This window comes from Serratia sp. HRI (assembly GCF_010119335.3).
In the GTDB taxonomy this organism is placed as follows: domain Bacteria; phylum Pseudomonadota; class Gammaproteobacteria; order Enterobacterales; family Enterobacteriaceae; genus Serratia; species Serratia nevei.
In genome coordinates, this window is sequence record NZ_CP083690.1 from 3547066 (window position 1) to 3603888 (window position 56823).

The 56823-nt window shown below is 61.2% G+C and carries 52 protein-coding genes, 1 other RNA gene and 1 pseudogene (2 of these 54 cut by a window edge); 33 read left to right on the plus strand and 21 right to left on the minus strand.

The genetic code is table 11. The features are described from left to right. Positions 1 to 1068: the 5' portion of an MFS transporter gene (locus GF111_RS16980; RefSeq protein ID WP_147190359.1), read on the minus strand. The gene continues 174 nt to the left of window position 1, outside the view; only the first 1068 of its 1242 coding nucleotides appear in the window; its start codon is at positions 1066 to 1068; its stop codon lies off the left edge, out of view. A 398-nt stretch (positions 1069 to 1466) separates the two neighbouring features. Here GF111_RS16980 and GF111_RS16985 point away from each other — a divergent pair, with 398 nt between their 5' ends. The 14 genes from GF111_RS16985 (at position 1467) to GF111_RS17050 (ending at position 14572) form a co-directional block, all read left to right on the plus strand. Continuing rightward, a complete protein-coding gene (locus GF111_RS16985) occupies positions 1467 to 1784 on the plus strand; it encodes a non-heme iron oxygenase ferredoxin subunit (protein WP_004937614.1) in 318 nt (105 codons plus the stop codon). A 2-nt stretch (positions 1785 to 1786) separates the two neighbouring features. Continuing rightward, positions 1787 to 2095: a recombinase-like helix-turn-helix domain-containing protein gene (locus GF111_RS16990; protein WP_047729876.1), complete on the plus strand. Its 309-nt coding sequence runs from the start codon at positions 1787 to 1789 to the stop codon at positions 2093 to 2095. 20 nt (positions 2096 to 2115) lie between these two features. Beyond that, the gene (locus tag GF111_RS16995) at positions 2116 to 3159 is read left to right on the plus strand and encodes an aromatic ring-hydroxylating dioxygenase subunit alpha (protein WP_038874286.1); all 1044 of its coding nucleotides are present in this window, start codon (positions 2116 to 2118) and stop codon (positions 3157 to 3159) included. Further along, entirely contained in the window at positions 3156 to 3911 is a 756-nt protein-coding gene (locus tag GF111_RS17000) for an SDR family oxidoreductase (RefSeq protein ID WP_047729877.1), read from the plus strand. The genes GF111_RS16995 and GF111_RS17000 overlap by 4 nt, the downstream gene beginning before the upstream one ends. Positions 3912 to 3947: 36 nt before the next feature. Beyond that, positions 3948 to 4742: an IclR family transcriptional regulator gene (locus GF111_RS17005; protein WP_004937625.1), complete on the plus strand. Its 795-nt coding sequence runs from the start codon at positions 3948 to 3950 to the stop codon at positions 4740 to 4742. A gap of 109 nt (positions 4743 to 4851) precedes the next feature. Continuing rightward, the gene (locus GF111_RS17010; RefSeq protein ID WP_047729878.1) at positions 4852 to 5793 is read left to right on the plus strand and encodes a VOC family protein; all 942 of its coding nucleotides are present in this window, start codon (positions 4852 to 4854) and stop codon (positions 5791 to 5793) included. After that, the gene (locus GF111_RS17015; protein ID WP_055311970.1) at positions 5790 to 7001 is read left to right on the plus strand and encodes an NAD(P)/FAD-dependent oxidoreductase; all 1212 of its coding nucleotides are present in this window, start codon (positions 5790 to 5792) and stop codon (positions 6999 to 7001) included. The genes GF111_RS17010 and GF111_RS17015 overlap by 4 nt, the downstream gene beginning before the upstream one ends. A 23-nt stretch (positions 7002 to 7024) precedes the next feature. Beyond that, positions 7025 to 8281: an MFS transporter gene (locus tag GF111_RS17020; protein ID WP_038874278.1), complete on the plus strand. Its 1257-nt coding sequence runs from the start codon at positions 7025 to 7027 to the stop codon at positions 8279 to 8281. A 168-nt stretch (positions 8282 to 8449) separates the two neighbouring features. Next, positions 8450 to 8974: a cupin domain-containing protein gene (locus tag GF111_RS17025; protein WP_004937634.1), complete on the plus strand. Its 525-nt coding sequence runs from the start codon at positions 8450 to 8452 to the stop codon at positions 8972 to 8974. Then, positions 8974 to 9792 carry an alpha/beta fold hydrolase gene (locus tag GF111_RS17030; protein ID WP_055317620.1) on the plus strand — a complete coding sequence of 273 codons (819 nt, stop codon included), beginning with the start codon at positions 8974 to 8976 and terminating at the stop codon, positions 9790 to 9792. Before GF111_RS17025 ends, GF111_RS17030 begins: the two co-directional genes overlap by 1 nt. Continuing rightward, positions 9789 to 10583: an SDR family oxidoreductase gene (locus tag GF111_RS17035; protein WP_048234653.1), complete on the plus strand. Its 795-nt coding sequence runs from the start codon at positions 9789 to 9791 to the stop codon at positions 10581 to 10583. Before GF111_RS17030 ends, GF111_RS17035 begins: the two co-directional genes overlap by 4 nt. A gap of 15 nt (positions 10584 to 10598) precedes the next feature. Then, entirely contained in the window at positions 10599 to 11393 is a 795-nt protein-coding gene (locus GF111_RS17040) for an aspartate dehydrogenase (RefSeq protein ID WP_060442711.1), read from the plus strand. A gap of 16 nt (positions 11394 to 11409) precedes the next feature. Next, positions 11410 to 12879 (plus strand): aldehyde dehydrogenase, encoded by a 1470-nt coding sequence (locus tag GF111_RS17045; RefSeq protein WP_038874270.1) that lies wholly within the window; start codon positions 11410 to 11412, stop codon positions 12877 to 12879. Between the two features lie 52 nt (positions 12880 to 12931). Continuing rightward, a complete protein-coding gene (locus GF111_RS17050) occupies positions 12932 to 14572 on the plus strand; it encodes a thiamine pyrophosphate-binding protein (RefSeq protein WP_038874268.1) in 1641 nt (546 codons plus the stop codon). 41 nt (positions 14573 to 14613) lie between these two features. Here the strand turns inward: GF111_RS17050 and GF111_RS17055 are convergent, their stop codons facing one another. Continuing rightward, a complete protein-coding gene (locus GF111_RS17055) occupies positions 14614 to 15366 on the minus strand; it encodes a M48 family metallopeptidase (protein ID WP_019456034.1) in 753 nt (250 codons plus the stop codon). 238 nt (positions 15367 to 15604) lie between these two features. On the opposite strand from GF111_RS17055, the gene tkt reads away from it, so the two are divergent. Continuing rightward, positions 15605 to 17599 carry a transketolase gene (gene tkt, locus GF111_RS17060; RefSeq protein ID WP_049274185.1) on the plus strand — a complete coding sequence of 665 codons (1995 nt, stop codon included), beginning with the start codon at positions 15605 to 15607 and terminating at the stop codon, positions 17597 to 17599. Positions 17600 to 17655: 56 nt separating this feature from the next. On the opposite strand, the pseudogene GF111_RS17065 reads toward tkt, so the two are convergent. From GF111_RS17065 to GF111_RS17080, 4 genes and pseudogenes are all read right to left on the minus strand, one after another. Further along, a pseudogene (locus GF111_RS17065) lies at positions 17656 to 18618 on the minus strand (ISL3 family transposase); the annotation flags it as partial. A 27-nt stretch (positions 18619 to 18645) separates the two neighbouring features. Further along, positions 18646 to 19968, minus strand: a complete 1323-nt coding sequence (gene brnQ / locus GF111_RS17070) for a branched-chain amino acid transport system II carrier protein (RefSeq protein ID WP_047729885.1) — start codon at positions 19966 to 19968, stop codon at positions 18646 to 18648. A gap of 212 nt (positions 19969 to 20180) precedes the next feature. Further along, positions 20181 to 21062: a 2OG-Fe dioxygenase family protein gene (locus GF111_RS17075; RefSeq protein WP_038871106.1), complete on the minus strand. Its 882-nt coding sequence runs from the start codon at positions 21060 to 21062 to the stop codon at positions 20181 to 20183. A 30-nt stretch (positions 21063 to 21092) separates the two neighbouring features. Continuing rightward, a complete protein-coding gene (locus GF111_RS17080; protein ID WP_038871108.1) occupies positions 21093 to 21425 on the minus strand; it encodes a tRNA-binding protein in 333 nt (110 codons plus the stop codon). A 292-nt stretch (positions 21426 to 21717) separates the two neighbouring features. Here GF111_RS17080 and GF111_RS17085 point away from each other — a divergent pair, with 292 nt between their 5' ends. Beyond that, complete coding sequence (locus tag GF111_RS17085; protein WP_047729886.1) at positions 21718 to 22635, plus strand: DMT family transporter; 918 nt, start codon at positions 21718 to 21720, stop codon at positions 22633 to 22635. A 50-nt stretch (positions 22636 to 22685) separates the two neighbouring features. On the opposite strand, the gene GF111_RS17090 is transcribed toward GF111_RS17085, so the two are convergent. Next, a complete protein-coding gene (locus GF111_RS17090; protein WP_071845362.1) occupies positions 22686 to 23891 on the minus strand; it encodes an ISL3 family transposase in 1206 nt (401 codons plus the stop codon). A gap of 228 nt (positions 23892 to 24119) precedes the next feature. On the opposite strand from GF111_RS17090, the gene GF111_RS17095 reads away from it, so the two are divergent. From GF111_RS17095 to GF111_RS17105, 3 genes are all read left to right on the plus strand, one after another. Beyond that, complete coding sequence (locus tag GF111_RS17095) at positions 24120 to 25208, plus strand: ABC transporter substrate-binding protein (RefSeq protein ID WP_224217857.1); 1089 nt, start codon at positions 24120 to 24122, stop codon at positions 25206 to 25208. A 78-nt stretch (positions 25209 to 25286) separates the two neighbouring features. Next, positions 25287 to 27056, plus strand: a complete 1770-nt coding sequence (locus tag GF111_RS17100) for an iron ABC transporter permease (protein WP_004931567.1) — start codon at positions 25287 to 25289, stop codon at positions 27054 to 27056. Beyond that, on the plus strand, positions 27049 to 28119 hold the full coding sequence (locus GF111_RS17105) for an ABC transporter ATP-binding protein (protein WP_147190562.1): 1071 nt from the start codon (positions 27049 to 27051) through the stop codon (positions 28117 to 28119). The genes GF111_RS17100 and GF111_RS17105 overlap by 8 nt, the downstream gene beginning before the upstream one ends. A gap of 30 nt (positions 28120 to 28149) precedes the next feature. On the opposite strand, the gene GF111_RS17110 is transcribed toward GF111_RS17105, so the two are convergent. The 5 genes from GF111_RS17110 to GF111_RS17130 form a co-directional block, all read right to left on the minus strand. Beyond that, positions 28150 to 29115, minus strand: a complete 966-nt coding sequence (locus tag GF111_RS17110) for a PDR/VanB family oxidoreductase (RefSeq protein WP_038871117.1) — start codon at positions 29113 to 29115, stop codon at positions 28150 to 28152. Between the two features lie 41 nt (positions 29116 to 29156). After that, positions 29157 to 30605, minus strand: a complete 1449-nt coding sequence (locus GF111_RS17115; RefSeq protein ID WP_147190564.1) for an NAD-dependent succinate-semialdehyde dehydrogenase — start codon at positions 30603 to 30605, stop codon at positions 29157 to 29159. Positions 30606 to 30652: 47 nt separating this feature from the next. Then, entirely contained in the window at positions 30653 to 31777 is a 1125-nt protein-coding gene (locus tag GF111_RS17120) for an aromatic ring-hydroxylating dioxygenase subunit alpha (RefSeq protein WP_038871122.1), read from the minus strand. Between the two features lie 26 nt (positions 31778 to 31803). Then, positions 31804 to 33414: a BCCT family transporter gene (locus tag GF111_RS17125; protein ID WP_038871123.1), complete on the minus strand. Its 1611-nt coding sequence runs from the start codon at positions 33412 to 33414 to the stop codon at positions 31804 to 31806. A 364-nt stretch (positions 33415 to 33778) separates the two neighbouring features. Beyond that, positions 33779 to 34864, minus strand: coding sequence for a tartrate dehydrogenase (locus tag GF111_RS17130; RefSeq protein WP_038871125.1), 1086 nt, complete (start codon positions 34862 to 34864; stop codon positions 33779 to 33781). 82 nt (positions 34865 to 34946) lie between these two features. On the opposite strand from GF111_RS17130, the gene GF111_RS17135 reads away from it, so the two are divergent. From GF111_RS17135 to fbaA, 4 genes are all read left to right on the plus strand, one after another. After that, positions 34947 to 35906, plus strand: coding sequence for a LysR substrate-binding domain-containing protein (locus tag GF111_RS17135; protein ID WP_277312938.1), 960 nt, complete (start codon positions 34947 to 34949; stop codon positions 35904 to 35906). 313 nt (positions 35907 to 36219) lie between these two features. Continuing rightward, the gene (epd, locus tag GF111_RS17140) at positions 36220 to 37236 is read left to right on the plus strand and encodes an erythrose-4-phosphate dehydrogenase (RefSeq protein ID WP_047729892.1); all 1017 of its coding nucleotides are present in this window, start codon (positions 36220 to 36222) and stop codon (positions 37234 to 37236) included. 70 nt (positions 37237 to 37306) lie between these two features. Then, positions 37307 to 38470: a phosphoglycerate kinase gene (gene pgk, locus GF111_RS17145; RefSeq protein ID WP_025160206.1), complete on the plus strand. Its 1164-nt coding sequence runs from the start codon at positions 37307 to 37309 to the stop codon at positions 38468 to 38470. 116 nt (positions 38471 to 38586) lie between these two features. Further along, the gene (gene fbaA, locus GF111_RS17150) at positions 38587 to 39666 is read left to right on the plus strand and encodes a class II fructose-bisphosphate aldolase (protein WP_025304179.1); all 1080 of its coding nucleotides are present in this window, start codon (positions 38587 to 38589) and stop codon (positions 39664 to 39666) included. Between the two features lie 56 nt (positions 39667 to 39722). Here fbaA and GF111_RS17155 read toward each other — a convergent pair whose 3' ends face one another. Next, positions 39723 to 40391: a DUF1345 domain-containing protein gene (locus GF111_RS17155; protein WP_048234646.1), complete on the minus strand. Its 669-nt coding sequence runs from the start codon at positions 40389 to 40391 to the stop codon at positions 39723 to 39725. 205 nt (positions 40392 to 40596) lie between these two features. Here GF111_RS17155 and mscS point away from each other — a divergent pair, with 205 nt between their 5' ends. Beyond that, positions 40597 to 41463 carry a small-conductance mechanosensitive channel MscS gene (gene mscS, locus GF111_RS17160; protein ID WP_047729894.1) on the plus strand — a complete coding sequence of 289 codons (867 nt, stop codon included), beginning with the start codon at positions 40597 to 40599 and terminating at the stop codon, positions 41461 to 41463. 81 nt (positions 41464 to 41544) lie between these two features. On the opposite strand, the gene GF111_RS17165 is transcribed toward mscS, so the two are convergent. The 3 genes from GF111_RS17165 to GF111_RS17175 form a co-directional block, all read right to left on the minus strand. Further along, the gene (locus GF111_RS17165; protein WP_147190568.1) at positions 41545 to 42894 is read right to left on the minus strand and encodes an aromatic acid/H+ symport family MFS transporter; all 1350 of its coding nucleotides are present in this window, start codon (positions 42892 to 42894) and stop codon (positions 41545 to 41547) included. Positions 42895 to 43065: 171 nt separating this feature from the next. Then, positions 43066 to 44097 (minus strand): methionine synthase, encoded by a 1032-nt coding sequence (locus tag GF111_RS17170; RefSeq protein ID WP_147190570.1) that lies wholly within the window; start codon positions 44095 to 44097, stop codon positions 43066 to 43068. Between the two features lie 25 nt (positions 44098 to 44122). Then, positions 44123 to 45100: a DUF1852 domain-containing protein gene (locus GF111_RS17175; RefSeq protein WP_047729897.1), complete on the minus strand. Its 978-nt coding sequence runs from the start codon at positions 45098 to 45100 to the stop codon at positions 44123 to 44125. Between the two features lie 316 nt (positions 45101 to 45416). Here GF111_RS17175 and GF111_RS17180 point away from each other — a divergent pair, with 316 nt between their 5' ends. Continuing rightward, positions 45417 to 45956, plus strand: coding sequence for a DUF2058 domain-containing protein (locus GF111_RS17180; RefSeq protein ID WP_025160208.1), 540 nt, complete (start codon positions 45417 to 45419; stop codon positions 45954 to 45956). Positions 45957 to 45963: 7 nt separating this feature from the next. Here GF111_RS17180 and GF111_RS17185 read toward each other — a convergent pair whose 3' ends face one another. Beyond that, positions 45964 to 46662 (minus strand): RluA family pseudouridine synthase, encoded by a 699-nt coding sequence (locus tag GF111_RS17185; RefSeq protein ID WP_038871145.1) that lies wholly within the window; start codon positions 46660 to 46662, stop codon positions 45964 to 45966. Between the two features lie 224 nt (positions 46663 to 46886). On the opposite strand from GF111_RS17185, the gene argO reads away from it, so the two are divergent. Together argO and GF111_RS17195 are read left to right on the plus strand one after the other, a co-directional pair. Next, positions 46887 to 47504, plus strand: a complete 618-nt coding sequence (gene argO / locus GF111_RS17190) for an arginine exporter ArgO (protein WP_004931603.1) — start codon at positions 46887 to 46889, stop codon at positions 47502 to 47504. Positions 47505 to 47625: 121 nt separating this feature from the next. Further along, positions 47626 to 48357, plus strand: coding sequence for an oxidative stress defense protein (locus tag GF111_RS17195; protein ID WP_025160209.1), 732 nt, complete (start codon positions 47626 to 47628; stop codon positions 48355 to 48357). Between the two features lie 48 nt (positions 48358 to 48405). Here the strand turns inward: GF111_RS17195 and GF111_RS17200 are convergent, their stop codons facing one another. Continuing rightward, on the minus strand, positions 48406 to 49299 hold the full coding sequence (locus tag GF111_RS17200) for a LysR family transcriptional regulator ArgP (RefSeq protein WP_038871151.1): 894 nt from the start codon (positions 49297 to 49299) through the stop codon (positions 48406 to 48408). Positions 49300 to 49503: 204 nt separating this feature from the next. Here GF111_RS17200 and rpiA point away from each other — a divergent pair, with 204 nt between their 5' ends. Together rpiA and serA are read left to right on the plus strand one after the other, a co-directional pair. Then, positions 49504 to 50160 (plus strand): ribose-5-phosphate isomerase RpiA, encoded by a 657-nt coding sequence (gene rpiA, locus GF111_RS17205; protein ID WP_025304157.1) that lies wholly within the window; start codon positions 49504 to 49506, stop codon positions 50158 to 50160. A gap of 292 nt (positions 50161 to 50452) precedes the next feature. Then, complete coding sequence (gene serA / locus GF111_RS17210) at positions 50453 to 51691, plus strand: phosphoglycerate dehydrogenase (RefSeq protein WP_038871155.1); 1239 nt, start codon at positions 50453 to 50455, stop codon at positions 51689 to 51691. 48 nt (positions 51692 to 51739) lie between these two features. On the opposite strand, the gene GF111_RS17215 is transcribed toward serA, so the two are convergent. From GF111_RS17215 to zapA, 3 genes are all read right to left on the minus strand, one after another. After that, complete coding sequence (locus tag GF111_RS17215) at positions 51740 to 52348, minus strand: 5-formyltetrahydrofolate cyclo-ligase (protein WP_147190572.1); 609 nt, start codon at positions 52346 to 52348, stop codon at positions 51740 to 51742. A 52-nt stretch (positions 52349 to 52400) separates the two neighbouring features. Continuing rightward, positions 52401 to 52583: non-coding RNA, 6S RNA (gene ssrS, locus GF111_RS17220), on the minus strand. A gap of 40 nt (positions 52584 to 52623) precedes the next feature. Next, positions 52624 to 52953: a cell division protein ZapA gene (zapA, locus tag GF111_RS17225; RefSeq protein ID WP_004931621.1), complete on the minus strand. Its 330-nt coding sequence runs from the start codon at positions 52951 to 52953 to the stop codon at positions 52624 to 52626. Between the two features lie 319 nt (positions 52954 to 53272). On the opposite strand from zapA, the gene GF111_RS17230 reads away from it, so the two are divergent. The 4 genes from GF111_RS17230 to ubiI all read left to right on the plus strand — a co-directional run. Continuing rightward, positions 53273 to 53851, plus strand: a complete 579-nt coding sequence (locus GF111_RS17230) for a YecA family protein (protein WP_038871164.1) — start codon at positions 53273 to 53275, stop codon at positions 53849 to 53851. A 55-nt stretch (positions 53852 to 53906) separates the two neighbouring features. After that, a complete protein-coding gene (gene pepP / locus GF111_RS17235) occupies positions 53907 to 55220 on the plus strand; it encodes a Xaa-Pro aminopeptidase (protein WP_047729898.1) in 1314 nt (437 codons plus the stop codon). A gap of 4 nt (positions 55221 to 55224) precedes the next feature. After that, the gene (gene ubiH, locus GF111_RS17240) at positions 55225 to 56403 is read left to right on the plus strand and encodes a 2-octaprenyl-6-methoxyphenyl hydroxylase (protein WP_038871170.1); all 1179 of its coding nucleotides are present in this window, start codon (positions 55225 to 55227) and stop codon (positions 56401 to 56403) included. Between the two features lie 80 nt (positions 56404 to 56483). Next, on the plus strand, positions 56484 to 56823 hold the 5' portion of the coding sequence (gene ubiI, locus GF111_RS17245; protein WP_048234641.1) for an FAD-dependent 2-octaprenylphenol hydroxylase. Its footprint extends 863 nt past the window's final position; the window shows 340 of its 1203 coding nt (coding positions 1-340); it begins with the start codon at positions 56484 to 56486; the stop codon falls past the right edge of the window.

Sequence of the window (56823 nt, forward strand, 5' to 3'; positions counted from 1 at the left end):
GCCGTTGATCAGCCCATAGGCGCTGCCGACCGCCTCCGGCCGCGCATAATGTTGCAGCAGGGTAGGGATCGCCGCACCCTGCGCGCCCCAACAGGCATTGGCCGCCAGCAGGAAGAAGGCGATCCAGCCAAGCTGATGGCTGTTCATCACGCCATAGATGCACAGCGCGGTCGCTGCGCCGCCGCAGACGAAGATCAGCGGCGCTTGATAAGGGCGGATACGATCGAGCAACACGCCGCCGAGGTATTTGGAGGCGATGCTGACGATGAAAGGCAGCGCGGCCATCCAGCCCATCTGCTTGATGGAGAACCCCTTTTCATCGGTCAGATACGCCGGCAGCCAGGAGCTGGAGCCCCACAGATAGCTGAGCGTGGCGATCTCGATCAGCAGGATCCAGCCGAGCATCGGCGTGCGCCAGGCCAGCGCAAAGGTGTGCCAGACGCGGCTCAGCACCGGTTGCGGAGCAGCAGGGCGCGAGGGTGAAGACAGGGCGAGGGGATGAACGAACAGCCGCACCAGCGCCAGCCCCAGCAGCAGGTTGAGCAGCGCCAGCAGGTGAAACGACATCGCCCAGCCGAAATGCGCCATCAGAAAACTCACCAGCGGAAAGCCGAGCACCAGCCCCAATGAAACGCCCAGCGCGCTGACCGCGTTGGGCTTGCCGCGCTCGTCGGCGGCGAAATGGTCGCTGATGTACATGGTCTTCAGCGAGAACAGCGGCCCCTCGCTGACGCCAAGCAGCGCGCGCACCACGCACAGCAGCATCAGCGATCCCGCCAGCGGCGAGGCGGCGGTGAGCAGCGCCCACAGCACCACGCTCAGCGTCAGCGCGCGGCGGTAACCCATCAGCGTTTCCAGAAACGGCGTCAGCAACATGGCGGACAGGCCGTAGCCGAGCAAAAAAACCGTCATCAGCGTGCCCTGGTGGGCGCGGTCGCCGCCGAGTTGGAAGTGTTGCAGGAAGTCGGGATTGACCAGCATCACGGCGATATTGACCCGATCCGCATAGGCGATAACGATCAGAAACAGCAGGGCGATCACCCCAAACCAGCGTTGACGTTGTTGCACGTTGCGTTCCTCAATGCGAGCGGTTGACGAATTCAGGCAGCAGTAAACTCACCCGCGGATGCCATTTCGCGCAAATGCGGGGGATGAGGCTGATTGATGTAAATTTATTGTTATAAAATTGGGTGTAAAAGACAGCGAGAGAACACTTTTACGCGCAATTCGCCGCCGGGATCAACGCATTTTTTGCCATAAATTAGTAAGGGAGCGCACAACTGACATAGGTTTTTCATATCGGTGCATGATTTCGTGATCCTTCCCGCATTTGTCATTTTTAAACAACCTTTCATTAACATTTGCCGTTCCGCTCGCTTGACGAAAGTTTCGCCAGACCTATAGTGGCTGTATTAAATAAGAAACTGAGTTTCATATATGAAACAATCAGATAGGGGACAAAAGCAATGAGCTGGAAGAATGTGTGCGAAGTGTCTCAGGTGAAAGAAGATTTTCCTTTCTCCGGCAAAGTGGAAGGAAAAGAGATCGGGGTGTACCTGCTCGACGGTAACTACTACGCGCTGGAAGACGTTTGCCCGCATGCTTATGCCTTGCTCAGCCAGGGGTTTGTAGACGACGGCAAGGTTGAGTGCCCGCTGCACGAAGCGCTGTTTGACGTGCGCACCGGCCAGTGCCTGCGCGAGCCGGGCGGTCGCGATCTGCAAACCTATCCCACCCGGGTGGTCGACAACCAAATCCAGATCACCTTTATCGCGGAGGAGTAATCATGCAGCACATTACCGATTTCAATCCCTGGCTGCCGGACACCCAACAGGTGACGCCGGCCCGCGAAGGCGGCAACGGTCAAATCCATCAGCCGGGCCAGTTCCGCAATGTCATCTGGCAAAACCGTGCTCGTGTGCCGGACGGTTTCGAAGCCGCCCTGGTGGCGGCGCTGGAAACGATCTTCGATCAGGGTGCGGAAGAGCTGGAGCAGATCGTCAGCGCGTTGAATCAGCGCCGCCTGTTCGATCGCAGCGGCCAGCCGTGGAATGAGGCGACGTTCCGCGAATTCCTTCACGTTAACGGTTTCTGAGCCACATCCGGGAGAAGACAATGACAGCAAACACAACATCCTCCGAACAGAGCTTGCAGGACTATCTTGACCAAGGGTTGCGCGGCATGTGGTATCCGGTGCTGGCCAGCTGGGAAGTGGGCAACAACCCGGTCGGCATCACCCGTCTGGAGCAGCAAATCGTGGTATGGCGCGACGGCGAAGGCCAGATCCACGCGCTGGAAGACCGCTGCCCGCACCGCGGCGCGCGGCTTTCCATGGGGTGGAACCTCGGCGATCGCATCGCCTGCTGGTATCACGGGGTAGAGGTCGGCGGCGACGGGACGGTGAAAGACGTGCCGGCAGTGGATCGCTGCCCGCTGGTAGGGCAAAAATGCCTGCGGTCTTACCCGGCCAAAGAAGCCTACGGCGCCGTGTTCCTCTATTTCGGCGTGACGGCGGATGAAGCGCCGGCGGCGCTGACTTTCCCGCAAGAGCTGGCGGACGAAGCCTCGTACAGCAACTTCCTGTGCACCGCCAGCTGGAACTGCAACTACCAATACGCCCTGGAAAACGTGATGGATCCGATGCACGGCACCTACCTGCACTCCTCCTCGCACTCGATGGCGGAAGGGGATCGCAAGGCGGACATGGGGCTGGAACCGACCGACAGCGGGTTTATCTTCAAGAAGAACGGCCAGATCGGCGTCAACTTCGATTGGGTGGAGTTCGGCAGCAGCGGCGCCTATTGGATGCGCCTGTCGATCCCATACAAGAAGCGTTTCGGGCCGGGTGGTCACTTTTGGATCATCGGCATGGTGGTGCCGGAAGACAAGGATCACTGCCGGGTCTTCTTCTGGCGCATCCGTAAGGTCAAAGACTGGCAGCGCGACATGTGGCGCTTCATGTACCGCAACCGCCTGGAATCATTGCATTGGGACGTGCTCGAGCAGGATCGCATCGTGCTTGAGAACATGGCGCCTAACGCCCGCGGCCGCGAATACCTGTACCAGCACGACGTTGGTCTTTCTCGACTGCGCCGCCTGATGCAGAAAGAGGCGCAGAAACAGCTGGCGACGCTGCGCGAGCGGGAGGCGGCGCAGTGAACGGCCTGCTGAACGGTAAACGCATCGTGGTCACCGGGGCGGCGCGCGGCCTGGGCTACAGCTTCGCTGCCGCCATCGCCGCTGCCGGCGCACAGGTGGTGATGTGCGACATTCTGGCGGATGAGCTGGCGGCGAGCGGCGCTGCGCTGCGCGAGCAGGGCGCTCAGGTGGAAACGCAGACGATCGATCTGGCGTCACCGGACTCGATCCGTTCGGCGTTCGAGAAGATCGCCGCAGGCGGCGGGATCGACGGCCTGGTGAACAACGCGGCGTTGGCGACCGGCGTCGGTGGCAAAACCATGATGGAATACGATATCGACCTGTGGGATCGGGTGATGCAGGTCAACGTGCGCGGCACCTGGCTTGTGAGTCAGGCGGCGGTGCCGCTGCTGGCACGCAACCCGCACGCCAAAATCGTCAACGTGGCGTCGGACACTGCGCTGTGGGGCGCGCCGCGCCTGATGGCCTATGTCGCCAGCAAAGGCGCGCTGATCGCGATGACCCGCTCGATGGCGCGCGAGTTGGGTCCGCAGGGGATCTGCGTCAACGCCATCGCACCAGGCCTGACGCGGGTGGAAGCCACCGAGTATGTGCCCGCCGAGCGCCATCAGCTTTACGAGCAGGGGCGCGCGCTGGCCGGGGCGCAGCATCCGGACGATGTGAACGGTACGGTGCTTTATCTGCTGTCGTCGCTGGCGGATTTCGTCACCGGCCAACTGCTGCCGGTCAACGGCGGCTTCGTATTCAACTGAGGCCCGCAGGGCAGGCGCACAGCGCAGGAGCGAGAGATGGCGGACGAGCAAGCATGTAAGTATCTGATCCCGGGACTGGATCGCGGGTTGCAGTTGCTGCTGGCGTTTGGCGAGCAGCATAAGGAAATGACTTTCGCCGAGTTGCATCGCCTGGTCGATATGCCGAAGGCCACCGCTTACCGCGTGGTGCAGACGCTCGAGCACCTGGGCTTTTTGGAGCGCAATCCGCGCACCAACACCTTTGCGCTCGGCATCAAGGTGCTGCGCCTTGGCTTCGAATACATCGCGTCGCTGGACGTGGCGCAGGCCGGCCAGCCGGTGATCGAGCAGCTGCGCGATCGCAGCCAGTGCAGCAGCCATCTGGCGATCCGCGATGGGCGCGACGTTATCTACATCGCCCGCGTCAGCGCCGCCGGTTCGCAGATCAATCAGGTCAGCGTCGGCACCCGTTTGCCGGTGCACCAAACCTCGCTTGGGCGCATGCTGTTGACCAGCGCCACCCGCAGCGAGTTCGAACAACTTTATCCGGACGCGCAGCTGCCGGGCAATGCGCCGGGCACCCCGGCGGATCGCGAAACGCTGTGGCAGATGGTGCAGCAAGACAAAGCGCGCGGCTATGTGATCGGCGAATCGTTCTTCCGCCACGGCATCTCCTCGATCGTCTACCCGATCTTCAACCGCGAGCAGCGGGTCGAGGCGGTGGTCAGCATCATGGTGCCGTCCGATGAGATCCCGAAAGCGGATCGCGAGCGGCTGCGCATGGAAGTGCGCGACGCGGCGGAGAAAATTTCCGGCTTCCTCGGCGCGCCGCCGCAGGCCAACGTCGGCTAACCGACAGGACCGACTCTTTTACTCAGGCAGGGATAAGGCCCGTAGCAAACAGGGGCCGGGGTTCACTCATGCCTGAAAACCGTATGCAGCGAGAACGTGAGGCTGAACAATGAGCGTAATCGGAATCGAAAAACTGGAGTTTGGCGTCGAAGATCTGCCAACCTGCGAAAAATTCATGCAAGACTTCGGCCTGCAGCCCGCCACGCAACATTGGGGCGAACCGCAGCGCGAATTCACTACCCTGAGCGGGGCGCGGGTTGTCCTGCACCCGTTGCAAAGCGCGGCGCTGCCTGCGGCGTTTGAGGGCGGTTCAACCCTGCGCCGCATGACCTGGGGCGTGGCCTCGCCCGCCGATCTGGCGCGTCTGCAGCCGCGTTTGGCGCTGATGCCCGGCTTCCGTCAGGTGGGAGAAGAGCTGGAATGCCTCGATCCCAACGGCATGACGCTGCGCTTCGTCGTCAGCCGCCAGCAGGCGGTCGAGGTGCCGGTCACGCCGATCAACCAATGGGGCGACGTGCGCCGCATCGATCAACCCAGCCCGGTTTATTCGCAGGCGCAGCCGATCAACATTGGCCACGTGGTGTTCTTCGTTGAGGATCTGGCGGCGACCGAGCGTTTCTATCGCGAGCTGTTGGATTTCCAGGTTTCCGATCGCTATATCGATCGCGCCGTCTTCCTGCGCACCCAGGCGCGCGGCGGCCACCATAACCTGTTCCTGCTGAAGCTGCCGAACCGCCCACGGGGCCTGAACCACGTGGCATTCACCGTGCGCGATATCCACGAAGTGATCGGCGGCGGCATCGCCATGAACAAAGAGAAGTGGAGCACCTTTATCGGCCCCGGCCGCCACCCGATCTCCTCGGCCTATTTCTGGTACGTCAACAGCCCGACCGGCGGCGCGTTCGAGTACTACACCAACGACGATTATCTGACGGAAAACTGGCAGCCGCGCGAGCTGGAGCATTCATTGGTCTCCTTCACCGAATGGGCGGTAGAGGGCGGCATCGATCACGACACGCGCCGCCAGCATAAAAAGGCGGAGGCGTTATGAAACGGCCGGAACACGCGGGCATCGTTATCGTCGGCGGCGGCCAGGCCGGCGGCTGGGCGGCCAAGACGCTGCGCGATCGCGGTTACAGCGGCCGGCTGACGGTTGTCAGCGACGAACCCTACGATTTTTACGAGCGGCCGCCGCTGTCGAAAGCGGCGCTGCTGGATGCCGCAGCTCCCCTCAGCCGGCTGTTCAGCGAACAGACGGTGGCGGAGCTGAATATCGACTGGCGTCGCCCGCTGCGCGCCGAGTCCATTGATGCAGAACAGCAAATCGTCACGCTCAGCGACGGGCAACGGCTGCAGTTCGAGCAGTTGCTGATCGCCACCGGCGGGCGGCCGCGTGTGCCGAGCGCCGCCTGGGCGCAGCACCCGCGCGTGATGACGCTGCGTTCCTGGGACGATGCGGCCCGGTTGCGGCAGGGCCTGCAGGGCTGCCGTCGCCTGGCGATCGTCGGCGGCGGTTGGATCGGGCTGGAGATCGCCGCTTCCGCGCGCCGTCTCGGCATCGAGGTGACGGTGTTTGAACGCCAGCCTGCGCTGTGCATGCGCAGCGTCGGCGCCGACGTCTCACAGGCGTTGCTCGAACTGCATCGCCAGCAGGGCGTCACGGTGCTGTGCGGCTGCGGCGAGATCTCGCTGGAAGATCGCGACGGCGCCGCCTGGATCGGCAGCGAAGTCAGCGATCCGCAGGCCTTCGATCTGGTGGTGGTGGGGATCGGCGTCGAGCTGAATCTCGAACTGGCGCGCAGCGCCGGGCTGGCGATCGAGTCCGGCATCGTGGTCGACGGCCAGGGGCGCACCAGCCATCCGGCGATCTTCGCCGCCGGCGATGTGGCGCGCCACCCGACGCTCGGCCTGTGCCTGCAGTCCTGGGCCTACGCGCAAAATCAGGCCATCAGCACCGCCTGCGCGATGCTCGACGCCTTCGCCGCCCCGTATGACGACGTGGCCTGGCTTTGGTCGGATCAATACGACGCCAATATCCAGATCCTCGGCGTGCCGAGCGGCGGCGTGCACCATGTGGTGCGCCGCACGCCGCAGTCGCAGGTGTTCTTCACGCTGAACGCCGATCGGCAGCTGGTGCAGATGGTGGCGTTCAACGACGCGCGCACCATCAAGCTCGGCAAGCGTTGGTTGGCGAGCGGCCGGGTGCTGGATCCGCAGCAGCTGGCGGATGCGGAGTTTTCTTTGATGGCGTTGAAATAACGCCCGAACCTCGGGAGCGTTTTATGACTACGCAAGACATTGACGCCCGCGCTGGACGGGCGGGGGAAGCCGTTGCCGAAAATCCGCAGCAGCGGGTGCGCTGGTCGGTGCCGATTGCGCTGTTTGCCTGCGTGCTGTTGGCGTTTTTCGACAAGATCAGCATCGCGGCGCTGTTTTCCGATAGTGAGTTCCAGCAGGCGTTAGGGATCGGTTTTGACCCGGCGCGGCTGGGCTTGCTGATGAGCGCGTTTCTGTTCTCCTACGGCATTTCCTCGATGCTGCTCAGCGGCATCGGCGATCGGCTTAATCCGGTCAAGGTATTGATTGGCATGATGGTGGTGTGGGGCGTGCTGATGGTGTTGATGGGGATGGTGCGTTCCTATCACGCCATGATGACGCTGCGCATTCTGCTCGGCATCGCCGAAGGGCCGCTGCTGCCGATGGCCTACGCCATTATTCGTCAGGCCTTCCCGCCGCAGCTGCAGGCGCGCGCCACCATGCTGTGGCTGCTCGGCACGCCGCTGGGCGCCGCGCTTGGCTTCCCGGTCACCCTGTACATCCTCAATACCTTCGACTGGCAGGCCACCTTCTTCTTTATGGCGTTTCTGACGTTGCCGGTGATGTTGCTGGTGCTGTTCGGCATGCGCCACCTGAACGTCGCGCGCCCGGCGGCGGCGACCAAGCCGGCGGTGTCCGAACGCCAACAGCATCGCCGCGAGCTGCTGCGCAGCCCGCACTTTTGGATGATCTGCCTGTTCAACATCGCCTTCCTGACCTACCTGTGGGGCATGAACGGCTGGTTGCCGAGCTACCTGATCAAGGGGAAAGGCATTCATCTGGAGCATGCCGGTTACCTCTCTTCGCTGCCGTTCATCGCCATGCTGCTCGGCGAAGTGCTGGGTGCCTGGCTGTCGGACAAGCTGGATCGGCGCGCGCTGGCTTGCTTCCTGTCGCTGTGCGGCGCCGGCCTCGGTCTGGCGGTGGTGCTGCACCTGCAGGGCACCTACAGCGTGATCGCCGCCATGGCCTTCAGCACCTTTATGTGGGGCGCCGGCGCGCCGAATATTTTCGCGCTGTTGGCGAAGGCGACCAGCAGCAAGGTCAGCGCTACCGCCGGTGGCATCTTTAACGGGTTGGGCAATTTTGCCGGCGCGCTGGCGCCGGTGCTGATGGGGGCGTTGATCGCCGCCACCGGCAATATGGATAACGGCCTGCTGTTCCTGGTGGTGATGGCTTTCGTCGGCTGCCTCATTCTGCTGCCGTTACTGAGAAAGTACTGAATTAACAATTGCTAAGCCCAATGGATTTCATGCTGTGGCTAGGCGGCAAGTTCGTGAGTCTCCAGGAGCTTACTGCGGTAAGTGACTGGTGCGAACGAATGCAGTCAACAACGCCACAGCGTGAAAGACGAAGGGGATAACCATTTGATTCAACAGAGGAGTGACAACATGTCTCAGGTTGAGAACAAAGCCGGCGTCAAGCCGCAGGATCTGTCGATGGAAAATTGGGTGGAGTCGCGCATCGCCCGGTTCGAAGGCCGTAAATACGACTGGAACGCGCTGAAATTCCAGGCCGACTTTGACCCGAAATACCGCCGTGCGCAGATGCGCTACATCGGTACCGGCGCTACCGGCGTGGCCAGCGACGCCAACACCATTCCGGCGGGCAATTTCACCTTCTCCACCATGGTGCTGCCGTCGAAGTGCGAGGGCCCGCTGCACCTGCACGACGACGTGGAAGAAGTGTTCTTCATGTTGAAAGGCAGCATCACGCTGATGATTCAGGATGGGGAAGAGTATTACGAAACCAGGCTGAAAGAGCGCGATCTGATCTCGGTGCCGGCGGGGGTGTATCGCGGCCTGTTCAATCACGGCGAGGAAGAGGCGCTGATGTGCGTGATGCTCGGCACCGCCAAGCCGGAGATCCCGACCTATCCGGCGGATCACCCGCTGTCCAAAGTGAAGCGCAACTGATGAACGGCCTGGCGCAACGCCAACGGGCGCGCTGCGGGGCGTACACCCTGAGCTGGCGCGAGGCCGGGCAGGGACGGCCGGTGGTGTTGCTGCACGGCATCAGCTCCGGATCGGCCTCGTGGATCAAGCAGCTCAACGATAGCGGCCTGACGGACGGCCACCGTCTGTTGGCGTGGGATGCGCCGGGCTACGGCGGCAGCCTGCCGTTGGCGGATCCTCAGGCCGATGCCGCCGGTTATGCGGCGGCGTTGGCGGCGCTGATTGATGAGCTGCAGCTGGCGCAGCCGCTGATCGTCGGCCATTCGCTGGGGGCGCTGATCGGCAGCGCCTATGCCGCCGGCTATCCGGACGGGTTATGTGGATTGGTGTTGGCGGATCCGGCGCAGGGCTATGCCACGGCGCCGGAGGAAAAACGTCGGCAGGTCTATGGCCAGCGCCAACAGATGATAGAGACGCTGGGGCCGGTGGGCTACGGCGAGCAGCGGGCGGCGGCCTTGCTGCGTGAAGGGGCGGATCCGCAGGATATCGCCTGGGTGCGCAACGGCATGCAGCAGCTCGATCCCGACGGTTTTCTGAGTGCCGCCTGGATGCTGGCCAACGACGATATCGGCCGCTATCTGGCGCGCTATCGCGGCCCGCTGGAAGTCTGGTGCGGTGAACAGGATCGCATTACGCCGCCGGAGAAGGCGGCCGAGTTGGCGCGTGAGCAGGACGCGACGCTGCGTTTGATCGCCGCCGCCGGCCATGCCAGCTACCTCGACGCGGCGGCGTGTTTCAACCGCTATCTGCGGGACTTTACGGGAGCAATCCAACGATGAATTTTCAGCTTGAGAATCGGGTGGCGGTGGTGACCGGCGGCTCGTCGGGCATCGGTTTCGAAACCCTGAAGCTGCTGCTGGCCGAAGGGGCGAGGGTGGCGTTCTGCGGCCGCGATCCGGACAAACTGGCCGGCGCAGCAGCCAGCCTGCGCGCGGAGTTTCCGCAGGCGGAGATGCTGGCGCTGCGCTGCGACGTACTGGACGCGCAGCAGGTGGCGCAGTTCGCTGACCAGGTGACGGCGCATTTCGGCGGCGTGGATCTGCTTATCAACAACGCCGGTCAGGGCTTCGTCGCCCATTTTGACCAAACGCCGCGCGAAGCCTGGCTGCATGAGGCCGAGCTGAAGCTGTTCGGCGTGATTAACCCGGTGCAGGCGTTTTTACCGGCGCTGGAACGATCGGACATCGCGTCTATCACTTGCGTGAACTCGCTGCTGGCGCTGCAGCCGGAAGAACACATGATCGCCACCTCGGCGGCGCGCGCCGCGCTGCTCAACATGACGCTGACGCTGTCGAAAGAGCTGGTGGGCAAAGGCATTCGCGTTAACTCGATCTTGCTGGGGATGGTGGAGTCGGGCCAATGGCGCCGCCGTTTCGACGAGCGCAGCGATAAAGATCAAAGCTGGGAGCAGTGGACGGCGGCGATCGCCGAACGCCGCGGCATCCCGATGAAGCGCCTCGGCAAGCCGCAGGAGCCGGCGCAGGCGCTGCTGTTCCTCGCTTCGCCGCTGGCTTCCTTTACCACCGGCGCGGCGCTGGACGTATCCGGCGGCTTTAACCGCCATGTGTAGCAGGGGCCGATAAAGATGAAGAAGATCATGATGATTGGCTACGGCGCGATGGCGAAGGAAGTGATCGCCCGTTTGCCGGAAGGCGTGGAGGTCGGTTGGATCCTGGCGCGCGCGGCTCATCATGCGGCGATCGCCGAGGCCTTTGGCGGGCGGGTGCAGGCGTTGACCCATCCCGAGCAGTGTTTGCAGCGGCCGGATCTGGTGCTGGAATGCGCCAGCCAGCAGGCGGTGGCGGAGTTCGGCGAAGCGGTGCTGCAGCGCGGCTGGCCGCTGGCGCTGATTTCGACCGGCGCGCTGGCGGACGCCACATTGCAACAGCGGCTGCAGCAGGTTTGCCGCCGCCGTCACGGGCAGCTGATCGTGTTGTCCGGTGCGGTGGCGGGGATGGATGGGCTGGCGTCGGCGCGCGAAGGCGGGCTGGAAAGCGTGACCTATCAGGCCAGCAAAAGCCCGGCCAGCTGGCGCGGCAGCCCGGCGGAGCAGCTGATCGACCTCGATGCGGTGAGCGAAGCGCAGGTATTTTTTGAAGGGTCGGCGCGCGAAGCGGCGCGTTTGTTCCCGGCCAATGCCAACGTGGCGGCCACCATTGCGCTCAACGGCCTGGGGATGGACGCCACCCGGGTACGCCTGCAGGTCGATCCCGCCACCCGGCGCAATACCCATCGTCTGCAGGTGTGCGGCGACTTTGGCGAATTTCACATCGAGCTGAGCGGCACCCCGCTGGCGAGCAATCCCAAAACATCAACCCTGGCGGCGCTGAGCGCGGTACAAGCCTGTCGCCGTCTGGTGGACGGCGGTTTTATTGCCTGAACGGCAGGAGCGGAGCATGGAACGATTGAATATTTTTGTCGCTGGGCGCTGGCGTGAAGGGCGCGGCGAAGAGATGGCTTCGGTATTCCCGGCCGACGGCAGCGTCAACGCGCGGCTGCGTGCCGCTAACGTCGAGGACGTGAACGAGGCGGTAGAAGCGGCGGAACGCGCCTGGCGCGCGCCGGAATGGCGAGGGCTGGTGCCGCACCAGCGCGCCTCGATCCTCTACCGCGTCAGCAACCTGATTCTGGCGCAGCAGGAACAGTTGGCCGAGCTGCAGACCCGCGACAACGGCAAGCCGCTGGCGGAAACCCGCGGGCTGGTGGCCAGCGCGGCGGCGACCGCGCGCTACTTCGCGGCCGCCTGCGAGGTGTTGGAAGGCGAGCTGCCGACCCCGCGCAGCGCCGAGGTGATGACGCTAAGCCAGTATCAACCGATGGGAGTGATCGCCGCCATTACGCCGTGGAACTCGCCGATCGCCAGCGAAATGCAGAAGGTGGCGCCGGCGCTGGCGGCGGGCAACGCGGTGGTGCTCAAACCGGCCGAAGCCACGCCGCTGATGGCGCTGAAGCTGGCCGAACTGTTCGAACAGGCGGGCCTGCCGGCCGGGCTGCTCAGCGTGTTGCCGGGCAAAGGTTCGGTGATCGGCGAGGCGTTGGCGCGCCATCCGCGGGTGAAAAAGATCTCCTTTACCGGCGGGACCAGCACCGGGCGCCATTTGGCGCACATCGCCGCCGACAAGCTGATCCCCACTTCGCTGGAATTGGGCGGTAAGTCGCCGACCATCGTGCTGGAGGACGCGGATCTGGAGCAGGCGGCGCGCGGCATCTGCTACGGCATTTTCAGTTCCGCCGGCCAGGCGTGCATCGCCGGTTCGCGGCTGTTCGTGCATCGTTCGCTGTATCAGCCGCTGCTGGCGCGCTTGACCGAACTGACGGCGGGGCTGCGCATCGGCAACCCGCTGGTGCCGGGCGTGCATCTCGGCCCGCTGATCAGCGCCAAACATCGGCAAAGCGTGGCGGACTACGTGGCGCTGGCGCGGCAGGAGGGCGGCCGGGTGGTCATCGGCGGCGAAGCGCCGGCCGATCCGCAACTGGCGAGCGGTAGCTATTACCTGCCGACCATTATTGAAGGCTTGAACAACGACGCCCGCGTCTGCCAGGAAGAGATCTTCGGCCCGGTGCTGGTGGCGCTGCCGTTTGACGATGAGCAACAGCTGATCGAACAGGCCAATGACTCGGTGTACGGCCTGGCGGCCGGCATCTGGAGCCGTGACTTCCCTCGCGCGATGGCGCTGGCGGAGCGGCTGGAAACCGGCACCGTCTGGGTCAATACCTACAAAACGTTCTCGATTTCCACGCCGTTCGGTGGTTTCAAGGAAAGCGGGCTGGGTCGCGAAAAGGGCCTGAACGGCATCAAGGCCTACATGCAGCAGAAAAGCGTGTATCTGGCGCTGAGCCATCAGGTGAACCGCTGGAGCGACTAGGCCGACACCTCTACGCATAACCCTAATAACGAATACCCTAAGAAGGCAGATGATGAGCGATAAAATCACGGTTGGCGAGGCGATAGCCCGGACTCTGGAACAGTATGCGGTGTCGGCGATGTACGGCATCATTTCGATTCATAATCTGCCGATCGCCGATGCGGTGGGGCAGCGCGATAAAATTCGCTTCGTGCCGGCGCGCGGCGAAGCGGGGGCGGTCACCATGGCCGACGCGCACGGGCGTTTCTCTGGCCTGGGCGTAGCGTTGACCAGCACCGGCGCCGGCGCCGGCAACGCGGTGGGGGCGATGATTGAGGCGCTCAACGCCAACACGCCGCTGCTGCATATCACCGGCCAGGTGGAGAAAGCCTATCTGGACGCCGACGCCGGTTTTATTCATGAAACCCGCGATCAGCTCGGCTTCCTGCGCGCCTGCTCCAAGCGCGCTTACCGGGTCAATTCGCCGGAGCAGGCGGTGGCGGTGATCCAACGGGCGATCCTGGATGCGCAAACCGTGCCGTGCGGCCCGGTGGCGGTCGAGATCCCGATCGATATTCAAAGCAGCCTGGTTTCCCGTTCGGTGCTGACCGAACCGTTGGCGCCGGCGCCGCTACCGAAGGCGGACGATGCGGCGGTGGAACGGCTGCATCAGCGGCTGAAACAGGCTAAGCGTCCGCTGCTGTGGTTGGGTGGCGGCGCCTTGGCCTGCGGCGACGCGGTGCGCAAGCTGGCAGACGCCGGCGTGGCGGTGATCTCCAGCACCCACGGGCGCGGCATTCTGCCGGACAGCCATCCGCGCAGCCTGCGGGCGTTCCATAACTCACCGAGCATCGAAGCGATCCTGACGCAGTGCGATCTGACGCTGGTGGCCGGTTCGCGCCTGCGCAGCAATGAAACCCGTACCTGGACGCTGCCGCTGCCGCGCCCGCTGGTGCAGATTGACATCGATCCGGCGGCGGCCAACCGCAACTATCTGGCCGATGAACAGATCAACGGCGACTGTGCGGCGCTGTTGGCGGCGCTGGCGGCGCGGCTGGCCCCCGGCGAGAAGGTCAATGCCGAGTGGGATACCGAGATCGCGGGGGCGGTGCGGCAGGCGGAGAGCGCGCTGCGCCAGCAGTCCGGTGAATACGCCAAACTCAACGACGCCATCGACGCCGCGCTGCCGCAGGACGGGCTGTTGGTACGCGATATCACCGTTTCCGGCAGCGTCTGGGGCAGCCGGCTGTTCCGGGCGATCTCGCCGCTGTGCAACATTCACTCGCTGGCGGGCGCCATCGGTATGGGGCTGCCGATGGCCATCGGCACCGCGATTGCCAACCCGCAGCGCAAGGTGGTGGGGCTGGTGGGCGACGGTGGTCTGGCGCTGGGCCTGGGCGAGTTGGCGACCATGGCGCAGGAACAGGTGAATATCACCCTGCTGATCATGAACGACGGCGGTTATGGCGTGATGCGCGGCATTCAGGACAAGTACTTCGCCGGGCGCCAGTATTACAACGAGCTGCACACGCCGGCTTTCACCCAGATCGCCGAAGCGATGGGGCTGAAAGCCTGGAAGGTGGACGCAGCGGCACAGTTCAACGGCGTGCTGGCCGAAGCGATCAACTACCCGGGGCCGTCGGTGGTCGAGGTGGACATGAAACAGGTTGGGCCGCTGACTTTCGCCGGGCCGCCGCAGAAAACGCTGTATTAATACGATAAAAAACGCCCGGCGATTGCCGGGCGTTTTCGTGGTTATTTCTCTGCCGCGATGCGATCGCGGATGTGCTGCGCACGCGCTTGGGAAGAAGGGTGGTCGTCGAACAGGCTGCTCTGGCGGCCGGCTTCCATCTGGGCCAGCTTCTCGAAGCTGGTGGCCAGGCCGTTCGGATCGATGCCGCGCTTTTTCAGCAGATCGAACGAGTAATCATCCGCTTCGCTTTCCTGCTTCTGTGAAAACTGGGCGCTGACCAGCTTCTCGCCGATGTCCGCCAGCTGCGACTGCGACAGCGAGCCGATGACGCCGCCGGCGGAGGACGCCGCGGTGCGCAGCGCCACGGTGCCGTAAGCTACCTGCATCGCCTTGCGGGTGTGGCCCAGCGCCACGTGGCCCATTTCATGGCCCAGCACGCCTTCCACTTCGTTGTCGTTCATCATGTCCATCAGGCCGCTGTAGACGCGGATGCAGCCGTTGGCCATCGCCCAGGCGTTGACGTCTTTGGTCACGTAGACCTTGTAGTTGGCCGGGGTGCCGTTGATGTTGTCGCCCAGCGCCGCGGCGATTTTGTTGAGACGCTTGGCGTAGGTGCTGTCGGCCGGCGCGATTTGTGCCTTGCTGTCCATCTCGGCACAGGATTTATCACTCAGGGCCTTAACGTCGTTGTTGCTCAGGGTCGCCGCCTGGAACGCCTGGGCGCCGGACTGCATCAAGGTTTCGGTATTCAGGTTTTGACAGCCGGTTGCCAAGGTGGCAATGCCCAACGCAATCAAAGAGGTACGGATCTTCATAACGCCATCTTCCTGTGAAGGTAACAAGGTAAAAGAATCATTTTGCTTGGAGGAAATCTTGTCGCAAGAGCCTAGTGTACGTCAGACGGGGCGAGAATAGTGTTATTCCGAAAAAGCGTCCAATCGTGCTAATAAGTGGTGAACTCGCTCTCATTTGGCATTAGGGATTGCCGTTGTGATGTGGAGTCTGAGAAAATAGGGAACTTGACTGCTTTTTTTATCCGACCTGGAGTAAAACATGTCCTCTCGTAAAGAGCTTGCCAACGCCATCCGCGCACTCAGCATGGACGCCGTACAAAAAGCAAATTCCGGCCACCCGGGTGCCCCTATGGGCATGGCGGACATCGCCGAAGTCCTGTGGCGTGACTACCTCAACCACAACCCGACTAACCCGCACTGGGCTGACCGCGACCGTTTCGTGCTCTCCAACGGCCACGGCTCCATGTTGATTTACAGCCTCCTGCACCTCACCGGCTATGACTTGCCGATGCGCGAGCTGGAAAACTTCCGTCAGCTGCACTCCAAGACCCCAGGGCACCCGGAGTACGGCTACACCCCAGGCGTTGAAACCACCACCGGCCCGCTGGGCCAGGGCATCGCCAACGCCGTCGGCTTCGCCATCGCCGAACGCACCCTGGCGGCGCAGTTCAACCGCCCGGGCCACGACATCGTTGACCACCACACCTACGCCTTCATGGGCGACGGCTGCATGATGGAAGGCATCTCGCACGAAGTCTGCTCTCTGGCCGGTACCCTCAAGCTCGGCAAGCTGACCGCTTTCTACGATGACAACGGCATCTCCATCGACGGCCACGTCGACGGCTGGTTCACCGACGACACCGCCCTGCGTTTCGAAGCCTACGGCTGGCACGTGGTGCGCAACGTTGACGGCCACAACCCGGACGCCATCAAGGCCGCGATTGAAGAAGCGCGCAAGGTGACCGACAAGCCGTCGCTGCTGATGTGCAAGACCGTTATCGGCTTCGGTTCGCCGAACAAGGCCGGCACCCATGACGTGCACGGCGCCGCGCTGGGCGCAGCCGAAGTGGCCGCCACCCGCGAAGCGCTGGGCTGGAAATACGCCGCCTTTGAAATCCCGCAGGACATCTACGCCCAGTGGGACGCCAAAGAAGCCGGTCAGGCTAAAGAAGCGGCCTGGAACGACAAGTTCGCCGCCTACGCCAAGGCCTTCCCGGAGCAGGCTGCCGAGTTCAAGCGCCGCATGAACGGCGAGCTGCCGGCCGACTGGAAAGCCGACGCCAAAGCGTTCGTGGAAAAACTGCAGGCCAACCCGGCCAACATCGCCAGCCGCAAGGCGTCGCAGAACGCGCTGGAAGCGTTCGGCAAGGTGCTGCCGGAGTTCCTGGGCGGCTCTGCCGACCTGGCACCGAGCAACCTGACCATGTGGTCCGGCTCGAAAGCGCTGAACGTTGACCCGGCGGGCAACTACATTCATTACGGCGTGCGCGAGTTCGGCATGACCGCCATCACCAACGGCATCGCGCTGCACGGCGGCTTCCTGCCGTACTCGGCGACCTTCCTGATGTTCGTGGAATACGCCCGCAACGCGGTGCGCATGGCGGCGCTGATGAAGCTGCGCAACGTGTTCGTCTACACCCACGACTCCATCGGTCTGGGCGAAGACGGCCCGACCCACCAGCCGGTGGAGCAGCTGGCGAGCCTGCGCGTGACCCCGAACATGAGCACCTGGCGCCCGTGTGACCAGGTGGAGTCGGCGGTGGCGTGGCAGTACGGCATCGAGCGCAACGACGGCCCGACCACGCTGGTGTTCTCGCGCCAGAATCTGACCCAGCAGCCGCGCACTGCAGAGCAGCTGGCGAACGTGTACCGCGGCGGCTACGTGCTGAAAGACTGCGCGGGCACGCCGGACGTCATCCTGATTGCCACCGGCTCCGAAGTGGGCATCACGGTGGAAGCGGCGGACAAGCTGACCGCGGCGGGCCGCAAGGTGCGCGTGGTGTCGATGCCGTCGACCGACGCGTTCGACAAGCAGGATGCGGCGTACCGCGAGTCGGTGTTGCCGGCGGCGGTAACGGCGCGCGTGGCGGTGGAAGCGGGTATCGCGGACTACTGGTACAAGTACGTGGGCCTGAACGGCGCCATCGTGGGCATGACCACCTTCGGTGAGTCGGCGCCGGCGGAGCAGCTGTTCGCCGAGTTCGGCTTCACCGTGGACAACGTGGTGGCCAAGGCGCAGGCGCTGCTGAAGTAAGCGGCCTGGCGCAAGCCGATAAAAAAGCCGGTCATCGTGACCGGCTTTTTTTAGGTTCATCGCGCTTTACCGGGGAACGCTGCTTTGATTTTCAGGAAGAAGTAAGCGTTATCCCGGTATCCATAGGCCATCCGCTTCATCACTTTTATCTTATTGTTCATCCCTTCCAGCACGCTGGTATTCAACCTGTGTCTGGCACTCGCGATGATGCCACCGGCATACCCTTTCAGTTTCTCGGCGAAGTGTTGCAACGCCTTGATTCCGCTTTCCTGAGACTGCCTGTACCAGCTTATCCAGCGTCTCTGCGCCTCTTGTTCACTCGGGGCGTACCACAGTTCTTTCAGCGCTGTTTTCATCAGCCAGACCACATTCAACGGCTGATTCGCCTCCAGCAACTCCGTGAGCTTTACCTCATGCCCTTCGGGCAGGTTTTCGGGGTTGCGCAGCAGCAGCCAGCGGCTGCGTTTGATGACCTGACGCGATTTTGGGTTATCACGGAGTTGATTGGCCTGGTCGACGCGGACCCGGTCGATAACCTCCCGGCCATACTTTGCCACCACATGGAACAAGTCATAGACCACTTCCGCCTGCGGGCAGTGATGCCTGACCTCCAGGTCTAACGCCGTATTCATATCCATGGCGACAGACTGGATAGCGGCACAGCCTTCAGCGCCCAGCCAGACGAAGAAGGGGCGGAAGGCCGCTCTGCTGCGGCCTTCGCCCACCCACAACACCTGTTGCGTATCCGCATCCATCACCACGGTGGCATAACGATGTCCTTTGAACAGGGCGAACTCATCCATCACCAGACGGCGGAGGGTATGGCGCTGCGGCTCTGTCCGTTCCCGCAGCAGACGCCGGTAGTCGATATTCTTGACCGTATGCCAGTGCAGGCCGGTGAGTTGTGCAACATGTTTAATCGGCAGTAAACGGACCAGTGACTCAACCCATACGGATAGCGTCGTGGTATATCTCTGGCGTTCAGGCAACCAGCTGATTTTTTCGGTGGTGACCCCGCAATGTTTTTTTATGGGCGTAACCCGCGCTTACGACGCGGCGTTGGCGCTTTCGACGCTGCGCAACCGGTCATAAGCCGCCGCCAGCAACAGCACCAGCAGCGTAGGCTGCAGCCAGACCAGACCCTGTTCGGCCAGCGGCAGCTTATCGAACCAGACGGGCAGCAGGCCGCTGAAGCTGGAGGCCTTCAGGCCGTCGGTGAGGCCAAACACCAGGCTGGTGGCGATCACCGGCGCGAAGACGCGCTTGGCGCTGCGCCAGCGGTTCTGGCTGAAGCTGAGCAACACCAGCGCGATGCAAGGTGGATAGATCGCCGTCAGCACCGGCAGCGAGACGCGGATCAGGTTGGTCAGCCCCATGTTGGAGACCAGCATGGCGAAGAGGGCGAGGATAACCACCAGCGTGCGGTAAGAGAGCGGCAGGTAGCGAGAGAAGAAGTCCGCGCAGGCGCAGGTCATGCCGACCGCCGTCACCAGGCAGGCGATGAACATCAGTACCGCCATAAAGACGCTGCCCAGATCGCCGAAGGTGTGTTGCACATAAGCGTGCAGGATTGCCGCGCCATCCTGAGCGCCACTCTCGACCAGGCTGCCGCTGCCGGCGCCGAGTTTGAACATGCAGATATAGACCAGCGTCAGGCCGACGCCGGCGATCAGGCTGGCCCACAGGGTGTAGCGCAGCAGCAGGCCGCTGTCGCTGACGCCACGCGAGCGGGCGGCGGTGACGATAATCGAGCCGAACATCAGCGCCGACAGCGTGTCCATGGTTTGATAACCCTGCACGAAGCCGGTGGAAAACGCCGATGCCTGATAGCTGCCAACGGCGGAGACCGGTTCACCGGCGGGCCAAACCAGGGCGGCGATGCCGAGCGCGGCCAGCGCCAGGATTTTCAGCGGCGCCAGAATATGGCCGACGTTATCAAGCAACCGGCCGGGATACAGCGAGACGATCATCGCCAGGCTAAAGAACAGCAGGCTGTAGATGAACTGCGGTAGGGCGCCGTCGCCGGTGAAGGGCGCGATGCCGAGGGCGAAAGAGACATTGGCGGTTCGCGGCGTGGCGAACAGCGGGCCGAGCGCCAGATAGCAGACGGTCGCCAACAGCAGACCGGCGGTGCGGCCGATGGGGCCGGTCAGCAGGCTGATGCTGCCGCCGACGCGCGCCAGCGCGATCACGGCGATCACCGGCAAGGCGACGGCGGTCACCATAAACCCGAGGGCGGCCGGCCACAGATGCTCGCCGGACTGCAGCCCCACCAGCGGGGGGAAAATGATGTTGCCGGCGCCGACAAACAGGGCGAAGGTCATAAAGCCCAGGGCGATAATGTCTTTCGGGGATAAATTCTTGGTCATAACGGTATGGCACTGCCTGTATTCATGAAATAAACGGCCTGCTGCGGAATGGATAACTGCAGAGGGCAGGCGCAGAGGGCAGCGAGCGCCCGCAAAATTTTCGTCCGGCAGGATATAATAATTCGGCGACAAAAACCTGATTAATCCAGCGCTGTTTATCCTGGCGTGAACCGGCCGCACAGAGGGATCATGGCGGCCGGCCCGGCGGCGCGTTAGCTCGCGCGCGCCACCATGTCTATCGACAGCGGGATTTCGATATGCGGTTTGAAAGAGTCATACGCGAAAGAGACGTGGCCGTCTTCGACCGGTTTGCGGGTGAAAAAGATCAGCATATCGCGGGTCGAATGCCGGCGTTTGTCCTGCGCTTCCACCGGTGAGAGGCTGTGTTTGCGTTCATGATCGACAATCAGCAGGGTATCGAGGAAATGCCGATGCTGTATTTCGCCCAAAATCCATTCTGGCCGGGCCCGATCGAATTTGATCCCGCTGGTTTCGCGCATATCGTGAATAAAGGTCTTGGCGCTGTCGTCGGTCATGTTGTCGCAGCCGAGGAAGGTCGTCATGGTGTGGTCGACGCCGTCGCTGTGCACGCCTTCCAGCGCCGGTTCGCCCAGCATCTGCGGCGTGGTGACGGTGCGCAGGTTGAACACCGTGCAGACGAACTTGTTGATCTCCTGATTAAGCCGAGCGCGCGGCGTCACGCTCACGCCATCGATCACGTAGGCTTTGAATTTCATCAGCGCCTGGAATGCCGTATTCAACTGCAGATCGTCGTTGATGCCGCGAAAGTGGCGCACCTTTCCCGAATCGTAACGGATGAAGTCTTCCTCGACTGAGAGCACGAAGGGCTGGAACTCCAGCCGCTCAATCTGGGCGCGATCGAAGTCGAAACAGAAGCGGCCGTTTCTGGACTTGCGGAAAGGCAGCGTGGGATCGTCCGCCAGATTGCCGCTGACCTGCTGCAGCTTGGCGAAATCTTCCGGCCGCGCACCCAGCGCCAGCAGGATCGCTTGCATGGTGGCGCCGGGGATAAAGGCTGAACGGTGTTCCTGATACGCCTTCTTAACTTCATCAAGCAGGGATAACTGTCGCATTTCTCGGGGGCCTCACGAATGATGTGGCGATTATAAAATCTTGCTGCCGATCTCCACGTCGAAATCGGTTTTCAGCAAGACGGTGCCTTGATCCCGGGTGACCGCAGCAAGTACCAGCACTTCGGATTTAAATCCAGCAACCCGCCTGGCGGGGAAATTAACGACGGAGATGACTTTTTTGCCGAGCAGATCATCTTTCTGATAGTTTTCGCATAATTGCGCCGAGCTGTTTTTAATGCCAATTTCTTCGCCGAAATCAATGCGCAGCTTATAGGCGGGCTTTAACGCCTTGTCGTTATATTCCACGGAAATAATTTCGCCAATACGCATATCCAGTTTCATAAAATCAGTGATTTCGGCCATAAGTCAGTCCAGTTAATTAAGTGGCTTCAGGAAGGCTAGCAAAGGGGAATTATTCCGACAACGCCGCCAGGAGGGGAATAGTTATACCGGATGTAGCAATTAATTTACATTGTCGTAACGGGGTGAGATTAATTATAAGCTTGGTGAATTATATAAAATTGAAACGTCATTATTTCCCGCAAGTGTGTTCATTACGCAGGCTTGGGGGGCCGGTGTCGGTGCTGTTAAGCCAGTGTTAAATTGGTTAGTATGTTCCGCATTAACTCATCAGCCGCATTTTTCAGGTAGTGATATGGAAATAACTCAGCGCGAAAAACGCGATCGGCGAAAGGCATTTATCGCGCCGTTTTTCCTGATATTAATATGGTCGACCGGCTTTATTGCCGCGCGGGCGGTGGCGGATCATGCCGATCCCAACCTTTTCCTGACTTTTCGCTTTTTGATCGCCGCTGCGGTATTCGCCCTGCTGGCGCTGCATTGCGCCTGGCCCAAGGGGCGACAGTTCGTGATGCACCTGCTGACCGGCATGCTGATGAACGGCGTTTACCTCGCCGCAAGCTGGTGGGCGGTGGCGAACGGCCTGGCGGCCGGGGTGATGTCGCTCATTGGCGGATTGCAGCCGCTGTTCACCGCGCTGATTTTCGCGCTGGTGCTGCGCAAATCGATAGGGTTGCGTTCCTGGGCCGGGCTGGCGGTCGGTTTTATCGGCGTTGCGCTGGTGCTCTCCCCTCGGCTGACCGGTATCGACGTCGGCAATATGGCGCTGTTGCCGATCCTGATGGGCTTTGGCAGCATCGTCGCGCTGACGATCGGCATCATGGTGCAGAAGTCTTCGCTGGCGGCGGCCGATCTGCGGGCGGCAGGCGCCATTCAGCACCTCGGCGCCGCGATCGTGACCGGCGTGCTGGCGGCCGTGATGGGCTCCGGCGCCTGGGACAATTCGCCGACGCTGTGGTTCTCGCTGCTGTGGTCGGCCGGCGTGTTGTCGCTGGGCGGCACCGCGCTGTTTATCTGGATGGTGCGCCACGGCGATTTGACTCGCATTACCGCGCTGATGCTGCTGGTGCCGCCGGCGGCGGCGCTGCAGGCGTACATGCTGTTTGGCGAGGCGCTGTCGCTACTGCAGTTGGCGGGATTTGTGCTGACGCTGCTGGGGGTCGCCATCGTACAGCGAATTCGCCTGCTGCGGCGCTCTCGCCTGGCCGAATAGTCTGCAACAGGAAGTGCCGTAGAGCCCGCGCTGCCGGGCTTTTTTATGGTTCATCGCGCTTTACCGGGGAACGCTGCTTTGATTTTCAGGAAGAAGTAAGCGTTATCCCGGTATCCATAGGCCATCCGCTTCATCACTTTTATCTTATTGTTCATCCCTTCCAGCACGCTGGTATTCAACCTGTGTCTGGCACTCGCGATGATGCCACCGGCATACCCTTTCAGTTTCTCGGCGAAGTGTTGCAACGCCTTGATTCCGCTTTCCTGAGACTGCCTGTACCAGCTTGTCCAGCGCCTCCATGCCTCTTGTTCACTCGGGGCGTACCACAGTTCTTTCAGCGTCGTTTTCATCAGCCAGACCACATTCAACGGCTGATTCGCCTCCAGCAACTCCGTGAGCTTTACCTCATGCCCTTCGGGCAGGTTTTCTGGGTTGCGCAGCAGCAGCCAGCGGCTGCGTTTGATGACCTGACGCGATTTTGGGTTATCACGGAGTTGATTGGCCTGGTCGACGCGGACCCGGTCGATAACCTCCCGGCCATACTTTGCCACCACATGGAACAAGTCATAGACCACTTCCGCCTGCGGGCAGTGATGCCTGACCTCCAGGTCTAACGCCGTATTCATATCCATGGCGACAGACTGGATAGCAGCACAGCCTTCAGCGCCCAGCCAGACGAAGAAGGGGCGGAAGGCCGCTCTGCTGCGGCCTTCGCCCACCCACAACACCTGTTGCGTATCCGCATCCATCACCACGGTGGCATAGCGATGTCCTTTGAACAGGGCGAACTCATCCATCACCAGACGGCGGAGGGTATGGCGCTGCGGCTCTGTTCGTTCCCGCAGCAGACGCCGGTAGTCGATATTCTTGACCGTATGCCAGTGCAGTCCGGTGAGTTGTGCAACATGTTTAATCGGCAGTAAACGGGTCAGTGACTCAACCCATACGGATAGCGTCGTGGTATATCTCTGGCGTTCAGGCAACCAGCTGATTTTTTCGGTGGTGACCCCGCAATGGGGGCAACACAGGCGCCGGACGGGGACGTTGAGCCAGACGACCCAATCGAGCAGCTGGCGTTCACGCACTCGGCGGAAGGAAACATCATGCACAACAGGAACCTGCCGTTCACAGCGCCGGCAGCAGGGGGGGACGGCAGAATCAGGCTGGAGCTGGATAAGCAGGGAGTTGGCAGAAGGATGCGAGAAGGAATTGACGACAAAGCCTTCCCAGAACAGGGAGCAAAGGTTAGCATTCATAGTGACGGCAGTTTTGAAGGTTTAGGGTGTGTTTTGGCGAATACAAACCTAAACGTTCTGACTGCCGTTTTCTATTGGTTCACGCTAAAGCGCGATGAACCTTTTTTATTGGCTGAAAAATGGCCAACATCACAAAACCGAAAGATAACAAAGCAACGCCGTTGCCTCGTCACACTTATTAACTATATGTTAATTTTTGGTTTATTAAATGTGATCATGGGATGGATGATGATGAAAAAAATCAGCGCTACCGTAGCTGCAATCACCTTACTGGGCTCCGTTTCCGCCTATGCGGTCTTCCCGGCGGGCTACCCCGCCGACTATCAGAAACGGGTCGACGGCGCGAAGAAAGAAGGCAAGGTGGTGATTTACTCGACCACCGACACCAAGGCGGCGGCGCCGCTGATCCAGGGGTTCGAGGTGTTGTATCCGGGCATCAAGGTGGAATACAACGACATGAACAGTACCGAACTGTATAACCGCTTCATCAGCGAGCAGGCGGCCGGCGGCACCAGCGGCGACGTGGTGTGGAGCTCGTCGATGGACACCATTTTGAAACTGGCGGGCGATTACGCACAGGAATACGCCTCCCCCGAGCAGGCTAAGCTGCCGAAATGGGCGGTATGGCAAGATAAGGTGTATGGCACCACCTATGAGCCGGTGGTGTTTATCTATAACAAACGCCTGATCCCGCAAGGCGATGTGCCGGATTCGCACGCGGCGCTGGCTAAACTGATCGCCGGCCAGACGGACAAATTCAAGAAGAAAGTCACCACGTACGACATCGAAAAATCCGGCGTCGGCTTCATGCTGTCGGTGCAGGACTTCAAGGCCGATCCTAACTACTTCAAAACGCTGGCCGACGTGGCCAAGGGTGGGCTGGCGGTACAATCCTCCACCGGCACCATGATGGAGCGCGTCTCCTCCGGTGAAAACCTGATCGGCTTCAATATCCTCGGTTCGTACGCCGAGGCCCGCGCCAAGAGCGATCCGTCGCTCGGCATCGTCTATCCGAAAGACTATACCCTGGTGCTGTCGCGCGTGAGCTTCATCAGCAAAGAGGCCGGCAACCCTAACGCCGCCAAGCTGTGGTTCGACTACGTGCTGTCGGAGAAAGGGCAAAATATTCTCGCCAATCAGGCGGATATCCCCTCGATCCGCAACGACATCGAAGGCAAGAACGACATTGACGGCATGACCAAGCTGCTGGGCAACGCGCTCAAGCCGATTCCGGTCGATGACAGCCTGCTGGAATACCTGCAGCCGGCCAAACGCCTCGACTACATCAAACAATGGCGCGCCGCCGCGGCGAAATAACAGGGACTGCATTCGGACGTGCGCCTGCCTTAGCGGCGCGCGCCCTTTGGTCGGCGTTTACAACCATAGGGAGCATTTATGCAAGCATGGCGCAGAAAGTGGCAGAGCCTGCCGCGCGGCCTGGTGGTGTTGATAACCGCACTGGTTATCTATGTCCCCCTGTCGTTTATCATCATTCAAAGCTTCCTCTCGGCACCGTTCTTCTCTCCCTCCAAGGTCTTCAGCCTGGAGGCCTTCGAGTTCATCTTTACCGATCCTGATTTCTACAAGGCGCTGAAGAGCGGCTTTATTCTGGCATTCGGGCTGGTGATCATCGCCATCCCGCTCGGCGGCATTTTGGCCTTCCTGATGGTGCGCACCGATCTGCCGGGGCGGCGGATCATCGAGCCGCTGATTCTGGTGCCGATCTTCGTGTCGCCGATGGTGCTGGGCTTCGGCTACGTGGTGGCGGCGGGGCCGGTGGGTTTCTTCTCGCTGTGGGCGGAGGCGCTGCTGGGCTTCGTGCCGTGGAATATCTATTCGATGGCCAGCATCGTGGTGATTGCCGGATTGACGCACGTACCCCACGCGTATCTGTATATCTCCTCGGCGCTGCGCAGCGTGGGCTCCGACGTTGAAGAAGCGGCGCGCACCGCCGGCGCCACGCCGCTGCAGGTCATGACCGCCGTCAGTCTGCCGATGGTGCGGCCGTCTATCCTGTATGCCGGAGTGCTGCTGTTCTTCCTCGGGCTGGAAGTGTTCGGCCTGATGCTGGTGCTGGGGGATCCGGAGGGCAACCTGGTGCTGGCGACCTACCTGTACCAGTTGACCAACAAGCTGGGCACGCCGTCTTACCACCTGATGGCGGCGGTGGCGGTGGTGCTGATCTGCATCACCATTCCGCTGGTGATGCTGCAGCGCCGGCTGATGCGTACCGCCAACCGCTTCGTCACCGTCAAGGGCAAAGCCTCGCAGGCCCGTGCGCTGCCGCTGGGCAAATGGCGCTGGGTGGCCGGCGCGGTGGTGGTGTTTTGGCTGACCGTCACCATCGGCGTGCCGCTGATCGGCGTGGTGCTGCGCGCCTTTATCTCCAACTGGGGCGTGGGCGTGTCTGTTTGGGACGAGCTGTCGATCAACACCTTCCGCACCATCTGGGCGCAGCCCAACCTGCTGCGCGCCATCGTCAACTCAATGGCGATTGGGGTGATCGGCGGGGCGTTGGCGGTGGCGTGCTACCTGTTTATCGGCATCGCCATGCACCGCAAGCCGGATGGCGCCACGCGCTTCCTCGACTACAGCGTGCTGGTACCGCGCGCGGTGCCGGGGCTGCTGGCCGGTCTGGCATTCCTGTGGGTGTTTCTGTTCCTGCCGATGTGGCTGGACAAATCGCTCAAGGAGGGCTGGCTGTCGGCGCTGCCGATGGCCGAGTGGCTGCGTGCTAACTGGATTGTCTGGCTGCGTTCGCTGCGCAGCACCATCTTCAGCGTCTGGCTGGCGTATACCGTGGTGTGGATGGCTTACGGCCTGCGGCTGATCTCTTCCACGCTGCTGCAGGTGGGGCCGGAGCTGGAGGAGGCGGCGCGCAGCGCCGGCGCCAGCCGCGGCCAGATCACCCGCCACGTCACCATTCCGCTGTCGCGCTACGGCCTGATCGGCTCCTGGCTGCTGATGTTCCTGATCTTTGAACGCGAATATTCCACCGGGGTGTATCTGCTGTCTCCGGGCACGGAAACCATCGGCTCGATGCTGGTTTCCCTGTGGGCCGCGGGCGCCATCGATATCGTCGCCGCGCTGTCGTTCATCAATATCCTGCTGGTGGTGCTGGGGCTGGGGATCGCCTTGCGCTTTGGAGTGAAATTACATGATTGAACTTTCGGTAGAGAACCTGCATTTGACCTATGGCGACAACCCGGTGCTGAAAGGGGTGTCGATGGATCTGAAACGGGGCGAAGTGGTCTCGCTGCTGGGCCCGTCGGGCAGCGGAAAAACCACGCTGCTGCGGGCGGTGGCCGGGCTGGAGAAACCAAGCCAGGGGCGGATCGTCATCGGCAACAGCGCGGTGTACAACGGCAGCGCGCGCAGCGAAATTCCCGCCGAAGAGCGCAACCTGGGGCTGGTGTTTCAGTCCTACGCGCTGTGGCCGCATAAAACGGTGTTTGAGAACGTCGCTTACCCGCTGAAGCTGCGTAAGATCGCCTCGGCGGAAATCACCCAGCGGGTGCAGGCGGTGCTGGATCAGCTCGGGTTGGGGCATCTGGCCAAGCGCCATCCGCATCAGCTTTCCGGCGGCCAGCAGCAGCGCGTGGCGATTGGGCGTGCGCTGGTCTACAACCCGCCGGTGATCCTGCTGGACGAGCCGCTGTCCAACCTTGACGCCAAGCTGCGCGAAGAGGCGCGGGTATTCCTGCGCGAGTTGATCATCAAGCTCGGTCTGTCGGCGCTGATGGTGACCCACGATCAGAATGAGGCGATGGCCATCTCCGATCGCATCTTGCTGCTCAATAACGGCAAAATCGAACAGCAGGGTACGCCGCAGGAGATGTACGGTTCACCCACCACGCTGTTCACCGCCGAGTTCATGGGCAGCAACAACCGCTTGCCGGGCAAGATCGTGGCGCTGGAAGGCGATCGGGCGCGCATCGAAGGCAAGGACTGGGCGCTGTGGGGCAAAGCGGGCGAAGGCGTGCAGGTTGGCCAGGAGGGCTCGGCGGTGATCCGCGTGGAGCGCGTGCGGTTGGGCGAAGATCCGCAGGGCAACCAGCTTGAGCTGCCGCTGTTGACCAGCATGTATCTCGGCGATCGCTGGGAATACCTGTTCCGCACCGTGGCCGAGGATTTCGTGGTGCGCGCCTATGGCCACGAAGCGCGCGATCGGGCGCTGTGCCGGCTCTCCCTGCCGGCCGATCATCTGTGGATATTCCCGAAAGCCTAGTCAGGACGCCCGCAGGCGCGAGCGCTCCGTTTACAGATCCAGCACCAGCCGATTGCCTTTGGCGCGCGAGCAGCAGATCAACAGAGTTTGCTGCGCCGCGCGCTCTTCGTCACTGAGATACTGATCGCGGTGATCGGCTTCTCCTTCGACGATGCGGGTTTCGCAGGTGCCGCAAATGCCTTCGCGGCACAGGCACTCGACCTTGGCCGCTTTGCTGTTTTCCAGCGCCTGCAGGATGGTCATGTCTTCCGCCACTTCAAGCTCAATACCCGACCGGGCCAGCACCAGCGTAAAGGCGCCGCCCGCCGTGTCTTCGGCGGCGAAGGCTTCGCTGTGCAAGCGACCGGGGGCGATGCCCAGTTCGGCGGCGGTTCGGTAAACCGCCTCGTTCAGCGCCGCCGGGCCGCAGACGTAGATATGTGCGCCGGGCTCCACGTCGGCCAGCGTGCGCGCCAGATCCAACCGGCCGTTAAGACTGGAGACATGGCAACTGACGTTGTCGGTGAACGGCGCTTGCGTCAGCTGCTGCTGGAAGGCGTTGTGTTCCTCGCTGTGGAAGCAGTAGTGCAGATGATAGCGTTGCCCGCTGCGCTGCAGCTCGTGCAGATGAGCCATAAACGGCGTGATGCCGATGCCGCCGGCGATCAGCACGTGATGCTGCGCCTCCGGCGCCAGCGCGAACAGGTTATTGGGGGTGCTGATGGTCAGCGTATCGCCGATCGCCAGCCGATCGTGCATGAAGTCGGAACCGCCTTTGGAAGGGGACTCGCGGCGCACGGCGATCTGGTAACGGTCGAGCTCGAACGGTGAGCTCAGCAGCGAATAGGCGTTGCTGTAACGCTGCTCGCCGTCCTGCATTTGCACGATGATGTGGCTGCCGCCGCTGAAGGCGGGCAGCGGCCGGCCTTGCGGATCCGCCAGGGTAAAGCGCTTGACCTGCGCGGTGACGGGTTCGATGTCGACGACGCGAACATCAAGCATCTGATAGCTGGTCATTCATTGGCTCCAAAGCGCGGGCGTCCCCGCGCATGAAAAAGTTATACCGCCTGGCACAGGTATTTGAGCTCCAGATAGTCTTCGATGCCGTATTCGGAGCCTTCACGCCCCAGGCCCGACTGCTTCACCCCGCCGAACGGCGCCACCTCGTTGGAGATAAGGCCGGTATTGATGCCGACCATGCCGTACTCCAGCCGCTCCGAAACGCGCCAGATGCGCGCCGCATCGCGGGTGTAGAAGTAGGCGGCCAAGCCGTAGATGGTGTCGTTGGCCTGGCGGATCGCTTCGGCTTCGTCATCGAACACCACCAGCGGCGCGACCGGGCCAAAGATCTCTTCTTCCAGCAACAGCGAGCCGGGCTGCACGTCGCCCAGCACCGTCGGCGTGAAGAAATTGCCGCCCAGCGCGTGCGGCGTGGCGCCGGTCAGCACCTGAGCGCCTTTGTTCAGCGCGTCATCGAGCAGCTCCAGCACCTTGTCGCGCGCCTTGCGGTTGATCAGCGGGCCGATCTGCACGCCGGGTTCGAAGCCGTTGCCGACCTGCAGCGCCGCCACGCGGGCGACAAACTTCTCGGCGAACTGCGGGTAAACGCCGCGCTGCACGTAGAACCGATTGACGCAGACGCAGGTCTGCCCGGCGTTGCGGTATTTGGCGATCAGCGCGCCTTCCACCGCAGCATCGATGTCCGCATCGTCAAACACGATGAACGGCGCGTTGCCGCCCAGCTCCAGCGACACTTTCTTGATGGTGTCCGCGCTCTGGCGCATCAGCAGCCTGCCCACCGGCGTGGAGCCGGTAAAGCTCAGCTTGCGCACCTGCGGGTGGCGGGTCAGCTCGGCGCCGATCGCCTGCGAGTTGCCGGTCACCACGTTGAATACCCCGGCGGGAATGCCGGCGCGCTCGGCCAGCTCGGCCATCGCCAGCGCCGAGTAAGGGGTTTCGTTGGCGGGTTTGACCACCAGCGTGCAGCCGGCCGCCAGTGCCGGCGCGGCCTTGCGGGTGATCATCGCCGCCGGGAAGTTCCAGGGCGTGATCGCCGCGCACACGCCGATGCCCTGCTTCAGCACCATCAGGCGTTTATCGCCGCTCGGCGAGGGAATGATGTCGCCATTGGTGCGCTTGGCCTGTTCGGCGAACCATTCGATAAAGGAGGCGGCGTAGCGGATCTCGCCCAGCGACTCCGCCAGCGGCTTGCCTTGCTCCAGCGTCATCAGGCTGGCCAGATCCTGCTGGTGTTCCAGCATCAGTTCGAACCAGCGGCGCAGCAGCTGCGCGCGTTGCTGTGCCGGCTGCGCGCGCCAGCCTTCCAGCGCCTGCTGGGCGGCGTCGATCGCCCGTTGGGTTTCTGCCGTCGCCATGTTGGGCACGCTGCCGATGAGTTGGCCGGTGGCGGGATCGCTCACCGGCAGGGTTTCCTGGTTGTCGGCATCGCGCCATTGCCCGTTGATGTAGGCTTGTTGGCGGAATAGCGCCCGATCGAAAATATTCACAAAGAACCTCACAAGTCAGGGGGAGGGGGCCCGTGGGCCCCGTCGCATCAGGGTTGATAAACCTGCGCCAGCAGATTGTGGAAGTGGGCGATGCCGTGTTCGCTGACGCCGCTGCCGGCGCCGTCGGCCATGATGCGCCCCTGGCCGCGATAGCCGCGCGATTTGAGGCCTTTTTGCACGCTCTCCACCAGCCGCAAATCTTCCGGGCGGAACACGTCGCGGTACCAGTCGATCAGTTTGAGCTGTTCGTCGCTCAAATCGGCGTTGGTGAAGTAGATGTCGTAGTGCTGCAGGGTGGTTTCCGCATCGACCGGGAACTCATAGATCACCGTCATCATGCCTTCCAGCGGCGGCATGTTGAACATGGTGCACGGCCACAGCCAGATGCCGTGGAAGCTGGCTTCTTTACCCTCTTCAAACTTGAACGACTGCTCGGAAGGGCGGGCGTAGCCGAACTGCAGCGTCCAGTTGCCGTGCAGGGTGTGCCAGTAGCGGTCGACCTGCACCGAGTCGGCGAAGCCGGGGTGTGCCGGGCCGCAGTGGTAGCACTCGAGGTAGTTGTCGACGATGTTCTTCCAGTTGGCCGGGGTTCGGGTGACGAAGCGCGCCGCCAGCTTGAGATCGTCTACCTGTGGGCAGGCTTCGCGCACTTTGGCGCCGAGGCCCGGCAGCTGGTCTTCCACCGTGCCGGCCTGCGAGTCCAGATTAACGTAGATAAACCCGGCGTACTCTTCGACCCGCACCGGCATCAGGTGCGAGTTTTCCTTATCGAAGTTCTGCACGTTTTCGCAGTTGCGCGCGTGCGCCAGTTCGCCGTCCAGCTTGAACGCCCAGGCGTGATAAGGGCAGGTGATGACGTTTTTCGCCCGGCCGTCGCCCGCCAGCAGCTGGTGGCCGCGGTGCGGGCAGACGTTGTAAAAGGCGCGCAGCACGTTGTCGCGGCCACGCACCACCAGAATGTTTTCACCGATGATCTCGCGGGTGATGTAGTCGTTCGGTTGGGCAAGCTCGCTGCGGTGCGCCACGCAAATCCAGCTGGTGGCGAACACCTGCTCTTTTTCGTGCTCGAACGCCGCCTGGTGGGTATAGAACCGGGCCGGAATGGTGTAGGCCTCGCGGGCGTCGGCGCAGAAATCTTTCGGTAAGGTAAATTCAGGGATCAGAGTGCTCATAAGTTAACCTTCCTCTTTTCTTATTGTCATTTCGCCATAGGGCGCGGTTGATACGACGATGGAGCAGAGAGTTCGGCGGCCGGCGGCGCCTCGGGCAGCGCCGGCGCGCTGCTTTCGATCAGGTGAGCCGGAATGGCCGCGTAGTCCTGCTTCAGCCAGCGGGCAAAGCCGTAGGTTTTCACCAGCAGCACCAGCAGGAACGGCAGCGCGGTCAGGATCACCGTGGTTTTCATGGTGTCCAGCGAGGCGCCGGTGAACAGGATCGACAGCGGGATCAGGGTGATCACCACGCACCAGAACAGGCGCAGCATCGGGCTGGGATCTTGCCCCTCCTGCAGGTTGCGGGTGCTGGTGGCGGCCATGGTGTAGGCCACGGCGTCCATGTGCGAGGCCAGGAAAATGATCATGATGAACAGATAGGCGGCCAGGAACAGTTTGCCGAGCGGCAGCGCCGTCAGCAGCATCTGCACGGCGGTTTCGCCGCCCTGGGTGTTGAGGATCTCCGGCACGTTGAGCTGCCCGCTGATGAACTGATGCATGGCGTAGCTTTCCAGCGAGCCGAAGAAGAACCAGCAGCCGAGGGTGCTGCCGAGCAGCAGCGCCCAGATCACCTCTTTAATCTTGCGGCCGCGCGAGACGCGGGTGACGAACATCGCCACGCCCGGGGTGTAAGAAATCCACCACAGCCAGTAGAACACCGTCCAGCTGCGGCTGAAGCTGCCGTCGCCCATCGGATCGGTAAACAGACTCATCTGCAGGAAGTTTTGCGCCGTCAGGCCGATGGCGTTGATGGTGTTGTTGATGGTGAATTCGGTGGGGCCGACCAGCAGCACCAGCCCGGCGAAGACGAAAGCGCCCCAGCCGACCATTTTGCTCAGGCGCTGCATGCCGCCGTCGATGCCGATGTAGGAGCTGAGACAGAAGATCACCGCCGCCAGCAGGATCACCGTCGCCTGCACCACGAAATTGTCGGGGATGCCGGTCAGCGCCGTCAGCCCGCGAGTAAAGGTGGAGGCGGTCAGCACCAGCGAAATGGTGAGGGCGCCGACGGTGGCGACCAGGAAGATCAGATCCACCATCCGCCCAATCGGGCCGTTGGCGCGCACGCCGGTGATGGCGGAAATGATCCCCGACAGGCTGAGCCCTTTGTTCTTACGCACGTGGAAGTGGTAGGCCATGATCAGCGAGGCGAGGGCATAGGTTGCCCAGGCGCTCAGGCCCCAGTGGAAGAAGGAGTAGCTGATGCTGTATTCCAGCGCCTTCGGGGTGCGCGGCGCGATGTTCAGCCCCGGCGTCTGGTAGTAATACGCCCATTCCATCACCCCCCAGTACAGGGTGGACGAGCCCAGGCCGGCGCAGATGAACATGAACAGCCAGGCCAGCGTGGAGTATTGCGGTTTGCCTTCGCCGAGGCGGATGTTGCCGTATTTGCTCAACGCCAGATACAGCACCACCAGCAGGGCGATCAGCACCAGGATTTGAATGGTTGAACCGAACAGCCGGGTGACGCCGTTGAAAATGGTGTTGGCGATAAGCGCGGATTGAGCCGGAAAGAGCATCAGGCAAATGGCGATCAGCGCAATACTGCACAGGCTGATGGCGATGAGCGTGACATCCTTTTTAGGGTTGCTCTGCATGGGAGTGAACTCCTGTTATCGGTGGTGGGCCGGTGCGCGAAGCGTAGGGTGCGCCCGGGCCTTATTGGTTTGAACCCTTTGTTTTGTTACACCGCGAGGAGCAAACGCCCCGGCAGAACGCCGCCGGCAGTATTTACTCTTCATTAACATTTTCGAGTGTGCACAAATTACAGGAGGGCCACAATTGGGGCATCTGTAAAAGGATAAAACACAGTATGTAAACAATTTGTTGTGATCTTGGCCGGGGTATTGGCGTGCTTTCTGCGGTGGTTTTCAGCGGATTTGCGGCGGCGATCGAAGCGGAAAAACGGACGTGGCAAAGCAGGGCGCGAAAGGGCGCCCCGCACAGGAAAATCGGTGATGCTTAGCGTTGCAGCAGGGCGGCGATCGCCTGGCCGACTTGCTGGGTGGAGGCATCGCCGCGCATGTCCGGCGTGCGCGGCCCGTCGGCGATGATACGCTCGATCGCCTGCAGGATGCCGTCATGCGCCTGGCGGTAACGGGCATCGCCGTCGCCGAGGAAGTCCAGCATCATCGCGCCGCTCCAGATCATGGCGATCGGGTTGGCGATGTTCTTGCCGAAAATGTCCGGCGCCGAGCCGTGCACCGGTTCGAACAGCGACGGGAAGTTGCGCTCCGGGTTCAGGTTGGCCGACGGCGCAATGCCGATGGTGCCGGTGCAGGCCGGGCCGAGATCCGACAAAATATCGCCGAACAGGTTGGAGGCGACCACCACGTCGAAGCGTTCGGGGTTCAGCACGAAGCGCGCGCACAGAATATCGATGTGCTGTTTGTCCCAGGCGATATCGGGGTACTGGCGCGCCATCTCTGCCACGCGCTCATCCCAGTACGGCATGCTGATGGCCATGCCGTTGGACTTGGTGGCGGCGGTCAGGCGTTTGCGCGGGCGCTGCTGCGCCAGCTCGAAGGCGTATTTCAGGATGCGGTCCACGCCCTGGCGGGTGAAAACCGATTCCTGGATCACCATCTCGCGTTCGGTGCCTTCGAACATCCGCCCGCCGAGCGAGGAGTATTCCCCTTCGGTATTTTCGCGCACCACGTAGAAATCGATGTCGCCCGGCTGTTTGTTCGCCAGCGGGCAGGGCACGCCGGGAAACAGCCGCACCGGGCGCAGGTTGACGTACTGCTCGAAGTCGCGGCGGAATTTCAGCAGCGAACCCCACAGCGAAATGTGATCGGGCACCGTATCCGGCCAGCCGACGGCGCCGAAGTAGATGGCGTCGAAGCCCTTGAGCTGCTCAAACCAATCGCCCGGCATCATCTGGCCGTGGTGCTGGTAGTAGTCGCAGCTGGCCCACTCGAAGGTGTCGAATTCCAGCGACAGATCCCAGCGCGCCGCCGCCGCCTGCAATACCCGTATGCCTTCCGGCAACACTTCCCGCCCGATACCGTCCCCGGGGATAGCGGCAATCTTGTAAGTTTTGCTCATACAGAGGTCTCATTTGTAGGTAGGGGAGATTGACAACACTCTTATCCTATAATTGACTAACTGTTAATCAATCTCGAAAACGGTGAAACATAAAACACGAATCATGAACAATATGCCGATCCTGAGTGACCTGCGGGTGTTCGTGCTGGTGGCGCGCCGCGCCGGGTTTGCCGCCGCCGCCGAAGAGCTGGGCGTGTCGCCGGCCTTTATCAGCAAACGTATCGCGTTGCTGGAAAAGGCGCTGGACGTGTCGCTGCTGCACCGCACCACGCGGCGGGTGGCGATCACCGAGGACGGCGAACGCATCTACGAATGGGCGCAGCGCATTCTCAACGACGTCGATCAGATGATGGACGAGCTGTCCGAGGTGCGCCAGGCGCCGCAGGGCATGCTGCGCGTGGTCAGCAGCTTCGGCTTCGGCCGGCGCTTCGTGGCCCCGGCGCTGTCGGCGCTGGCGTGGGAGTATCCGCAGCTGGAGCTGCGGCTTGACGTGTCCGATCGGTTGGTGGATCTGGTCAGCGAAGGGTTCGATCTGGATATCCGCATCGGCGACGATATCGCCCCTAATCTGATCGCGCGCAAGCTGGCGGACAACCAGCGCATCCTGTGCGCTTCGCCGGCGTATCTGCAGCGCCACGGCGTGCCGAAAAGCGTGGCGGAGCTGGCGGGCCGCGCTTGCCTGGTGATCAAGGAGCGCGATCACCCGTTCGGGCTGTGGCGGCTGCAGGGGCCGGGCGGCGAAGAGACGGTGAAAGTGACGGGGGCGCTGGCGTCGAACCACGGCGAAATCGTGCACCAGTGGTGCCTGGACGGGCAGGGCGTTGCGCTGCGTTCCGCCTGGGACGTGAAAGAGAACATCGACAGCGGCAGATTGGTGCACATTCTGCCGGAGTATTTTCAGCCGGCCAACATCTGGGCGGTGTACGTTTCCCGGCTGGCAACGTCGGCGAAAGTGCGGGTGACGGTCGAATTTTTGCGCGACTATTTCCGTGAGCACTACGGCGAAACGGGGGCGGCGAGTGAAAATCCGCCGCGGCCCTGAGGCCAAAAATGTGCGCCAGATCATCTTATGCTCGTAAAACTCCCCTCCGTTACTTGTGGAACTGTTGCACCTGTTCCTTTTGCCAAAACTTTGGTTTATGCTCAGCTGAAGCGTTTCAGTTGAGACACTCTTCGACAGAAATGCCGATGTGACGGCGGCGAAAAGCCGCTGAAGCGCGGGAATAATGCAAACGCGGCGATTCACAGCGGGCGGTGCGATCCACTACTCTATGCGGGTTAGTGAGACAACCAGTCAGCGCCGGCCCGGCGCCGGTGAGTCAGCCCGGCGGGGACGGCCCTTTTTCAGGAGCAGCATGACCATCCGCATAGCGATAAACGGCTTTGGCCGCATCGGCCGCAGCGTATTGCGCGCACTGTACGAATCGGGACGACGGGCGGAAATCTCCGTGGTGGCGATCAACGAGCTGGCGAATGCCGAGGGCATGGCCCATCTGCTGAAGTACGATTCCAGCCACGGTCGCTTCGCCTGGGATGTGCGGCAAGAGTGCGACACGCTGAGCGTTGGAGACGACGCGATTCGCCTGTTGCATCAGCCGGCGATGGAGCAGTTGCCCTGGGGCGAGCTGGGCGTCGACGTGGTGCTGGATTGCAGCGGCGTGTACGGCAGCCGGGCGGATGGCGAAGCCCATCTGGCGGCGGGGGCGAAGAAAGTGCTGTTCGCCCATCCGGGCGGCAACGATCTGGACGCTACCATCGTGTTCGGCGTCAACCATCAGACGCTGTTGGCGGAACATCGCATCGTGTCCAACGCTTCGTGCACCACCAACTGCATTATTCCGGTGATCAAGCTGCTGGACGACGCCTACAGCATCGAATCCGGCACCGTGACCACCATTCACTCGGCGATGAACGATCAGCCGGTGATCGACGCGTATCACGCGGATTTGCGGCGCACCCGCGCGGCGAGCCAGTCGATCATTCCGGTCGACACCAAGCTGGCCGCGGGCATCACCCGTATCTTCCCGCAGTTTTGCGATCGCTTCGAGGCGATCTCGGTGCGCGTGCCGACCATCAACGTGACGGCTATCGATCTCAGCGTCAGCGTGAGCGCCGCGGTGAAGGTGGCGGAGGTCAACCAGCTGTTGCAAAAGGCCGCACGGGAATCATTTCGTGGTATAGTTGACTACACGGAATTACCATTGGTCTCGATCGATTTTAACCATGACCCGCACAGCGCTATCGTCGACGGTACGCAGACCCGGGTCAGCGGGCAGCACCTGATAAAGACCTTGGTCTGGTGCGACAATGAATGGGGCTTTGCCAATCGGATGTTGGATACCACACGGGCAATGGCCGCCAGCGGTTTCTAGTACGGCGGCGCCGGCGTGACGGGCGCGCTGCTCAGGCAATTTTATAGAGATTCAATAAAGAGGGTTCACCATGTCTGTAATTAAGATGACCGATCTGGATCTGGCGGGTAAACGCGTACTGATCCGCTCCGATCTGAACGTGCCGGTAAAAGACGGTAAAGTGACTTCCGACGCGCGTATCCGCGCTTCCCTGCCGACTATCGAAGCTGCGCTGAAGCAAGGCGCCCGCGTGATGGTAACCTCCCACCTGGGTCGTCCTACCGAAGGCGAGTACAACGAAGAATTCTCCCTGCTGCCTGTGGTCAACTACCTGAAAGATCACCTGAAATCCCCAGTGCGCCTGGCGAAGGATTATCTGGATGGCGTCGACGTCGCCGAAGGCGAACTGGTGGTGCTGGAAAACGTCCGTTTCAACAAGGGCGAGAAGAAAGACGACGAAACCCTGTCCAAGAAATACGCGGCGCTGTGCGACGTGTACGTGATGGACGCGTTCGGCACCGCGCACCGCGCGCAGGCTTCCACCCACGGCGTGGGCAAGTTTGCGCCTGTCGCCTGTGCCGGCCCGCTGCTGTCCGCCGAGCTGGAAGCGTTGGGCAAGGCCCTGGGCAACCCGGCCCGTCCGATGGTCGCCATCGTGGGCGGTTCTAAAGTGTCCACCAAACTGACCGTGCTGGATTCCCTGTCCAAAATCGCCGATCAGCTGATCGTCGGCGGCGGCATCGCCAACACCTTCGTGGCGGCGCAGGGCAACAACGTGGGCCAGTCCCTGTACGAGCCTGACCTGATCCCGAACGCGCAGAAACTGCTGGAAACCTGCGACATCCCGGTTCCGACCGACGTGCGCGTCGCGACCGAGTTCTCCGAAACCGCGACCGCAACCGTGAAGCAGGCCAACGAGATCCAGGACAACGAGCAAATTCTGGATATGGGCGACGTCTCTGCCGAGCGTCTGGCCGTTATCCTGAAGAACGCCAAGACCATTCTGTGGAATGGCCCGGTTGGCGTATTCGAGTTCCCTAACTTCCGTAAGGGCACCGAAATTGTCGCCCGCGCGATCGCCGATAGCGACGCTTTCTCTATCGCTGGCGGCGGCGACACTCTGGCAGCCATCGATCTGTTCGGTATCGCTGACAAAATTTCCTACATCTCCACCGGCGGTGGCGCATTCCTGGAATTCGTTGAAGGGAAACCGCTGCCTGCAGTCGTGATGCTGGAAGAGCGCGCTAAGCAGTAATTCAGACAACGGGAGGCGAAAGCCGCCCGTTTGTTTTATACCGCGCGGCTAATGCTGCGCGGCGTGAAAACATCGATTTACATCCATCTACGGCCGACGAAACAGGACAAAGTAACATGTCTAAAATTTTTGATTTCGTAAAACCGGGTGTCATCACGGGTGATGACGTTCAGAAAGTCTTCGCAGTTGCTAAAGAGAACAACTTTGCGCTGCCAGCGGTAAACTGCGTGGGTACCGACTCCATCAACGCAGTGCTGGAAGCCGCGGCTAAAGTGCGCGCGCCGGTCATCGTTCAGTTCTCCAACGGCGGCGCCGCGTTCATCGCCGGCAAAGGCGTGAAGACCGATGTGCCTCAGGGCGCAGCGATTCTGGGCGCTATCTCTGGCGCACACCACGTTCACCAGATGGCTGAACACTACGGCGTGCCGGTGATCCTGCACACCGACCACTGCGCGAAGAAACTGCTGCCATGGTTGGACGGCCTGCTGGACGCCGGCGAGAAGCACTTCGCCGCTACCGGCAAACCGCTGTTCTCTTCCCACATGATCGATCTGTCTGAAGAGTCTCTGGAAGAAAACATCGAGATCTGCAGCGCCTACCTGAAGCGCATGGCCAAAATCGGCATGACGCTGGAAATCGAACTGGGCTGCACCGGCGGTGAAGAAGATGGCGTGGACAACAGCCATATGGATGCATCCGCTCTGTACACCCAGCCGGAAGACGTGGCTTACGCGTACGAAAAACTGAACGCCATCAGCCCGCGCTTCACCATCGCTGCCTCCTTCGGTAACGTGCACGGCGTGTACAAGCCAGGCAACGTCAAGCTGACCCCGACCATCCTGCGTGATTCTCAGGACTACGTGTCCAAGAAATTCAACCTGCCGCACAACAGCCTGAACTTCGTGTTCCACGGCGGTTCCGGTTCTACCGACGCAGAGATCAAAGAGTCTGTGGGTTACGGCGTGATCAAGATGAACATCGACACCGACACTCAATGGGCGACCTGGGACGGCATCCTGCAGTACTACAAAGCGAACGAAGCTTACCTGCAGGGCCAGCTGGGCAACCCGAAAGGCGCCGATCAGCCGAACAAGAAATACTACGATCCACGCGTATGGCTGCGCGCAGCGCAGACCAGCATGGTGACGCGTCTGGAGCAGGCCTTCAAAGATCTGAACGCGGTAGACGTTCTGTAATCTTCGGCACCTGTTGCACGATGCAAAAGGCTCCCTGCGGGGAGCCTTTTTCGTTTTCAGCCCAGCAGGCCGGCGCCGACGTTGATAGACAAGCCCAGGATCAGCATGTTGAACGCGAAGGAGATCACCGACTGCAGCAGGGTGACCTTTCGTACCTCCGCCGCCCCGACCGCCACATCGGCGGTTTGCGACGCCACCGCAATGGTGAAGGAGAAGTAGGCGAAATCCAGATAGGTCGGCTCGGTGAGGTTGCCGGGGAACAGCAGCGGCAAGGGATCCTGCTGTGCGCCCTGGCGATAAAACTGGTGGGCATAGTGCATGGTGAAGGCGGTCGGCAGCAGCAGCCAAGAGACCACCAGCGTGGCACCGGTCAGCAGCAAATGCAGCGTCTTCAGAGAGCCGGCCACCTGTTTGGCGCTGCTCAGTTCAAACAGGATCGCGAGTAAACTGACCAGGCAACCAAGGCTGACCAGCGTCAGCACCATACTGGCGCTTTCATCCTGCCGCCGGGCGATCTGGCGAATGTGCTGCGGCGTGCTGATCAGCATCAGCCGCCAGAGAAACAGCAGGTAGAGCCAGGCCAGCGTATTCCAGCCGATCATCAGGCGCTGCAGCAGCGAGAGTTGGGCGGGCAGCAGCAGAAAGCACAGCAGCCCGGCGCCGACGGAAAACAGCAGCCTGGGCCGAACTTGCCAATAGTGTTTGAGCGAAGAGCGAATGTGCATGATTAACGGATCCCTTGTCGTGAAATGGCCAACGCGCTGTTCTCAGCATAGAAGAAGCGGCGGGCGGTTTCGGCTATTTTTAACGCTGACGGTTGGCATGAGCCTTTAATGTTGGTTACCCTTAGGCGGTGGTTTCCTACTGGCCGCCGAGGCCAGTGTATTTTTGCGAGTTTCTCCCGTTAGGGACTGAGTTAGGACGACACGAATGAAAGATTTGAATGTAGTAGACGGCATCAACGGTGCCAGCGACTGGTTGGTGAAGAACCAGGATCTGTTGATCCAGTACGCGGTGAATATCGTCGCCGCCATCGTTATCCTGATCATTGGTTCGATCGTGGCCCGCGTGGTCGGCAATGCGCTGAACCGCGTGATGAAGCTGCGCGGCATCGACGCCACTGTGGCAGATTTCCTGTCGGCGATCGTGCGCTACGGCGTGCTGGCGTTCACCTTCATCGCGGTGCTGGGGCGCGTCGGCGTGCAGACCACCTCGGTGATCGCCGTGCTGGGTGCCGCCGGTTTGGCCGTCGGTCTGGCGCTGCAAGGGTCGCTGTCCAACTTCGCCGCCGGCGTGCTGCTGGTGATCTTCCGCCCGCTGCGCGTGGGTGAATATGTCGATCTGGGTGGCGTGGCCGGTACCGTCGATCAGGTGCAGATTTTCTCCACCTCCCTGCGTACCGCAGACAACAAAACCATCGTGGTGCCGAACGGTAAAATCATCGCCGGCAACATCATCAACTACTCCCGCGAGCCGAATCGCCGCGTGGATATCGTCGTGGGCGTGGCCTACAACGCCGATATCGACGTGGTGAAGAAGGTGCTGGGCGACGTGATCGCCGCCGACAAGCGCATCATGCACGCCAAAGGCGTGACCGTGCGTCTGAACGAGATGGCGCCGTCTTCCCTGAACTTCGTCACCCGCTCCTGGACCACCAACGCGGAATACTGGAACGTGTACTTCGATCTGATGGAAAACTTCAAGCGCGCGCTAGATGCCAACAATATCGGCATTCCGTTCCCGCAGATGGACGTGCATCTGTATCGCACCGAAGACGCTTCCGCCAAGGCGGAATAACAGAGAGGGGGCTTTGGCCCCCTTTTTTATGGCAGGCCGGGACGTCACCGATGGCGTCTCGGCCTTTTCTTTTCCGCGAGTTCAGGCGCCGGCGGCCGGCTCGGCGAGCGGCGCACGGCCGCGCAGGCTGAGGCGATAGAGCAGGAAGATGGCGACCGCGCCCAGCAATGCCGGCAGCGCCAGCCAGAGGAAAAACGCTTCCGCCGAACCGGCGGCGGTCATCATCCAGGCGCCGAGCATCGAGCCGACGATCGAACCGAAACGGCCATTGGCCATGGCCCAGCTGACGCCGGTCACGCGGGCCGCGGTCGGGTAAAGGGTGGCGGAGACCAGATTCAGGCCGTTTTGCGCGCCGGCCACGCCGAAACCGATGAGGAACACAACGGCGGCCAGCGTATAGACGTCGCCCATCAGGTAACCGGTCGCGCCGATCACCAGCGCGGCGCCCAGGTAGGAGACGGCCAGCACGCGGTAGGGGCCGACGCGATCCATCAGCAGCGCCATCAGGATGGCGCCCAGGGTGCCACCGAGCGGCACCATCGCTCCGATGCGCGAGGCGTGGGCGATATCGTAACCGGCGTCTTTGAGGATCGTCGGCAGCCAGCTGGTAAGCAGGTAGAACACGAACAGCGAGCAGAAGAACGCCGCCCACAGCAGCAGGGTGCGCACGGCGCGCCCTTCGATAAACAGGTGCGAGATCGGCGACTTGGCCTGTGCCGGGCGCTCGTCATCGACGATGGTGCCCCCCGTCCAACGCCGGCCGGTGATACGCTCGACCACCCGGCGTAGCCGATCGGCATGTTTGGCGTTGGCGGCCATAAAGCGTACCGACTCGGGCATCTGCCAGGCCAGCAGCGGCAGCAGCGCCAATGGCGCAATGCCGCCGACCAGCAGCACGCCGCGCCAGCCGAATGCCGGGATGAGCTGCCCGGCCAGCAGCCCGCCCAGGGCCAACCCGGCGGTAAAGCCGCTCCAGCTCAGGGTGACCATCAGCATGCGGCGGCGCGCCGGTGAGTACTCCGAGCTGAGAGTAATGCAGGTCGGTATCGCGCCCCCGAGGCCAATGCCGGTGATGAAGCGCAGCAAGGTCAGGGATTCTATCGATTGCGTATAGGCCGAAGCCAGGGTGCAGCCGCCAAACACCAGCACCGCGACGAGCAGTACACGTTTGCGGCCGATGGCGTCGGCGATCGGCCCGAACAGCAGGCTGCCGAGCAGCAGGCCGAACAGCCCCGCGCCGAAGGCGGGAGAGAGCTGCGCGGGGTGCAGGCCCCACTCTTCACGCAGCGCCGGGGCGATATAGCCGATGATGGCGGTATCGAAGCCGTCCAGCAGGGCGATCAGGAAACACAGGGTTAGGATGAGGATTTGATAAGGCGAGATCCTGGCGCGATCGATGATTTCGCTGATGCGAGCGGTATCTGGGCTCATGAGGGTTCCACTGTTATTAAGCTGTTGTGGGCTGGCTGAGGGGCCGTTCAGGCCGCTGTGGCTGGCATCGCGTAGAAACCCGAGTATACACCAGAGGGGGGACGTTGCGGGGAGAGGGAGTCGATGATAATCGCCCGCCACAGGAGGCTCCTGTGGCGGGCGATGGTGAGGTTATTTGGCCAGCAGTTCCCGGCGCATGATCTCGGCGCCCGCACTCAAGGCATTCAGCTTGCCGCTGGCGACCTGACGAGGCAGGGGAGCCATGCCGCAGTTGGTCGACGGATAGAGCTTGTCGGCATCGACAAACTGCAGCGCTTTGCGCAGCGTAGCGGCCACTTCCTCCGGCGTCTCAATGGTATGATTCGCCACATCAATGGCACCGACCATCACTTTCTTACCGCGAATCAGTTCAAGCAGATCCATCGGCACGTGCGAGTTATGGCACTCCAGCGAGATAATATCGATAGTAGACGTTTGCAGCTTGGGGAACGCCTCTTCATATTGCCGCCACTCAGAGCCCAGCGTCTTTTTCCAGTCGGTGTTGGCCTTAATGCCGTATCCATAGCAGATATGTACGGCTGTTTCACACTTAAGCCCCTCAACGGCCCTTTCCAGGGCGGCGATGCCCCAGTCATTCACCTCGTCAAAGAACACGTTAAATGCGGGCTCATCAAACTGAATAATGTCGACGCCGGCGGCCTCGAGCTCTTTGGCTTCCTGATTGAGGATCTTGGCGAATTCCCAGGCCAATTTTTCGCGGCTTTTATAGTGGTTGTCATAGAGCGTGTCGATCATGGTCATCGGCCCCGGCAGGGCCCATTTAATCGGCTGCTTGGTCAGCTGGCGTAAAAATTTGGCGTCTTCAACGAAAACGGGCTTTTGGCGCGCGACCGCACCCACGACGGTTGGCACGCTCGCCTCATAGCGATTGCGAATTTTAACCACTTCGCGTTTCTCGAAGTCGACGCCGCTGAGGTGCTCGATAAACGTCGTGACGAAGTGCTGGCGCGTTTGCTCGCCATCGCTGACGATATCGATGCCGGCCTGTTGTTGTTCAGCCAGCGACAAACGCAAGGCGTCCTGTTTCCCTTCGATTAATTCTTCATTCTGCAATTTCCAGGGCGACCACAGGGTTTCAGGCTGGGCCAGCCAGGAAGGTTTAGGCAAGCTGCCGGCGGTCGAGGTAGGGAGCAATATTTTCATAATAGATGACCTGTATTTAAGTGAATCAAAGCGCGTAGTGAGCAGACCATTGTTCAAGAATGGGCTTGTAGGGCTTGATAAATTGCTCTTCCGTAAATTTCCCCTGCTCAATCGCTAACCGGCTACGCTCTTCGCGATCGTAAACAATCTTGGTTAATGAATGATCCTGGTTATTCAGGCTTGGCTGATAGCATTGCCCCGCCGCCGAGTTGGCATTGTAAATTTCAGGCCGATAGATTTTCTGGAAGGTCTCCATCGTGCTGATGGTGCCGATCAGTTCCAGATCGGTGTAATCGCTCAGCAAATCGCCGGGGAAATAAAACGCCAGGGGCGCAACGCTATTTTTCGGCATGAAGTAGCGCACCTGCAGGCCCATTTTTTTAAAATACCGGTCGGTCAGCGACGCGCCGTCTTGCCGATACTCGTCGCCCAACACCGGATGTTGATTGCCCGTCCGATGATAGGTGTCTTTGCTGGACACGCTGAGGCAGATCACCGGCGGTTTGCTGAAATTCTCATGGTATGCGTTTGAATTGACGAAGTGCTTAAAGATATTGCCGTGCAAATCGCCGAAATCATCCGGAATGTTGAACTCCGCCGTGTTTTTATTGTGCGCCGGCAGCAAGACGCTAAAATCGTAATCGCGCACGTAAGACGAGAAGTTATTCCCGACGATGCCCTCAAGACGCTTTTGCGTTTTTTTATCAATGATGTTGGTTTTCAGGATTTCGATCACCGGGAAGCTGGCACCCTGATCTTCAACGCGCATCTCAACCGAAATGATTTCAAGCTCGACCGAATAGCGGTCGGCCTTGGGATTATCCCAATGCGCCAACGAATTGAAGCGATTGTTAATCATCACCAGCGTGTTGCGCAGGTTCTCCCGGCGGTTTTCCCCTCTGGCCAAATTGGCGAAGTTGGTGGTGATACGCGTACTTTCAGAAGGGTTATAATCTTCATCGAAAGAACTGCTCTTAATCGTAAAGGCAAAGTCTCTATTCATGGTCTTATAGTATCCTGTTATATGATATGAAGGCTGGATTTATCCATTTATTTCAATGGGTTGTTTTTTCTCTTTTTTTATTCAGCCGATTTCATATTGTCTGTCGTTAATGAGGTCTATTTTTGCCAGAGTCCCGAAGGGAGTGAAAGAGACTTAATTTCATTACTACATGAGCGGTATTCATGATCTGGCGTTCGGGCCGGTTGGCCGCCGTTGCCCTGCGGCGCAAACCGCCAACGTACGGGCCGGCAACCTGGTGCAGCCTGAAAAATTACGGGTATAATCCCCCCATGACCCCACGGCTTCAGACACGAACATGACAAAACTCACCTTACAAGAGCAGATGCTCAAAGCGGGCTTGGTAACCAGCAAGAAAATGGCCAAAGTCCAAAGAACGGCTAAAAAATCACGCGTTCAGGCCCGTGAGGCCAGAGAGGCGGTGGAAGAGAATAAAAAGGCGCAGCTTGAGCGCGATAAGCAGCTGAGCGAGCAGCAAAAGCAGGCCGCGCTGTCCAAAGAATACAAGGCGCAGGTGAAGCAGCTGATCGAGATGAACCGCATCGTCCTGGCGAAAGGCGATATCGGTTTCAACTTCACCGACGGTAACCTGATCAAGAAAATCCTGGTGGATAAGGCGACGCAGACCCAGCTGATCAATGGCCGTCTCGCCATTGCCCGCTTGGTGGTCGAGAACCGCGAAGAGTGTGAATACGCGATTATCCCCGCGAGCGTCGCCGATAAAATCGCGCAGCGCGATGCGGCCAGCATTGTGCTGCACAGCGCGCTGAGTCAGGAAGAGCAGGATGAAGACGATCCGTACGCCGACTTTAAAGTGCCCGACGATTTGATGTGGTAAGCCGCGTTCAGAACGGCGCAGCGTGACGAGCGGCGATCCGCGCTCCACTGACGGGGTGCACAAAGTCCAGCTCGCTGGCGTGCAGCATCAGCCGCGGCGTCTTTTCGGTACCCGGCAGCAGGCGCCCGCCATACAGATCGCAACCTAAAATAGGGTGGCCCAACTGCCGGCTGTGAATACGCAGCTGGTGGGTGCGCCCGGTCTCTGGGGTGAGCTGCACCCGCGTCAGCGGCAGCGAGATCCCGTCCTCCGCTTCACGATAAAAACGCTCGACGACCCGATAGCGGGAGCGGGCGGGCTTGCCGTGGAGGGCGCAAATTGACATCAGCGGGAACAGCGCCGGATCTTTGGCGATCGCCGCGTCTATGACCCCTTCGTTATCCGCCAGATGGCCGCAAAGCAACGCGCTGTACACTTTGCTGACGGTGCGTTCGCTGAACTGCCGGCAGAGCGCGGCGTTGGCGGCTTTGTTGCGGGCCACCACCATCAACCCGGACGTGCCGAAATCCAGGCGGTGCACCAGCGCGCAGCCGGGGAAGATCTGTACCAGACGGTGGTGTACCGAGTCGAGATTCTGCGGATTCTTGCCCGACAGGCTGAGCAGCCCGGCCGGCTTATTGATCAGCACCAGATGGTCGTCCTGATAGAGGATCTCTATCTGGTCATGGCATGGCGGGGCGATAAAGGTATCGGTAATCGTAGACATCGGGCGGCCGGCTGGAAGGTGGGTGCGGATGATAGCGAATTTTTCACCGAGGGGCGAATTTGACGGCGTTCATAGCGTGGATCCTCCCTCACTGATTTGAGTATTAGTCCCGCTGATGCTGGATTAGAAACATCAATTTCACCTAATGATCGCTTCCTCGTATGATGCGCGTGTTGACCGACACGCGCCCTCGTCCGGCGCCTTCTATCATTCGAGGAATCCCCATGTTAGCCGTCTTCCTGCAGGGTTTTGCCCTGAGCGCCGCCATGATCCTGCCGTTGGGCCCGCAGAACGTATTCGTGATGAATCAGGGCATTCGCCGCCAGTACCATTTGATGATTGCTTCGCTGTGCGCCTTGAGCGATATCGTGCTGATCTGCGCCGGAATTTTCGGCGGCAGCGCCTTGCTGACCCGCTCACCGCTGCTACTGGCGCTGGTCACCTGGGGCGGGGTGGCGTTTCTGCTGTGGTACGGGTGGGGCGCGTTCCGTTCCGCCTTCAGCCCGCAACCGGCGCAGGCCGCGGCGCAGGAGCTGGCGCAGAGCCGCTGGCGCATCGTGGTCACCATGCTGGCGGTCACCTGGCTGAACCCGCACGTTTATCTGGATACCTTTGTGGTGCTCGGCAGTTTGGGCGGGCAGCTGACGGCGGACGTGCGCTCCTGGTTCGCGCTCGGGGCGGTCAGCGCGTCGGCGGTGTGGTTCTTCGGGCTGGCGCTGCTGGCCTCCTGGCTGGCACCGTGGCTGAACACGCAGCGGGCGCAGCGCATCATCAACGCGCTGGTCGGGCTGGTGATGTGGGGCATCGCGCTGCAGCTGGCCTGGCAGGGGGCAAATTTATAAGAATTTGTCACTAATCCGAATTCAAAACGCCGCGCGATATGCTACGTTTGATGCCAGGAATCCGGCGGTTCTCACAGGGAAAAGCCGGCGATCAGAGACAGCCTGTCATTAAGGAGACACTGTGAAGCTAAAAGCATTGGCTATGGCCGCAATGGTCGGATTAGGGACGTTACCGATGGCGCTGCAGGCGGCTGAAGTGCCTGAAGGGCCGCACGTCGTCACCTCCGGCACCGCCAGCGTGGACGCCACGCCGGATATCGCCACCCTGGCGATCGAAGTGAGCGTTTCCTCCAAAGACGCCGCCCAGGCGAAGAAGCAGGTGGACGAGCGCGTGGCGCAGTACTTTGATTTCCTGCAGAAAAACAACATCGAGAAGAAAGACATCAGCGCCGCCAACCTGCGCACCCAGCCGGAATATGACTACCTGAAAACCGGCGAGTCGGTGCTGAAGGGCTACCGGGCGGTGCGCCAGGTGCAGGTGACCCTGCGTCAGTTGGACAAGCTGAACGAGCTGCTGGACGGCGCGCTGAAATCTGGCCTGAACGAGATCCGCGCTGTGGAGCTGGGTGTCGCCAAACCGGATGTGTATCGCGAGCAGGCGCGGCAAAAAGCGATCGAGAACGCGACTCAGCAGGCCGAATCCCTGGCCAAAGGCTTCCACGCCAAGCTGGGGCCGGTGTACAGCATTCGCTACCGGGTTGCCAACTACCAGCCGATGCCGGTGGCGCGGATGTATAAGGCGGCCGGTGCGGCGGCGGAAAGCGACGCGGCGCAAACCTATGAACAGCAAAGCATTCACTTCGACGATCAGGTGGATGTGGTGTTCGAGCTGCAGCGCAACGCCGCGCAGTAAGGTGTTCGTATTGAAGAAAAGGTTCGCTGCGGCGAACCTTTTTTCGTTTTAATCCTGACGCAGCACCTGGTGGCCGTGTTCCAGCAGCGCGTCGGTCACTTTGCGCATCATGCGGCTTTCCGGCGCGAAGCGGTGCCAGTACAGCATGCGGCGCTGGTACAGCCCCGGCGTCAGATCGATCAGTTCACCGGATGCCAGCTCCTTTTCGATCTGCAGGTGAGGGATCATACAGCAGGTGGTGCCCTGGCGTGCCAGCTGCACGAAGGCTTCCGACGAGTTCACGATGTGGCAGGGCACGCTGCCCGGCGACAGATCGAAGTTCTGCTGCAGGAACGCCTGGTGCATGTCGTCGAGATGATCGAAGGCCACCGCCGGCGCTTTCAGCAGCGCGGAGCGGGTGACGCCGCTCGGGAAGTAGCGCTCGGCGAAGCCGCTGGAGGCCACGAACAGATAGTCCAGTGCCCCCAGCCGATCCACCAGGCAGCTCGGCAGCGGCTGCGGCTGAATACTCACCGCGCCCACCACCTCACCGCGGCGCAGCCGCTCCTGGGTGCGGGTTTCATCTTCCACCTGCAGATTCAGGCGAATGGGGGAGTCCGCCAGCACCGGTTTCAGCGCCGGCAGCAGCCAGGTTGCCAGACTGTCGGCGTTGACCGCCAGCGACAGCAGCAGCGGCGTATCGACGCCGGTGTCGTTGCCCAGCCACTCTTCTTCCAGCAACTCCACCTGATGCAGCAGCGCCAGCAGCTTTTGCCCTTGTTCGGTCGGGCGCGGCGGCACGGTACGAACCAGCAACGGTTGGCCGAACAGGTTTTCCAGCTGTTTGATGCGTTGGGATACCGCCGATTGCGTGATACAGAGTTTTTGAGCGGCGCGCTCGAAGCCGCGCTCACGGATCACCGCGTCCAGCGCTTGCAGCGTACGATAGTCTGGGCGTTTCATCGGAAAGATATACCTTAAATTAGAATGATACCGGCACTATGCCACATTTTGCGCACGGCGCAGGTGGAAAATCACGCCCCCACCTCGCCGCCAAGCGGGTAAAAATGCGGGCTGCGGTAAATAAGTGTGATCCTGCCGGCGTGAAAAACAGCGTTTTACCCTATAATACGCACACGTTTTCGTACAGAGGCAAGGGACATAATTATGACGCAGGATGAACTGAAAAAAGCGGTGGGCTGGGCGGCGCTGGAATACGTGACGCCGGGCACCATCGTCGGGGTCGGCACCGGCTCTACCGCCGCCCACTTTATTGACGCGCTGGGCTCCATCAAGCACCAGATCGAAGGCGCGGTGTCCAGCTCCGACGCCTCCACCGCCAAGCTGAAAAGCCTCGGCATCCACGTGTTCGACAGCAACGAAGTGGACTCGCTCGATATCTACGTGGACGGCGCGGACGAAATCAACGGCCATATGCAGATGATCAAGGGCGGCGGCGCTGCGCTGACGCGCGAGAAGATCATCGCCGCCATCGCCAAGAAATTCATCTGCATCGTCGACGCCAGCAAGCAGGTGGACGTGCTGGGCAAGTTCCCGCTGCCGGTGGAAGTGATCCCGATGGCCCGCTCTTACGTGGCGCGCGAGCTGGTGAAACTCGGTGGCCTGCCGGAGTATCGTCAGAACGTGGTGACCGACAACGGCAACGTGATCCTCGATGTGCATAACCTGAGTATCACCGACGCCATCGCGCTGGAGAACAAGATCAACGGCATCGCCGGCGTGGTGACCGTGGGGCTGTTCGCCAACCGCGGCGCGGACGTGGCGCTGGTCGGCACCCCGGAAGGCGTGAAAGTGGTCAAATAAGCCTCCGCCGTCTGTGGCCCGGTAGCGCCGGGCCGCATAATTCTTCGGTTAAAATATCTTTTCTGAAAAACGGCAAATTTGGTGACTTATGTCACATTGTGAAACCTGACTCCCCAAAGCTTCTGCCGAAAACTTTCCCTATGGCATTTTCTGCCGTAAACCGCCATCAACGCTGCGCCTTGTCCTGCCGGGCAGGCAATCGTTTGTATTGCCGCCCGCGTTATTTTTGTTATGTTGGATGGGAGCTGTGTCGTCACAGCCGCTTCTGAAGTCTGAACATAGGGTCGGGTAAATGGCAAAAGTATCATTGGAGAAAGACAGGATTAAATTCCTGTTGGTGGAAGGGGTTCATCAGAGCACGGTCGATAATTTACGTGCCGCCGGTTATACCAACATCGAATACCACAAGGGTGCGTTAGACACCGAATCGCTGAAGGCATCCATCCGCGATGCGCATTTCGTCGGCATCCGATCGCGTACGCACCTGACCGAAGAGGTGTTCGCCGCCGCAGAAAAACTGGTGGCGGTGGGCTGCTTCTGCATCGGCACCAACCAGGTTGATCTGAAAGCGGCGACCAAACGCGGTATTCCGGTCTTCAACGCCCCCTTCTCCAATACCCGATCCGTGGCCGAAATGGTGCTGGGCGAGCTGCTGTTGATGCTGCGCGGCATTCCGGCCGCCAACGCCAAGGCGCACCGCGGCGTGTGGCACAAATTGGCCGTGGGCTCCTATGAGGCGCGCGGTAAAAAGCTGGGCATCATCGGCTACGGCCACATTGGCACCCAGCTGGGCATTCTGGCCGAAGGGCTGGGCATGAAGGTGTTCTTCTACGATATCGAGAACAAGCTGCCGCTGGGCAACGCGCAGCAGGTGCGCCATCTGTCCGATCTGCTCAATATGAGCGACGTGGTGACGCTGCACGTGCCGGAAACGCCGGCCACCAAGAACATGATGGGGGCGGAAGAGCTGGCGCTGATGAAGCCAGGTGCCATTCTGATCAACGCCTCGCGCGGCACCGTGGTGGATATTCCCGCGCTGTGCGATACGCTGGCCAGCAATCACCTGGCGGGCGCGGCGATCGACGTCTTCCCGGAAGAGCCGGCAACCAACAGCGATCCGTTCAACTCGCCGCTGTGTGAGTTCGACAACGTGCTGCTGACGCCGCACATCGGCGGCTCCACTCAGGAAGCGCAGGAGAACATCGGCGATGAAGTGGCCGGCAAGCTGGCGAAATATTCCGACAACGGCTCGACCCTGTCCGCCGTCAACTTCCCGGAAGTGTCGCTGCCGGCGCATGGCCCGAATGCCAGCCGCCTGCTGCACATCCACGAAAACCGCCCGGGCGTGCTGACGCAGATTAACCAGATCTTCGCTGAAGAGGGGGTTAACATCGCCGCGCAGTATCTGCAAACCGGCCCGGAAATCGGCTACGTGGTGATCGACATCGAAGCGGAAACCGCGCGCGCCGATGCCGCGCTGCAGCGTATGAAGGCCATCGACGGCACCATTCGCGCCCGTCTGCTGTTCTGATTAGGCGGCATGCCGCAACGAAAAAGGCCGGAGCGATCCGGCCTTTTGCTATTTAGGTTCGTGCCAGGCCCAGTTGCAGAGCGGGGTGAGGATTTCCGGCAGCGGGATATCCCAGTGCTCGGTCGGCAGGTGCTCCACCTGCTGGCAATCATGGGCCAGCCCGATGGGATAGGGGCCGCCGCTGCGCCAGTTTTGCAGGGTGCGATCGTAAAAACCGCCCCCCATACCCAGACGCTGCCCGGTATGATCGAATGCCACCAGCGGCGTCAGCACGACGTCCAGCTCGCCCAGCGGCAACACCTGGCGCACATCGAGGCGCGGTTCGAGAATATTGAAGCGATTGCGCACCAGCGGCGTTTCCGGCGCATAGCGCAGGAACAGCAGGTGGCCCGGGCTGAACGGGTGCAGCACCGGCAGGTAAACCCGTTTTCCGAGCGTCCACAGCTGCTCGATCAGCGGCCCGGTGTCGAGTTCACCGTCAAACGACAGGAATACCGCGATGCTGTGCGCCGCCTTAATGTGCGCATGCGCGACGACGCGCTCGGCTATTTTTTCTGCGGCAAAGCGTTGCTGGCTCAGCGTAAGCTCGCGCCGACGTTGGCGAATGAGTTGACGAATGGCTTGGCGCTGCTGCGCGAATTGGGGTTGAAAAGGCATCGTATCAGGCTTGCTCAGTGTGGCGTTCGGCACACATAAACCGCTGAAAAGGGGAATCTCCGAGATGCCGTCGCAGGCTGTAACCCTTGAACCCATGGTTCAAGGTGAACGTGCCGTCGCAATCTTAAGGCTTCTCGGCGCACCGAGCGTGCTCACCGATCGCGGAGCAACACATTCTGTTTGTACTAAATATCGGCTCAGGGGACTGGCCCGCTGGCGAACATCTCAGAGAAATTTTGTACTCGTTGCCGAAACTTTGATTTCAACAACTTAAGTTATTCGAATTGTGCATCCTGACGTTCAGAGATGCGACCTTGTTCAAGCAATGCTTGTTCAATGGTCTGCTGCAGCATCCGTATGCGTTGTTCCATATTGGACGCATAGTCACGGGTTTTCAACCGTTCTTGAGCAAGTTCGTGACAGACGTTCAATGCCGCGATGAAAACCAGTTGCTCAGTATTGGAGACTCTAGTGCGAACTTTAAGATCTTGCAACCGTTGGTTAAGATCGTCCGCCGCCATATTCAACGCATCTTGTTGTTCTGGCGGGCAATTGACTCTTAACGAGCGGCCAAAAATTTGAATATCTACCGGTTGTGCAGACATGCCACCTTCCTGCCTAAATTTCGCGCCAGCCTTGTCCGCCCTGGCCGGGCCGTCAAAGCGGGCGCCACTATATATACCTCGGTACCAAGATACAACCCCTTTTTCAGTACCTGGTTGTAATCTACTGTGGCGCACATTGCCAGTCAAAAAAGGGTTTCAAAATGCGTATTTACCGCACTTTTGCCACCCGACGGCGCCGTGTGAAACCTGCCACATCGCGATTATAACTAGCCACTGAGGTGTCGCGCTTATCTGGTATAGCGACGGACCTTGGTGGTAGCATAACACGAACTTATCCTGCCAACGATGACGAATGCGCATGTCTATACAGAATACATTTCCAAGTTACCAATCTTTGACCGTGGCCCTCAACCAGCAGTCGGTGGCGCTGACCGCGGCAGAAATGCATGGCCTGATCAGCGGCCTGTTGTGCGGCGGCAGCCGTGATGCCGGCTGGCAGGCGCTGGTGCACGATCTGACCAACGAAGGCGTCGCCTTCCCGCAGGCGCTCAGCCAACCGCTGCAACAGCTGTATGAAGTGACGCGCGAAACGCTCGAAGACGACGAATTCCTGTTCCAACTGATGCTGCCGGAAGGGGAGATCGTCAGCGTGTTCGATCGCGCCGATGCGCTGGCCGGTTGGGTCAACCACTTCCTGCTCGGGCTGGGGATGATGCAGCCGAAGCTGGCCCAGGTGAAAGACGAAGTCGGGGAAGCGATCGACGATCTGCGCAACATCGCGCAGCTGGGCTACGACGAAGACGAAGATCAGGAAGAATTGGAGCAGTCGCTGGAAGAAGTGGCGGAGTATGTGCGGGTCGCCGCCATCATGTGCCACGGCGAATTCACCCGTCACAAGCCAACGGCGCCGGAAAACATCAAACCGACGTTGCACTAAACGTTCTATCGCCCCTCCGCCGGCGGTGCGGATGGCATGATTTCAGGAGAAGGTAATGACTCAGCAGGAATTCAACAACCGCCGTCAGGCGCTGTTGGCGAAAATGGCGCCGGCCAGCGCGGCGGTTATTTTCTCTGCGCCGGAAACGACGCGCAGTGCAGATTCAGACTATCCCTATCGGCAGAACAGCGACTTTTGGTACCTGACCGGCTTCAATGAACCGGAAGCGGTGCTGGTGCTGATCAAAAGCGATGAAACGCACAATCACAGCGTGCTGTTCAACCGGGTGCGCGATCTGACGGCGGAAATCTGGTTTGGCCGCCGCCTGGGGCAAGACGCCGCGCCGGCGAAGCTGGGCGTGGATCGCGCGCTGCCGTTCAATGAAATCAATGACCAGCTGCACCTGCTGCTCAACGGCCTGGACGTGGTCTACCACGCGCAGGGCGAATACGCGTATGCCGATCAGATCCTGTTCGGCGCGTTGGACAAGCTGCGCAAGGGGTTCCGCCAGAATCTGCAGGCGCCGGCCACCGTGACCGACTGGCGGCCGTGGCTGCACGACATGCGCCTGTTCAAATCGCCGGAAGAGCTGGCTGTGATGCGCCGCGCCGGTGAGATCAGCGCGTTGGCGCATACCCGCGCGATGGAAAAATGCCGCCCTGGCATGTTCGAATACCAGCTGGAAGCGGAAATTCACCATGAATTCACCCGCCTCGGCGCCCGCTACCCGTCTTACAACACCATCGTCGGCAGCGGCGAAAACGGCTGCATCTTGCACTACACCGAGAACGAGAGTCAGATGCGCGACGGCGATTTGGTGCTGATCGACGCCGGCTGCGAGTATCAGGGGTACGCCGGCGATATTACCCGCACCTTCCCGGTTAACGGCAAGTTCAGCAAGCCGCAGCGCGCGGTGTACGACATTGTGCTGGCGTCGCTGCTGCGCGCTTTGGCATTGTTCAAACCCGGCACCAGCATCCGTGAAGTCAACGACGAAGTGGTGCGCATCATGGTGGTCGGGCTGGTGGAACTGGGCGTCTTGAAAGGTGAAGTCGACCAGCTGCTCGCCGAACAGGCGCACCGGCAGTTCTTCATGCACGGGCTGAGCCACTGGCTGGGTCTCGACGTGCACGACGTCGGCCACTACGGCACGCCGAGCCGCGATCGGCTGCTGGAGCCGGGCATGGTGCTGACCGTGGAACCGGGGCTGTATATTGCGCCGGATGCGGACGTGCCGGCGGAATACCGCGGCATCGGCATCCGCATCGAGGACGACATCGTGATCACCGCCGACGGCAACGAAAACCTGACCGCCGCCGTGGTGAAAGACGCCGATGCCATCGAGGCTTTGATGGCGGCGGCAAGGTAACGGAATGAGCGTAATTATCGTTGGTGGCGGTATGGCGGGCGCGACGCTTGCGCTGGCTATCTCGTCGCTTACTCAGGGAAGAATGGCCGTAGATCTGGTCGAGGCGACTCGGCCGGATGACCGCAGCCACCCAGGCTTTGACGCCCGCGCCATCGCATTGGCGCAGGGCACCTGTCAACAGCTGGCGCGCATCGGCGTTTGGCCGGCGCTGCGCGACTGCGCCACGCCGATCACTCAGGTGCACGTCAGCGATCGCGGCCACGCCGGTTTCGTGAATCTGCAGGCGCAGGATTATCAGGTCGATGCGCTTGGCCAGGTGATCGAACTGCACGACGCCGGGCAGCGGCTGTTCGCGCTGCTGGCGAAGGCGCCGGGCGTTACGCTGCATTGCCCCGCGCGGGTGGTGGACGTGATTCGCACCGCAGAGCGGGCAGAGGTGCTGCTGGACAACGGTCAGCGCCTGTGCGGGCAGCTGCTGGTGGCGGCCGACGGTTCACGTTCGGCGCTGGCGCAGGCCTGCAACGTGCAGTGGCGGCAAGAGGAGTATCCGCAGTTCGCCACCATCGCCAATGTCACCACGGCGGAAGATCCGCAGGGGCGCGCCTTCGAGCGTTTTACCCGCTACGGGCCGCTGGCGCTGCTGCCGATGTCGCAGGGGCGCAGTTCGCTGGTGTGGTGCCATGCGCGCGAAGATCGCGCCCGGGTGGATGCTTGGGACGACGAGCGTTTTATCGCCGAGCTGCAACAGGCCTTCGGCTGGCGGCTGGGGCGTATCCTCAAGGCCGGTAAACGGCACAGTTATCCGCTCAGCCTGCTGACCGCCGATCGCCATGTCAGCCATCGTCTGGCGCTGGTGGGCAACGCGGCGCAGACGCTGCACCCGATCGCCGGGCAGGGGTTCAACCTCGGCCTGCGCGACGTGATGTCGCTGGCGGAAACGCTGGCGGAAGCGGTAGACAGCGGCGAAGACGCCGGCGGTTATGCGCTGCTGAGTCGCTATCAGCAGCGGCGGCAAAACGATCAGCAGGCGACGATCGGCGTGACCGACGGATTGATCCGCCTGTTCGCCAACCGTTATGCCCCGCTGGTGGTCGGCCGCAATCTGGGGCTGATGGCGATGGAGCGTTTGCCGGCGGTGCGCGACGCCTTCGCCAAGCGCACGCTGGGCTGGGTAGAACGTTAGACACAGAATCGGGCGCCCTGTGGCGCGCCCAAAACGCGGCGCGGCAAGGCGTCGCGCGTCATTTAAGGAAATCGAGCAGCATGCAATCATTTGACGTGATTATCGCCGGTGGCGGTATGGTGGGGCTGGCGTTGGCCTGCGGCCTGCAGGGCAGCGGGCTGCGCGTGGCGGTGCTGGAGCAGCGTCAGCCGGACATGGTGCCGCCGTCGGAGCAGCCTGCGCTGCGCGTCTCCGCCATCAATGCCGCCAGCGAGCGTTTGCTGCAGCACATCGGCGTGTGGGACGACATTCTCCAGCTGCGCGCCAGCGCTTACAACGCGATGGAAGTGTGGGAGCGCGACAGCTTTGGCAAAATCGCCTTCCGCGGCGACGAGTGCGGCTTCAGCCATCTCGGGCACATCATCGAAAACGCGGTGATCC

What these genes read in the sequence shown, in the direction of transcription:
- GF111_RS16990 (WP_047729876.1), top strand. Translation starts at nt 1,787, where the DNA reads ATGCAGCACATTACCGATTTCAATCCCTGGCTGCCGGACACCCAACAG.
- GF111_RS17075 (WP_038871106.1), bottom strand. Translation starts at nt 21,062, where the DNA reads ATGCGACAGTTATCCCTGCTTGATGAAGTTAAGAAGGCGTATCAGGAA.
- rpiA (WP_025304157.1), top strand. Translation starts at nt 49,504, where the DNA reads ATGACGCAGGATGAACTGAAAAAAGCGGTGGGCTGGGCGGCGCTGGAA.
- GF111_RS17215 (WP_147190572.1), bottom strand. Translation starts at nt 52,348, where the DNA reads ATGCCTTTTCAACCCCAATTCGCGCAGCAGCGCCAAGCCATTCGTCAA.
- GF111_RS17090 (WP_071845362.1), bottom strand. Translation starts at nt 23,891, where the DNA reads ATGAATGCTAACCTTTGCTCCCTGTTCTGGGAAGGCTTTGTCGTCAAT.
- GF111_RS17180 (WP_025160208.1), top strand. Translation starts at nt 45,417, where the DNA reads ATGACAAAACTCACCTTACAAGAGCAGATGCTCAAAGCGGGCTTGGTA.
- GF111_RS17165 (WP_147190568.1), bottom strand. Translation starts at nt 42,894, where the DNA reads ATGAGCCCAGATACCGCTCGCATCAGCGAAATCATCGATCGCGCCAGG.
- pepP (WP_047729898.1), top strand. Translation starts at nt 53,907, where the DNA reads ATGACTCAGCAGGAATTCAACAACCGCCGTCAGGCGCTGTTGGCGAAA.
- ubiH (WP_038871170.1), top strand. Translation starts at nt 55,225, where the DNA reads ATGAGCGTAATTATCGTTGGTGGCGGTATGGCGGGCGCGACGCTTGCG.
- GF111_RS17200 (WP_038871151.1), bottom strand. Translation starts at nt 49,299, where the DNA reads ATGAAACGCCCAGACTATCGTACGCTGCAAGCGCTGGACGCGGTGATC.
- GF111_RS16985 (WP_004937614.1), top strand. Translation starts at nt 1,467, where the DNA reads ATGAGCTGGAAGAATGTGTGCGAAGTGTCTCAGGTGAAAGAAGATTTT.
- GF111_RS17010 (WP_047729878.1), top strand. Translation starts at nt 4,852, where the DNA reads ATGAGCGTAATCGGAATCGAAAAACTGGAGTTTGGCGTCGAAGATCTG.
- brnQ (WP_047729885.1), bottom strand. Translation starts at nt 19,968, where the DNA reads ATGACCAAGAATTTATCCCCGAAAGACATTATCGCCCTGGGCTTTATG.
- GF111_RS17185 (WP_038871145.1), bottom strand. Translation starts at nt 46,662, where the DNA reads ATGTCTACGATTACCGATACCTTTATCGCCCCGCCATGCCATGACCAG.
- GF111_RS17055 (WP_019456034.1), bottom strand. Translation starts at nt 15,366, where the DNA reads ATGAAGATCCGTACCTCTTTGATTGCGTTGGGCATTGCCACCTTGGCA.
- GF111_RS17175 (WP_047729897.1), bottom strand. Translation starts at nt 45,100, where the DNA reads ATGAATAGAGACTTTGCCTTTACGATTAAGAGCAGTTCTTTCGATGAA.
- GF111_RS17100 (WP_004931567.1), top strand. Translation starts at nt 25,287, where the DNA reads ATGCAAGCATGGCGCAGAAAGTGGCAGAGCCTGCCGCGCGGCCTGGTG.
- GF111_RS17045 (WP_038874270.1), top strand. Translation starts at nt 11,410, where the DNA reads ATGGAACGATTGAATATTTTTGTCGCTGGGCGCTGGCGTGAAGGGCGC.
- GF111_RS17020 (WP_038874278.1), top strand. Translation starts at nt 7,025, where the DNA reads ATGACTACGCAAGACATTGACGCCCGCGCTGGACGGGCGGGGGAAGCC.
- mscS (WP_047729894.1), top strand. Translation starts at nt 40,597, where the DNA reads ATGAAAGATTTGAATGTAGTAGACGGCATCAACGGTGCCAGCGACTGG.
- GF111_RS17105 (WP_147190562.1), top strand. Translation starts at nt 27,049, where the DNA reads ATGATTGAACTTTCGGTAGAGAACCTGCATTTGACCTATGGCGACAAC.
- GF111_RS16995 (WP_038874286.1), top strand. Translation starts at nt 2,116, where the DNA reads ATGACAGCAAACACAACATCCTCCGAACAGAGCTTGCAGGACTATCTT.
- GF111_RS17040 (WP_060442711.1), top strand. Translation starts at nt 10,599, where the DNA reads ATGAAGAAGATCATGATGATTGGCTACGGCGCGATGGCGAAGGAAGTG.
- GF111_RS17085 (WP_047729886.1), top strand. Translation starts at nt 21,718, where the DNA reads ATGGAAATAACTCAGCGCGAAAAACGCGATCGGCGAAAGGCATTTATC.
- GF111_RS17030 (WP_055317620.1), top strand. Translation starts at nt 8,974, where the DNA reads ATGAACGGCCTGGCGCAACGCCAACGGGCGCGCTGCGGGGCGTACACC.
- argO (WP_004931603.1), top strand. Translation starts at nt 46,887, where the DNA reads ATGTTAGCCGTCTTCCTGCAGGGTTTTGCCCTGAGCGCCGCCATGATC.
- GF111_RS17155 (WP_048234646.1), bottom strand. Translation starts at nt 40,391, where the DNA reads ATGCACATTCGCTCTTCGCTCAAACACTATTGGCAAGTTCGGCCCAGG.
- zapA (WP_004931621.1), bottom strand. Translation starts at nt 52,953, where the DNA reads ATGTCTGCACAACCGGTAGATATTCAAATTTTTGGCCGCTCGTTAAGA.
- epd (WP_047729892.1), top strand. Translation starts at nt 36,220, where the DNA reads ATGACCATCCGCATAGCGATAAACGGCTTTGGCCGCATCGGCCGCAGC.
- tkt (WP_049274185.1), top strand. Translation starts at nt 15,605, where the DNA reads ATGTCCTCTCGTAAAGAGCTTGCCAACGCCATCCGCGCACTCAGCATG.
- pgk (WP_025160206.1), top strand. Translation starts at nt 37,307, where the DNA reads ATGTCTGTAATTAAGATGACCGATCTGGATCTGGCGGGTAAACGCGTA.
- serA (WP_038871155.1), top strand. Translation starts at nt 50,453, where the DNA reads ATGGCAAAAGTATCATTGGAGAAAGACAGGATTAAATTCCTGTTGGTG.
- GF111_RS17035 (WP_048234653.1), top strand. Translation starts at nt 9,789, where the DNA reads ATGAATTTTCAGCTTGAGAATCGGGTGGCGGTGGTGACCGGCGGCTCG.
- fbaA (WP_025304179.1), top strand. Translation starts at nt 38,587, where the DNA reads ATGTCTAAAATTTTTGATTTCGTAAAACCGGGTGTCATCACGGGTGAT.
- GF111_RS17125 (WP_038871123.1), bottom strand. Translation starts at nt 33,414, where the DNA reads ATGCAGAGCAACCCTAAAAAGGATGTCACGCTCATCGCCATCAGCCTG.
- GF111_RS17130 (WP_038871125.1), bottom strand. Translation starts at nt 34,864, where the DNA reads ATGAGCAAAACTTACAAGATTGCCGCTATCCCCGGGGACGGTATCGGG.
- GF111_RS17050 (WP_038874268.1), top strand. Translation starts at nt 12,932, where the DNA reads ATGAGCGATAAAATCACGGTTGGCGAGGCGATAGCCCGGACTCTGGAA.
- GF111_RS17120 (WP_038871122.1), bottom strand. Translation starts at nt 31,777, where the DNA reads ATGAGCACTCTGATCCCTGAATTTACCTTACCGAAAGATTTCTGCGCC.
- GF111_RS17080 (WP_038871108.1), bottom strand. Translation starts at nt 21,425, where the DNA reads ATGGCCGAAATCACTGATTTTATGAAACTGGATATGCGTATTGGCGAA.
- GF111_RS17170 (WP_147190570.1), bottom strand. Translation starts at nt 44,097, where the DNA reads ATGAAAATATTGCTCCCTACCTCGACCGCCGGCAGCTTGCCTAAACCT.
- GF111_RS17025 (WP_004937634.1), top strand. Translation starts at nt 8,450, where the DNA reads ATGTCTCAGGTTGAGAACAAAGCCGGCGTCAAGCCGCAGGATCTGTCG.
- GF111_RS17230 (WP_038871164.1), top strand. Translation starts at nt 53,273, where the DNA reads ATGTCTATACAGAATACATTTCCAAGTTACCAATCTTTGACCGTGGCC.
- GF111_RS17015 (WP_055311970.1), top strand. Translation starts at nt 5,790, where the DNA reads ATGAAACGGCCGGAACACGCGGGCATCGTTATCGTCGGCGGCGGCCAG.
- GF111_RS17095 (WP_224217857.1), top strand. Translation starts at nt 24,120, where the DNA reads ATGATGAAAAAAATCAGCGCTACCGTAGCTGCAATCACCTTACTGGGC.
- GF111_RS17110 (WP_038871117.1), bottom strand. Translation starts at nt 29,115, where the DNA reads ATGACCAGCTATCAGATGCTTGATGTTCGCGTCGTCGACATCGAACCC.
- GF111_RS17005 (WP_004937625.1), top strand. Translation starts at nt 3,948, where the DNA reads ATGGCGGACGAGCAAGCATGTAAGTATCTGATCCCGGGACTGGATCGC.